This window comes from Gammaproteobacteria bacterium, from assembly GCA_028819075.1.
GTDB lineage: Bacteria > Gemmatimonadota > Gemmatimonadetes > Longimicrobiales > Gaopeijiaceae > BD2-11.
Map to the genome: position 1 here is coordinate 1 of JAPPMM010000061.1, position 57671 is coordinate 57671.

Sequence of the window (57671 nt, forward strand, 5' to 3'; positions counted from 1 at the left end):
TGCGATCTTCGGACACACCAAGTGACACACGGACCTCAAGTGTGTCGCCAAGTCGGTGTCTCAACATGACTTGCGAGGAATGACCCCGGCTTCGAGCGGGTATCGTACATCAGCAGCGCCGGGCTTCGCGTCTGCCTGGTGCTCGCAAAGCGACTCCGCAGTACCGGACAGGCGTTGGCGATGTGTTCGCTGTCCGATGTCAACCGGGAGATCGTGGCTGTGAGCGGCTTCGACAAGCTCATCATGGTGCACGAGGACCCCGAGAGCGCGATTGCGGCCATGGGATCCTGATCGCGCTGGTCGCTCACATGCCCCTCCCCCATACCCACCTTCTCCGCAGGAGCAAACCATGACCGATGGCAGCGAGAGGACGATTACCCTGAAGAAAGCGTTTGACCAGAACATCGTCGGGGAGAACATTCTCGAAATCGCCGAGTTCGCCGTGGAAAAGTACGAGTTTCGCCACGACTCGACACTCTCCGACGAGGTCCGGGAGGCGGCGCTGAAGGAGGCCGCCCAGGCTCTCTGGAAGATGGTCGAGGAGCTCCGGCTGCGGCGCAAGCACATCCTGAAACGGATGTTCGACTTGGCGGATGCAACGGTAAAGGGAGCGGTCGAAGACGGATAGCGCGGTCCGGGTCGCGAGCCGTGCTCAATGATCACGGCTGCACCCGTCCCAGTCACGCGTGGGAACCGCTCGGCTCCCAGCTCCTCCATCCGCGCCCGCGGTGCCCGAAGTCGAAGCGACCCGGGTGAAGGCACTCCGCCAGGATCTCGGCCGACTCCACCACGCGCGGCCCCGGCCGGTTGAAGTACTGGTTGCCGTCCGTGATCACCACCCGGCCCTCGCGCACGGCGGAGAGCCTGTGCCATTCCGGCCGGGCGGCCAGCGCGGGCATCTCCCGCTCGGCGCGCTCGATGTCGAACCCGCAGGGCATGACCGCGATCACGTCGGGGTCGGCGGCGACGAGCTCATCGATGTCCCGATAGCCGGAGTGCGCCCCGGCCTCCCCGAGCGGGTCCACCCCGCCGGCGCACTCCACCAGCTCCGGCACCCAGTTGCCTGCCATCATGAGCGGGTCGATCCACTCGATGCAGGCTATGGAGGGCCGCCGCAGCGCACGCGTGGCGTGGCGGAGTACCTCGAGCCGGCCCGTCAGGCGCGCCACCAGCCCGTCGCCGCGCGCCGGTTCCCCGAGCGCGGCCGCGACCGCCCGGATGTCGCTCCAGACGTCGCCCAGCGCCATCGGCTCGAGCGACACGATCGCCGGTTGCGAGCGCACCAGGTCGCACACCGCGCGCTCCACGTCCCGCAGGCTCACCGCGCACACCTCGCACTGGGTCTGGGTGACGATGACGGTGGGCGCCAGCCGGTCGAGCAGGACCGGGTCGACACTGTACACCGACAGGCCGTCGCGGACGATCGCCTGCACCTGGTCGTCGATGGCCCGGCTGTAGGCCTCCACCTTCACCTTCGAGCTCGAGCAGGTGGGCAGCCGTGCGACGCCGGGCGGATGGTCGCACTCGTGCGACCGGCCCACGAGCTCGCGCTCGAAGCCCAGCGCGCACACGATCTCGGTCGCGCTCGCGATGAGCGAGACGATGCGGTGGGGCATGCCGGTTCCGGCAGTCCGTGCTAAGTGCGGCTTGATACGAGCCGGTACAGCGGGATCGGCGCCGGATTCCTCAGGGCGACGCGGCTGAACAGGAGCGGCAGGAAGACCGCCATGCTGATCAGGGTGTTGCGGAAGAAGGGAATCGCGCGCACGTAGCAGTCCACCAGCCCGGAGAGCGTCTTCGGGTAGAGCAGTCCGTCGCCGAAGGCCCACACGCCGAAGTTGGTGATCAGGAAGAACCCGACCGAAGACGCCAGCCCGGCGCCCGCTACCCTCGTCCACGAGGTCTCGCCGCGCAGGGCGAATCCCGTGGTCGCCACCAGCGCGAGCGACAGGTAGACCAGCGGCTGGTCGGGGTAGAACGCCCAGTCGACCCGGCCGGTCAGCGCCAGGATCCCCAGATCGCCCAGCAGCCACGCGGCGAACGGGAGTAGGTACGCCGTCCCCGCGCGCGCGAAGAACGCTCCCCCGAACAGGCAGAGCGGCAGCATCGGCGAGAAGTTCCACGGATAGGTGGTCCGCTCCGGGTCGATCGACATCCCGAACTGCGCCAGCAGGTACGGCGCCAGCCGCACGCAGACGGCCACGGCGAACACCGCCACGATCACGGAAAACCGCGGTTTCATCTCGATTCCTCCCTGTTTGCTGTTCTCGGTCCTATCCTTCTCGGCCACCCAGCGCCAAGCTGCCGCCAACGTAGACGGCCCGCCCGGGCGCGGCGAATCCCCACACCTCATGGTATGCCTGGTCCAGCAGGTTTTCCATGCGCACGGTCAGCCGCATACTCGGCCGTCCCGCGCCCGAGCCCATCTCGAAGCTCGCCGCCAGGTCCACAAGCGTGTAGGCGGACAGCGTCACCGGATTGGCCGGCCAGGCGCTGAAGTCGCGGTCGCTGCGCTCTCCCGTGCGCCGCACGCTCGCGTCCAGCCCGATCCCGCTCGCGACCTGGGCGAAGGCGCTCGCCCCGATGATGTGCCTTGGCCGGCGCAGCAGCGGCTCGCCCTCCACGAACGTCGCCGACGGGCCCTCGTCGAAGCCCGAGTCCTCCACTTCCGTGTTCAGGCACGTGTAGAAGCTCGACAGCCGAACCCGGCTGGCGGCAACCGACGCCTCCGCCTCCAGCCCGCGGCTGCGCGCCCTCGCCACGTTGTGGTAGCTGGGGCCTCCCGGCGCGGGCGGCGAGAAGGTGTACTGAATGAGGTTGCGGTAGTTCTGGCGGAATCCGGTGAGCGAGAGCCGGGCGATGCCCCCCAGCTCCTGGTCCAGCCCCGCCTCGTAGCTGGTCGATTGCTCCGGTTCGAGATCCGGATTGCCGGTCGCGAAGCCGGTGGCGTACGTCTCGTAGAAGGTGGGTTCCTTGATCCCGGTCCCCGCCGACACCCGCACGCGCGTGCCCGAAGAAGCGGCCCGCCACGCAGCGCCAGCCCGCCAGGTCATCGCCGAGCCGAAGCGCTCGTTGTCCTCGAGGCGCACCCCGGCATTCAGCGCCGCGGGCCCGCGAAACTCCGACAGTTGCGCGTAGAAGGCCCGGTTTCCGCGCTCGTTGCGGGAGTTGGCCGAACTCGGGCCGTACTGGGAGAGCGATTCGCTGAAGTCGCGCACCGACTGCTGCTCCAGTTCGTAGCCCGTGGCGACCGAGGTTCCCTCGCCGGGCCTCCAGATCGCGCGCCCTCCGACCGTCGTCCGGCGCAGGTCGGTGAGGCTCTTGAAGCCGTGGAAGCCGAGCGTGTCGGCCGGACCGTCCGGAGCGTCGTCGGTGCCCGAGTCCGACTCATGGACGTTGACTCGGAACCGGGTTTCGAAGGCGTCGTTCCAGCGTCGGCCTGCATCGACGTTGACCGACAGCGCGTCGCCGAAGCTGTGGGCGTTCTCGTCCACCAGGTTTCCGGAGCCGTCGGTAGGGTAGTGGAAGCGCCGATCCTCGTAGCGTACCGAAACCGAAGCGTCGGTCGCCTCATCGAGCTGCCCCTGGACCCGGCCCGTGGCCGTGGCATGGCGGAACTGGTTGTTGAACGCGAGGATGCCGTCGGTCTCGTTCCTCCCGACGGAGATGGCGTAGGAAAGCGAACTCGTCCCTCCCGAGAGCCCACCCTGCCAGCGCCGGGTGCCGTAGCTGCCTCCCTGGAACGACAGGTCTCCCCGGGGCCGGCCGCTTCCGCGCCGGGTGAAGATCTGGATGACCCCGCTCACCGCGTCGGAGCCGTAGAGCGCGGAGGCGGGCCCGCGCACGACCTCGATGCGTTCCACGTTGTCGGTGGTGAGCGAGGCGAAGTCGAAGGCGCCGCCGGGCTCGTTCATGCGCACCCCGTCGATCAGCACCTGCACGTAGTCCGACTCGCCACCCCGCAGGAAGAGCGACGTGATGGCGCCGAACGAGCCCCCCCGGACCAGCGCCACGCCCGGCAGCTGGCGCAGGGCGTCGGCCACGTATTCGATGCCGGCCCGCTCCAGTTCGGCGCCGTAGAGGATGGTCGTGTGGGCCGCGGCGGCCCATTCGGGTTCGGGTAGCCGGTTGGCGGTGACCACCAGCCCCTGCAGGTTGCCCGGTCCCTGGGCGGCGACGGGCACGGCAAGGCAGGCGGTGGCGATGGCGGCGGCATAGCGGACGAATCGAACACAACTCATGTCGGCTCTCCTCTGCCGCGCGGAAGAAAGAGGAGTTGCCGACCACCGCGAACGCGGATTGGAAGGCGCCCCTCACCTCCCCGCGGAGGTGGTGAAAAGGGCGCCGGACGGGCTCGTCTCCTGGCTTGAGGCCTCCGGGCTCGCCTTCCCGGGCTCGCCTCGGAGCCCAGTGGCACATCGGAGCCGGAGTTGTCGGGAAAACCCGGACCTCATCACAGTGGCGGGGCCGCGCCGGATTCGCACCGGCTTCCGTAGGCCCCTCCGGCCTCTGCTACGCCGGGATTCTAGCCGGGCGCGTGAAGGGGGTCAACGGCGGGGACGCCGGGTTCGCGCGGATCCGTGGCGAAGGCGCGCTGTATGGCGGATTCGATGGCAGCCACTTCGCCATCGCTCAGCTCGCGAAAACGGGGACGCTTCCTCGCCGAGAGCCGTCCTCCGTTCTGCACGCAGAGCCGTATGAGGAGCGAGGTGCGCCGGTCGGGCATGTCCACGATCTCCGAGACCGCTCTGAAGGCTCGATCGAAAGCGGCGATGAAGCCGAGTTCTTCCCGAAGATCGTGACGGACCGTCTCGGCCACCCGGTCGTGAAGGTATTCGGCGAACGCGGTCATATCGATGAACCGATAGAGATCGCGCGTGTCGCCTTCCACGAGCAGGCTTCTGTCCGGACCCCATCGCCAGTCGATGAATTCCAGGATCGGCCGGGAGAAGCTGTCCAGCACCCGATCGTAGCCACGACGATCGCGCAAAATGGCCGCGGACACAGGGAAGATGAAGTCCCTGGGCGTGTATCCCCTCGAAGCCAGCACGTGATGGATGAGGAACCGGTGGATGCGGCCGTTTCCGTCATCGAAGGGATGAACGAAGACAAACGCGAAGGCCAAAACCGCCGCGCCGACGACGGGCGGAACGCTCTCATGCGAGACGCGCTCGGCCAGCTTCATCCAACCCTTCATGAGCGAGGGCACGTCGCCCGGCCGGGGGCACACGAAGTGGACCTCTTCGCGGAAGCCCGCACCCATCCGGCCGACGAAGATCTGAACGTCGCGCCAGTCCGTGGCGGCATAGCGCGGGTCGACGATCGACCCTTGAAGCCGGACCAGCGCATCCTTGTCCAGCGGGTCGAAGGTGGCTGCTTCGCTGAGCGCCCGCACGAAGCGAGCAGCACGACGCGAAGACGGCTTCTCGCCTTCGATTGCAAAGGAGGATCGCGTTTCCCGGGTGTACAGATAGTCGACCGCGCGGGTGAGAAGGCTCCGGTCGAACGCTGCGCAAAGGGAGCGTGCCTCGTCGTCGATGGGCATCGCCATCTGGCGCAGAAGCTTGGGGGTCCGCCTGACGGTAACACAGAGGTCGGAGCCGCCGAGCAGATTGTCTATGACCCGGTGCCGCCGGGAGTTGTGGCGCGCCGCTACGACGAACTTTTTCGGATCGAGGACTTCGACGTAGTTGCCGCTGCGCGCGTCGTCGACATCGAGGGTCCGTCCCGTGAGCGCCTCGTACAGGAACCACGCGCGGCGGCTGTAGGCACCCGTGGGCTCGCTCCGTACCCAGTCTTCCAGCGTCGCCGCATCGATCTGCCTGAAGGCCGCAGCCAGGATGCGCACATCAAACGGCTCATGGCGCAGCGTGAAACGGAGTTGCCCCGCAAGCGAGTGGTCCGGCGCGTAGTGCAGAGGATAGTCCTCCCGCACGCGGGTCCCGTGAACCTCGGTCCGGCGCGCGCCGGAAACCACATGACTCTCGACCGCCGGAACGGGTACGGCCAGGTCCAGCTCCTGGCGGAGCCAGGCCTGCCCCACAGGTCTCCTGCCGGGATGAGCGGTGTATCGTTGTGCCATGAGAAACCGCGGAATACCGCGAGAAATGATTAGAAAAAAGTATCTCGATGATAAATCGATTACAAGAATCGGGCTACAGCGGAGCCTCATAGAGGCGGTAGGTGCGGTAGATCCTGCCCCCCATCCGTTCGATCGCGGCGTTCATTCGGTGGTTCCCCTCCAGGATCCAGGACATATCCGCCTCCCTCATCCCGGCGGCGCTGGCGTTTCGGAACAGCGCGAGGTAGAGGAGCGCATCGATGCCCTTGCCCCGCCACTTCTCCAGGAGCCCCAGAATGAGGACGCGCAGGCGGGTGATCCTGCGCCTGTGGGCCAGCAGCTTCATGATCGCGAGCGGGGTGAGCCGTCCGTTGAGCTTGTGCAGAACCTGGTTGAAGTCCGGAAAGGCGACCGCGAGCCCGATCGCTTCCCCTTCGCGCGTTTCTGCGAAGAGAACGAGGTTCGGGTCGATGATCGGCCTCAGTTCGGCGGCCATGTGATCGATCTCGGCGTCCGTCAAGGGGACGAACCCCCAGTTCTTCCTCCAGGCGGAATTGTAGAGTCGCCGAACGAGGGCGAGTTCCTCGTCGAACCTCGACATTTCCAATGTGCGGATGCGGATGCCGTAGCGGTGCGTCACGATCCTCTCGGCGCGAAACAGGTATTCGGGCCAGTTCCCTGCCACGATGTGCCAGGCGTAGAGGTCCTTGACCTTGCGGAGCCCGCAGCCTTCGAGCAGGGCCGGATACCACGGCGGGTTGTGGGCCAGAAGCAGCGCCGGCGGTCCGCTGTCTCCCTCGACCAGGAGGCCGGTGGTCTCGTTGGTGGAAAAGCTGGTCGGGCCGCGCATGGCCGTGAGACCGCGTTCGCGGAGCCACGCCCGAACGGCGTCGAACAGCGCTTCCGCCACCTCCGGATCGTCGATGCACTCGAACCAGCCGAAGAAACCGACCGCCTCCCCGTGCACCCGTTCGTGATTCCGGTTGCGGATCGCGCAGATGCGCCCCACCACTCTGCCGCCGCGGAGCGCGAGCCAGGGCTGAACCTCGGAGTGAAGGTGGAAGGGATGTCTTGCCGTGTCGAAGGCGGCGCGGACGTCCCGCTTCAGGGGCGGCACCCAGTCGGGGTCGGCGCGATAGATCGACCAGGGCAGGTTGACGAAGCGTCGCAGGTCGGCTCGGCTCTCGACCGGCGCCACTGCGAGCGGCGAAGTGGGATTCCTCATGGCGTCCAGAGTTCCAAACCGCTTACACAGCCGCCAAAACGCTTAGAAACAAGCTTCTGGATTCAGAATCGCTTACGCGTGCTATCGCCAGCCTGTCAGCCCATGGATGCATCGCCGCTCGAATGTCGGGAAGAGTTCGTCCCGGGGGCTACCGCTCCACCTGGTTGCCCGCGATCCACACCGATTCGATGGAACGCATGTTCATGATGTCGGCGAGGGGATCCTCCGCGACGACAATGAAGTCGGCCCACTTCCCGGGCTCGAGGGTGCCCACGTCGTCGAGCTCCAGGCATGCGGCGGCGTCGCGGGTGGCCGTGGCCAGGATCTGGGCGGGAGTGAGACCGGCGTTGGCCATGATCTCCATCTCCATGTGCTCGAAGAAGCCCTGGAAGCGCCCGACGGGACCGGTGTCGGTTCCGAAGGACAGCGTGACCCCCGCGTCCGAGGCCGCCTTCAGGTTGTCGAGCGCGACGTCCAGCGCCTCCTCGTAGAGCGCCGCCGAGCGGCTCTCGAGGAACGAGCGGCGGCGGTCCTCCTGATCCAGTCCGGCCACTTCCTCGGCGTTGGCGTGGCGCGTGAAGAAGTCGTCGAAGAAGAAGTCGGGCTGCTCGCGGTAGATGAAGGTGGACACCTCGCGGGTCAGGGTGGGGCAGTAGCAGACCCCGGTTTCGGCGATGAGGTCGATGAATTCCTGGTCGATGGGCACGTCGCGCACGCTGTGGGCGAGGAAGTCGGCGCCCGAGCGCAGCAGGTCCTTGCCGTCGTCCAGATAGAAGAGGTGGGCCGCCAGGCCGACGCCCATCTCGTGCGCCGCGTCGATGGCCGCGCGGTAGGCCTCGGGAGGCATCTTGGTGCTGGCGCCCAGATTGTCGTCCACCCGCAGCTTGAGCCAGTCCGGGTTGAGGCGCGCGTTGTCGGCGACCTCGGCGCGCACCTCCTCGGCGGTCGAGCCGGTGAGGACCGGCCCCGCCATGAGCAGGCGCGCGTGCGTGAGACCGGAGTCGTCGTTGTTGGCATCCCGTACGCGCATGCTGGGCTCCGTGCCCCCGCCCAGGCTGTTCACCGTGGTGACGCCGTAGGCCGCGTACAGCCGCAGCTCGTTGCGGACGGCCTCGTCGGCGGCTTCTCCCTCGAGCCCGCCGGCGGTGCGGCCCACGTGGCCGTGGGTGTTGATGAGTCCGGGCACCACGTGCCGGCCGCTCAGGTCGACCTGTTCGGCGCCGTCCGGGATCTGCACCCCGGCGGCCGCGCCCACCGCCTCGATGCGCCCGTCCCGCACCACCATCGCCGCGTTCTCGACCGGGTCGCCCCCGACGCCGTCGATGAGGCGCATGCCGGTGAAGGCGACCACGCCGTCCGCAGATGGCGCGTCGGCGGGAGCGCAGCCGGCGAGCGTCAGGACAAGCAGGAGGGCAGCGACAACGTGGGTTGAGCCATGCCGTGGATGATCGAACATGCGAGACCGTCCTTGTTCGGGGGCGAGACTTCGGCTGAGCCCCGCGGAGGCGAGCCTGAACGCGGCGACTCCCACCTCATTCAAGAGATTGGCCCACCACACCCCGGTCAAGGATGCCCGCGCCGCGTCAGGGACTCCCGCCGCCCGCGCCCATCAGCGGATCGGCCAGTCCGATGACGTGCACGGCGATCAGCCCCAGCACGCCGATGACCGTGAGGTAGTAGATGGTGGGCAGGATGGTCTTGCGCAGCGTCACCCCCTCCTGGCCCAGCAGGCCCACCGTAGCGGACGCCGCCACTACGTTGTGGATCGCGACCATGTTGCCCGCCGCCGCCCCGACCGCCTGCAGCGCCACGATCATCGCGCTCGACACCGCCAGCCTCTCGGCTACGCCGTGCTGGAAGAGCGAGAACATGAGATTGCTGACCGTGTTCGATCCGGCGATGAAGGCGCCCAGCGCGCCGGTGACGCCCGCGAACATCGGCCACACCTGTCCCACGTTGTCCGCGACCCAGGCGGCCATGGCGATGGGCATGCTGACCAGGTCGGCCGCGTTCACGCCCGACTGGATGTAGATGCGCACCATGGGCACGGTGAAGATGAGCACGAAGCCGGCCCCGAGGAGCACGCGCGACGACTTGGTGAACGCCCGCTGCAGCTCGGGGAACTTCATCCGGTGCAGGAAAAAGGTCACGGCGACCACCGCGATCAGGATGGTTCCAGGCAGGTAGAGGGGGGTGGTGGTGGCGGTGATGTCGGTGCCGAACACGTTCGCCCAGGTGATGGCGGGGGCGCGCAGCCAGTTCTGCACGGGCAGCTCCGACAGCCGGCTCAGGACCAGCAGCACGGCCAGCAGCGCATAGGGTGCCCAGGCCATCCCCACGGAGACGCGCTCGTCGTCGTCCTCCAGATCCTGCCGCGCTTCCAGCCCGCTGGCCCAGCCCCGGCCCCAGCGGCTGCGCTCCGGGAAGTCCCACGTGTCGTCCGGAATCAGGAAGCCGCGGCGCGCCGCGAAGATCACGATCGCAAGCCCGACCGGAGCGCCCAGCAGCGCGGGAAACTCCGGCCCCAGCAGCCATCCCGTGAACATGTAGGGGACGGTGAAGGCCACCCCGGCGAAGAGGGCGAAGGGGAAGATCGACAGCCCTTCCGTCCACGACCGGTTGGCGCCGAAGAAACGGGTGGTCATGACGATCATGAAGGTGGGCATCAGGGTGCCGGCGATCGCGTGCAGGACCACGACCCGGTCGGTCACCAGCCGCAGGAAGTCGTCCATGGTGATGCCGGCGGCGAGGAGTTGGGCGTCGAAGGCCTCTCCCCCCAGGCCGCCCTGCACCCCCACCAGCACGGGCGTGCCCACGGCCCCGAAGGTCACCGCGGTGCTCTGGATCATCATGCCGATCATGACCGCCCCGGCGGCCGGGAAGCCCATCGCCACCATGAGCGGTGCCGCCACCGCGGCCGGTGTCCCGAATCCCGCCGCGCCCTCGATGAAGGACCCGAACAGCCAGGCGATGATGATGATCTGGACCCGGCGATCCTCGCTGATGCTGCGGAAGCTGCGCCGGATCGCGGAGACGCCGCCCGACTGTTCCAGTGTGTTCAGCAACAAAATCGCGCCGAAGATGATGACCAGCAGATCGAAGGTCAGGAACAGCCCCTGGACCGAGGACGCCGCGACGCGGACCGGAGCCACCTGCCACGCCGTCAGCGCCACGACGACGGCCGAGACGTAGGCGATGGGCATCGCGAACTTCGCCGGCACCCGGAATCCGACGAGCAGGGTGCCCCCGATGAGAATGGGGAGGAGCGCGAGCGCGGCCTGAACGCCTGGGGACATGGAAGCCTCCGGGTTGAATCACCTGACGGACCGCGCGAATGTGCGTCTCCGCATCCCGTGCGGGCAAGCGGAGGGCCATGCGACGCAGGACACGGTTTGCGTTATCGTTTCCGCGGCAAGGGGATGCCGGGGGACGATCCTGAGAGGGCATTTGAGGAGGCTTGATTTGTCGGGATGTTGGCGCCGGCTGTTGCCGCTGCTGGTGGTCCCAACCCTCGCGGCGTGCGAGCGGGCCAGCGATCCGGTCGAGCCCGGCGCCTCGTCCTCGGCGGCCGCCATCGCCGTCGTGTCCGGAGGGGGTCAGCCCGCCTTTGTCGGCACCCGCCTCGACGAACCGATCGTATTCCGCGCCGTGGATGCGGGAGGGCTGCCGGTTGCCGGCATCGCCGTCGACTTCGTGACGACTCCGGGGAGCGGCCGGGTGGAGCCGGGTCGAGCCACTACCGACCAGAACGGCGACGTGGCGATCACCTGGACCCTCGGTCCCGATCCGGGGACGCAGACGGTGCTGGTCGCGGGGGGCCTGGCCGCCACGGCGATCCATGCCTGGGCGGTCGATCTGGAGGCGGAACTCGAGGTCCTGTTCGCGCCGCCCACCGCCGAAGAGATCGCGGCTGTGCGCGCTGACTGGGCGGATCGCGACATCTCGCCCGCCGCCCTGACCATCGAGTTGACCGAGGCCTATTCCCTTTTCGGCTCCCCGGCGACCCTGCGCGTGGTGTCCCACCAGGTCGGCGAAGCGCGTCACTACGGAGCGATCGTCGTCCCGAAGTCGAGGAAGGCGGCCAGCCTGCCCGTCCTGATGTACCTGCACGGGGGCGACAACGGCGTCGACGTGGACGATGTCCAGTTCCTCGCCTTCGCGCTCGGGGAGCTGCGCGACAGCTTCGTGTACGTGATTCCGTCGTTCCGCAGCGAGCCCCTGGAGCATGACGACCGGGAGTGGGTCTCAACCGGTCCCGGCGGGCACTGGGATTACGACGTGGACGATGCCCTGGCGCTCCTGAACGTCGCGCTGGCGATCACGCCGCAGGCCAAACCCGAAGCCCTCAGCCTGGTGGGAGCCAGCCGGGGCGGAGGCGTCGCCCTTCTGGCCGGCATTCGGGACGAGCGGGTCGAGAACATCGTCACCCTGTTCGGTCCCACCGATTTCTTCGACGAATGGGTGAGGGAGATCGTGCGCGAGGCGGCGCTGGGAATGCCGCGCGACCTCACCGGGGTGGCGCACATGGACTCGACGCTCATCCAGCCGTACATGGGAGGGCGAATCGAACTTGCCAGGGTGCGCATGGAGCTGGTTCGCCGCTCCGCCGTGCTGTTCGCCGAGGATCTGCCCGCCGTCCAGCTGCACCACGGGACCGGCGACGAGACCGTCTCCGTCAGCCAGGCCCAGTCCATGATCCGGGTCATGGAGGAGTTGGGGAAAGAACCGCCGGAATTCGAGGCCTTCATCTACGAGGGCGCCGGACACGACGTCTTCGACCTGAGCGGGGTCATTCCGCGCGCGGCGACGTTCCTGCGAAGAGCGCTGGGAAGGGGCTGAGGCGCCATGCGAGTGCGGCCCGACTTCACGACCGCCGAGGCGGAGGCTCTGGCCAGGGACCGTTACGGCATTCTGGCTCGCGCCAGAGAACTCCCGAGCGAGCGGGACCGGAACTTTCTGCTCCGCGCCACGGGGGACGGGCGGGGTTCGAGTCGGGAGCCGAGCGAGGGGGCGAAAGACTCCGGAGCCGAGGGCGCCGCTGAAGCGTTCGTGCTCAAGATCGGGAACCCGGAGGAATCCCGGGCGTCGCTGGAGATGCAGGGCGCGATCCTGGCGAGGTTGGCGAAGCGGTGGCTGGAGGACGGCGGTGCTCTTCGGTCGACGTTCCCCGCGGTGGTTCCCGATCTCGCTGGAGCCCCTCTCGCGACGGTTGAAAAGGGGGGAATCCATTACCCTTTGCGCCTGGTCACCTGGCTGCACGGGGTGACGGTTGCCGAGGTAAACCCGCACAGCCCGGAGCTGCTGCGTTCCTGGGGAGGCGTGCTGGCCCGCCTGAACACCGCCCTCGCCGACTTCGAGCATCCCGCGGCCGAGACCGGCTTCCACTGGGACCTGCGCACTGCGTCCGCCCTTTTCGAGGAGCGGGTGGGGAGCGTGAAGGGAAAAGGCCGCCGGGCGTTGCTGCGCCGCCGGATGGTGGACTGCGAGGAGAGGCTGGGGCCTCTGATCCCGGGCTTGCGCACCCAGGTGGTACACGGCGACGCCAACGACTACAACGTGCTCGCCAATCGGGTCGAGGACACGCCCCCGGGCGGGCGCTACGGGGACCGGCGGGTCACCGGCATCATCGACTTCGGCGACGCCATGCGCACCTGGCTGGCTTCCGAGCCGGCGGTCGCGGGGGCCTACGCGATGCTCTCGAAGCGCGATCCCGTGGGGGCTCTGGCGCAGCTCGCGAGCGGATTCCACGAGGAGTATCCACTCGGAGAGGAGGAAATCGCCGCCGTCTTCCCGCTTACCGGGATGCGGCTCTGCCTGAGCGCCACCATGGCTGCCTGGCAACGGGCCCGGGAGCCGGACAACGAGTATCTGAGCATCAGTGAAACGCACGTGTGGGAACTGCTGGAGCGCATGGACCGCGGAGAGGAATTCCATCCGGACTTCGTGCACTATCGGTTGCGCGAGGCCTGCGGACTGGAGCCGAACCCGCGTGCTCCGGGCCTGCGCGCATGGCTGAGGCGGCAGCGCGACGAAGGGCGTTTCGCCTCGGTGCTGCCGTCGGAACTGGCGGAGAGCCCGCACACCGTCTTCGACCTGAGCGTGGGCAGCCGGTGGCTCGGCACCACGGGCGACCTGGACGCGCGAGGGTGGACCGATCTTCTGTTCCGCCACACGCGGGCCGTTGGGGCGGCCATCGGGATCGGCCGATACGACGAGGCCCGCCGCTGGTACGACTCCGACGCGTTTGCGATCCAGGGCGAGGACGGGCTGGAGCGGCGAACGGTTCATGTGGGCATCGATCTCTTCGCGGAACCCGGAACGCCGATCCACGCTCCCTGCGATGCAACCGTCCACAGCTTCCGCGACAACGACGCCCGCCTCGACTACGGGCCGGCCATCATTCTGCGCCACGAGGGGGGTGGGCTGGGCGCGTGGTACACCCTCTACGGCCACCTCTCGCGGGACTCGCTGGCCGGGCTCCGCCCAGGACAGCAGATCGCCGCCGGAGACGAGATCGGCAGGATCGGGCCGTATCCGGAGAACGGCGACTGGGCCCCTCATCTTCATTTCCAGCTGATGACGGACCTGCTGGGCCGCGAAGGCGACTTCCCCGGCGTGGCGCCGCCCAGCCAGCGGGACGTGTGGCTCAGCCTTTCGCCGGACCCGAACCTGGTGCTCGGGATCCCGGATCTGGCTCCCGCCGGCAGGAATGCGGCCTCGGAGCTGCTGGGCGCGCGCCGGAAGCTGCTCGGGCCCTCGCTTTCCATCTCCTACCGGCGTCCGCTGGAGATGGTGCGTGGCAAGGGCGCCTACCTGTACGACGATGCAGGCCAGCCCTACCTGGACTGCGTCAACAACGTCGCGCAGGTGGGCCACGCGCACCCGCGCGTGGTCGAGGCCGGTCAGGACCAGATGGCTGTCCTCAACACCAACACCCGCTACCTGCACGACAGCCTCACGGAGTACGCCCGGCGTCTCGCCGCCACGCTGCCCGACCCGCTGGGCGTCTGCTTCTTCGTGTGCACCGGGAGCGAAGCCAACGAGCTGGCGCTGCGCATGGCGCGGACCCACACGGGGCGCGAGGGCATGGTCGTGCTGGAGGGCGGGTATCACGGCAACACGAGTTCACTGGTGCAGCTCAGTTCGTACAAGTTCGACGGGCCGGGGGGCGCGGGGCCGCCGCGGTGGGTCGCGTGCGTCCCCATGCCCGACGGCTATCGCGGCCGTTACCGGTTCTCCGATCCCGACTGCGGCGCGCTCTACGCGGAGGAGGTCGGTCGCGCCGTCGACGCGCTCGGCGGACGGCCCGCCGGCTTCCTCTTCGAGTCGATCCTGAGTTGCGGCGGCCAGATCGTGCTTCCCGACGGCTTCCTGCGCGGCGCGTTCGAGCGCGTGCGGGCGGCAGGCGGGGTTTGCATCGCCGACGAGGTGCAGGTCGGGTTCGGGCGCGCCGGCTCGTCCTTCTGGGCATTCGAGGATCACGGGGTGGTGCCGGACATCGTCACCATGGGCAAGCCCATCGGCAACGGCCATCCGCTCGCCGCCGTGGTGACCACCCCGGAGATCGCCGAGTCCTTCAACAACGGGATGGAGTACTTCAACACCTTCGGCGGCAACCCGGTGTCGTGCCGCATCGGCCTGGCGGTGCTGGACGTGATCGAAGAAGAGAGGCTGCAGGACCACGCCCGGCGGGTCGGTGAGCGGCTGCTCGCGGGGCTGAAGGGCCTGGTGGAGCGCCATCCGATCGTCGGGGACGCGCGTGGGACCGGGCTCTTTCAGGGCATCGAGCTTGTGACGGACCGGGAATCGCTCGATCCGGCCCCTCGCCACGCGACCTGCCTGGTGGAGCGCATGCGCGACCGGGGCATCCTGCTCAGCACCGACGGCCCGCTCCACAACGTGGTGAAGATCAAGCCGCCGCTGGTCTTCGACGAAGACGACGCCGACCGGCTGGTGAGCAACCTCGACGAGGTGTTGGGGGAGGACGCGCTGCGCACGGTGTAGCGGACTAAGCTAATCGAACTTAGTCATTTCCGGCCCACACCTTCACCAGTGTGTGAAACTCTCCGTTCTCGCCGAAGCGGTCCACGCCGTCCGGCAGCCCCATCATCGCCTCGCGGTCGAAGCGTTGGCCGGGGACGAGCGCGCCCAGCGCCGCATCGGTCACGGCGGACACCTCGCAGACGATTCCGCTGGCCTCCAGATCCGCCATGAGCGCCTCGTAGGGAACTTGCCAGATGGGGAAGTGGAGCGATGCGCCGCGGGTCGCTGCCAGCTCCCGGAATGCTCCCGTGCGCCACTCGCGAATGTGCTCGAGGTGCAGATCGCCGAACACGAAGCGGGCGATCGCGGGAATCGACGTGACGGCTTCGGCGACGCGCGCCTCGTAGGCGAGGCCGGGATGGAGGGGAACGCCCAGCAGGGGCACGCGCAGGTGCTCGGCCTGTCGGACCACAAGCTCCACCCGCAGCTCCTGGTGCGCGATCGTCCGGCTCGCCGCGTCGAAGGTCGTCAGCAGGACCGCGGGGCGGGCCCCCTCGCGCAGCAGCGCCCGGTAGGCGAGAAAGCTGTCCTTGCCGCCGCTCCAGAAGAGCACGTCGACGGGCTCGGGCCCGGGGCGCAGCGGTGTGAGCCAGAGCGGAGGCTCCACGGTCGCGGCACCCTCCCCGTCATCCGCCCTCCCGGCCTCGTAGGGGCAGTGCCGGCAGCCGCTCCAGCAGCAGCTGCCCCGCTGGCGCAGGCCGAACTCGGTGAAGACGGCGAGGCCGGTCTCCGGGTCGAGGTAGAAGGTCTCCCCGTTACTCGAGGCTTCTTCGTGAAGCCGGCTGGTGATGGAACGATTGGATGTCATCGGAGGATGGCCTGCCCGCGAGCCGGTGAACTGCCTTTCCGGGATCAGGGCACCAATACTATTGAGGGAGCCCACTGGCCAACAGCGCCATCAGGCGCGATGATGGCACGCGACCCCCATCCCGGACACGGCGAATCCGAGAGCAGAAGATGAACGTGTTTCCCCTGGCGACCCTTGACCGCGAATCTTCGGACCCGGCCAACTTCACCGGCCCCGGGAGCCTGCGCCGCATCGAGGGCGCGCTTTCCGCGGATCCGCGCGTCAACGTCTACCGCGTGCACTTCGAGGCCCGCTCGCGCACCAACTGGCACACGCACAGCGGCCATCAGATGCTCTTCATCGTGGCGGGCCGCTGCCGATACCAGAAGGAAGGCGAGCCCGTCGGCGAAGCGGGACCGGGAGATCTCATCGTCGTGGAGCCCGGCGAGAACCACTGGCACGGCGCCGCTCCCGGCGGAGCCATGACCCACATCGCGCTCAACGTGAACGCGGTTACGAGCTGGGGCGACCCGGTGAGCGAGGACGAGTACGATGCAGGGTAGCGAAAGCAGGATGGCGTCCGAAACCTGGATCCGGAAGGCCTTCCGGCGCGTGAGGAAGGGTCTCCGCGCCGCGGGCGAGATCTACGAAGGCATCTACTTCGCCCCCTATCGATCCCAGATCTATCGATCGTACCGCCAGGAGCGCGACACCTTCCTGCTGCTGGGATTCGCGGATCTGCTGGGCGCCCCCAACCCCGTGGCGTTCTACGCCCTCGAGATCTATCCCGACGTGATCGAGGAATTCCACCAGTGGCACGTGCGCATCGGCATGCCCAGTGCTCCCGACGGCGGCTTCAGGTGCTGTTGAGCCGGCCGCCGGTGACGCCGAGACGCCGCGCGAGCTGCTGGGCGGACAGCCGGTGAGGCGCGCTCCGGTGCCCTCCTGATGGCAAGGCCGCGCCGCATCCTCGACCGCGAGGTTCTCTTTTTCGGCGGCAAGGGCGGCGTGGGCAAGACCACGCTGGCCGCCACGATGGCGCTCGAGGCCGCGCGCGAGGGGCACCCCACGCTTCTGGTCTCCACCGATCCCGCGCACTCGACCTCCGACGTGCTCGAGACGCGGCTCGGAGGGGAGGCGCGGGAGGTTCGCCCGCGGCTGTGGGCGCTCGAGATCGATCCCGCGGAGGAAGCAGACCGTTACATCGACGACGTGAAGGCGCGCATCGCCGACAGCACGCCGCCCCGGCTGATGGCGGAGGTCGAGCGCCAGATCGACATCGCGCGCGTGACCCCCGGCGCCGAGGAGTCGGCGCTGTTCGATCGGTTCACGCGCATCGCCGAGGAGGCCGGCCACGCCTACGACCGCCTCATCTTCGATACCGCCCCGCTGGGTCACACGCTGCGGCTGCTCTCGCTGCCGGAGCTGATGGATGCGTGGATCAGCGGGCTCATCTCGCGGCGCAGGAAGGTCAACGTGCTCGGGCGCATGTGGCGCAACGTGGCGGGGGCGGCGGCGGGAACCGAGGACTCCGGGGAGGATCCGGTGCTAGGCGCGCTCACCGAACGCCAGACCCGCTTCCGCCATGCGCGCGCCCTGATCACGGACCCGCATCGCACCGGCTTCGTCTTCGTCGTCACGCCGGAACATCTGCCCGTGTCGGAGACCGAGCGGTCGGTGAAGATGCTCGACAAGTACGGGATCCCGGTTGCGGCCATCTTCCTGAACCAGGTGGTGCCCGAGGACGCGGACGGCGCGCTGCTGGGGGCCCGGAGGGATCGCCAGCGCGAGTACGCCGATCGGGTGCGCAGGAGTTTCTCCAGGTATCCGGTGCACGCCATCCCTCTGTTCGATGGCCGGCTGCACGGGCTGGAGGCGCTGGAACGCCTGGCGGGGACGTTGCCGATGTCGGAGCGCGCGACGTAAACTGACCGTTCCGCGCCCGGCAGGCGGGCGAAGGCGTCTTGCTTCCGCAACACGTCGTCTCCGTGTCCCGAACAAAGGACGGCTTCCGTGAGTTCAATCGTACTGCTACTGGTCGGATTGTCCGCGTTTGCCACCGGGTACCTGGTCTACTCCCGGTACGTCGCCCGCAAGATCTACCAGCTCGACCCCGACTTCCGCACGCCGGCGCACGAGTTCGAGGACGGGGTGGACTTCCTGCCCACCAACCGCAACGTGCTCTTCGGCCACCACTTCACCTCGGTGGCGGGGGCGGCGCCCATCGTGGGGCCGGCGATCGCGGTCATCTGGGGGTGGCTGCCCGCGTTCCTGTGGGTGGTGCTGGGGACGATCTTCGCGGGGGCGGTGCACGACTTCGGCACGCTGTGGATTTCGACCCGGCACAAGGCGAACTCCATCGGGACGCTGGCCGGGAAGATCGTGGGGGATCGCGGCCGGGTGCTCTTCATGCTGGTGATCTTCTTCCTGCTGCTGCTGGTGAACGCGGTCTTCGCGGTGGTCATCTCCAACCTGTTCATCGGCAACCCGGGGGCGGTGCTGCCGGTCTGGGGGAGCCTGGTGGTCGCGATCACGGTGGGCTTCCTGATCTACCGCTCGGGTGCCGGGCTGCTGCTGCCGTCGCTGGGGGCGCTGGCGGTGCTCTACTTCCTGATCTGGGTGGGCCAGTCGGTGCCGCTCGAACTGCCCGACTTCTTCGGCTTCGACCCGACGCCCGCCCAGATCGAGGCTGCCGGGGGCGATCAGGCGGCGGCCGCGGCGGCTGCCACCACCGACGGCGTGCGCGCGGGCTGGGTCATCGTGCTTTTCGTCTACGCCTTCTTCGCCAGCGTGCTGCCGGTCTGGCTCCTGCTCCAGCCCCGCGACTACGTCAACAGCCATCAGCTCTTCGTGGCGCTCGGCATCATCGGGCTGGGGATCATCTTCACCAATGCGCCGGTCGTGGCTCCCGCAATCAACACCAATCTGCCACCCGACACTCCCAACTGGTTCCCGCTCCTGTTCGTGACGATCGCCTGCGGCGCCATCAGCGGCTTCCACGGGCTGGTTTCGTCGGGGACCTCATCGAAGCAACTCGACAAGGAGACGGATGCCCGCTACGTGGGCTACGGGGGCGCGGTCGGTGAGGGGTCGCTGGCGCTCACCGCGATCCTGGCGACCACGGCGGGGTTTGCAGTGGTGGTCGGGGTGGACGGCTGGCATGACCACTACGGGTCGTTCGCGTCGGCATCGGCGGGCGCCACCCAGGCGTTCGTGCAGGGCGTGGGATTCCTGGCGCAGGGGATCGGCATTCCCCAGGGGCTCGCGGTCACCTTTGCGGCGGTGGTGGTGATCAGCTTCGCGGCCACCACCATGGACACCGGGGTGCGCCTGCAGCGCTACATCATCTCCGAGCTGGGGGCCGAGTACGGGGTCAAGCTCGCGCAGAATCGCTGGATCGCGACCACCCTGGCCGTGTCCAGTTGCGCCCTGCTGGCGCTCGGCGTCGACCGGGGCGCCGGGGGCATGCGCCTGTGGCCGCTCTTCGGCACCACCAACCAGCTTACCGGGGCGATGAGCCTGCTGGTGATCAGCCTCTTCCTCTTCAGCCTGAAGCGGAGGATCTGGGTGACGGTGATGCCGCTGGCCTTCCTGCTGGTGATGACGACGTGGGCCATGGTGATCAACATGATCGGCTACTGGACCAGCGAGACCTGGCTCCTGTTCGGCGTCGGCGGTGCGATCTTCGTGCTGGTGCTTTGGCTGGTGTTCGAGGCGCTGGCGGCGATTCGGTTGGCAATTGCCGCCAGCGGACCGGGGGCGCCCGCCCGTCGCGGGTCGTGAGCGCGCTCCGGCCGGGGAGCCTCCGCACGCGGTGCGGGGCGCGGCCGGCTGCGTGGGCGGCAACCGTTTCTGCGTGGATTGCGATCGTGTTGTGCATCGGTGTACCCGAACCCGGCCGGGCGCAGACGCCGGCCGCCTCGGTTCCCGGTGACCTGACCACGCTCTTCGAGATCGGGGGCCTGGTCCTCGATACCAACGGTGACGAGGTGCCTGACTTCGTCAACGCCTCGCTGGTGACCGGTGAGACGCCTACGCTGGCCGAGACGCGCGCGGCCGCCGAGATCGCCGCCCGGCTGGGCTTCGAGACCATGGCGCTGGACCTGCCGGTGGCGCGGGGGACCGCGGCGGAGGGCGTGCTCGTCGTGGTCGGCCGGGGAGGGCTGGCTGCCTCGGGGCTGGTGTCGCCGGGGGTCGACCCGGCGTCGCTGGACACCGGCGAGGGGGCGGTGGTGGTGCGCGAGGCGGATGGCCGCCGCTGGGTGGTGGTGGTGGGCGGGGATGACGAGGGGCTGGTCGCGGCCGCCCGCATGTTCGCGGGGGTATTGCCGCACACGCGCACTCTGTCGGCGCCGCTGCTGGGCGACGCGGGGGACGACGTGCGCGCGGCACTGGAAGGATCGGGGGTCGAGGTGGAGGAGGTCCGGCTCTGGCAGGCTCGGGCGCGCGCCAGATCTGACGGGGTGAACCGCCTGATCGCGAACGTGGAAGTGGCGGCGGCCGACGTGGAGGAGGCCGCCGGGGTGCTGCGCGCGCTCGCGGCCGGAGAGGAAGTCCCGACAGCGACCGGGCAGGAAGACGCCGCCGGCCCGGACGACCCGCAGGCGGCGGAAACACCGGACGAATCGGACGAACCGTTCGCCTACCCCGGCCTGGGCTCGGTGGAGGTGCGCCTGGCGTCCGGCCCGGTGGTGCGCATCCCCGGCAGGGCCGCCCCGGACGCGCCCGGACCGGTCGCGGGTCGACCGGGCAGCGGAGGGAAGGGGTCGCTCGACCTGTCCAACCTGTACACCCCCGACGGCCTGCTGGGCGACTCCGACAACAACGAGATCCCCGACCGGGTCGATGCCCTGCTCGCCCCGGGCGCGGCCGCGGTGGAAGCGCTGCCCGACCTGGCCGCCCGCCTCGGGCTGGAGTCGACCGGGCTGGTCGTGCCGCTGGTGGAACCCGCCGCCGGCCTGGACCGCCCGGCCTCCCGTCCCACCCTGGTGCTGGCGGGCAACGACAACCCGCTCACGCAGCAACTGGCCGACAGCGGCAGAGTCGACCTCGCGGGCCTCCAGGCCGGAGAGGGACTCATCCAGCTGGTTCCCGACGCCTTCGGCAGCAAGCCCTCGCTGGTCGTGACCGGCGGGGACGCCGCGGGCGCCCGGCGAGCCCTCGACCACCTCGCCCTCACCCTCCCCCACCTGGAAGCCCGGGGCGACGACCGCCCCACCCTCGACCATGTGGAACAGGCCCTCTGGAGTGCGCTTTCCGGCCGCTCCCCCGCGGGTCAGGCGGCCATCGGCCTCTACAAGCTCGACCGCATCCTCACCGATCTCGCCGACCGCGACCTGGCCGGCGCCGAAGTCTTGATCTCGGTGGAGAAACCCGACCCCGGCCTGGCCGACCTCGTCCGCGAGCGGGCGGCCGCCCTGGGCGCCGGCGAACTCGACGTGATCATCGACGACCGCGACGTGCAGAACGCCGCGCCCGTCTTCTCGGAATCCATCACGTTTCCCTCCGAGGTGGACCGCTTCCGCGCCATCGTGAACGAGAGCGTGCTCCCGGCCACCGCGTCCGGCGAACCGGTCACCATCCACGCCCGCCTTAGCGAACCGCCCGAAGTGCGCCGCCGGCTGGAAGAAGAAGTCCGCACCGCGCTCCTCGAACGCGGCGCCGACCCCGAAGCCACCCTGGTCGAAGTACGCTCAGCCTTCAAGCAGGGCTACTACTGGCTCTACGAGGGCGTGCGGCCGCGGCTGGAAGGCGCCGACATCGGCGAAATCCTCATCCGCTTCCGCCGCAACGACCCGCCCGTGGAGTGGCCCCAGCAGGCCATCCACACGCCCGTGCGCTGGCTGCACGAGATCTTCCCCATCGACGAGGTGCTGGCACGCGACCTCGGCATCGATCTCGAACGCATCCGCTTCGAGCAGGTGCTGGAAGGACCGACCTACGAAGTGGTGGTCACGGGTTCCGGCGGCGACATCATCCTCACCGAGACCTTCGACCCCAAATGGGTGCTCCGCCCCTACGTCGACCGCTTCCGCGACTACGAGCAGGTGCGCGTCACCACCGGCTGGATCGAGGCGCGCGCAGGCGACCGCACCCTCGCCGACGAGCGCATCGTCACCGACCCGGAGGCGTTCTGGGACTACTACCAGGGGACCATCCTCCCGGCCGTCTACGACTACGTGATGGACCGCCACGAGGGCATCCCGCGCGGTGGCAACGCCGATGCCCCCTTCTTCGGCGAGCTCGTCGTCGAAGCGCAGTTCAGCGAGCCCGACTACCGCCTGGACATCGACAACGAGATCCACTCCACCATGGACGCCCTCCACGAGGAGGTCTATTTCGGCACCATCGAGTTCTTCGACCTGATCGGCCGCAACTCGCGCGGGCAGGGGCTCACCTTCCCCGGCCGCATCATCCCCGTGATGCTCCCGAAGTCCGACGGGGCCGCGGGCACCGCGAACATCTCCTTCTCGGGGTTCGCCACCTCACGGCCGGCGGCGATGGTCCGTTATCGCGAGAACTCCGGCGAGACCGGGGAGATGCGCCTGGACATCCCGCGCATCACCATGGAACGCCCATCGGCCCGGCGCGCGCACGTGCGCGAAGGCACCCCCGGCCTCTCCCACCTCGCGCTGCGTGTGCGCGTCGACACCGACGCCGACATGCGCGACAGCCTGCTCGCCTACGCTCAGCCCCTGCAAGTCGACGAGCGCATGCTCTCGGCCGAGCAGGTGGAAGCGGCCATCGGCCACATCGAGGCCATGCGCGCCCGCGGCATGTATGCGTCCGCGCTGGCGTTCCCCGGCCTGGGATCGCTGGAGGTGCAGGCCGAATGGACGCATGAAGAGGACCCCGAATCCCGCCGCACCGCCCATCTTGCGGCCAACGGCACGCCCGACCCGCTACCGGACTGGCGCGCGCTTCTCCCGGAGGGCTGGAGCTACTCGGGCGAGCGCCTGGTGCAGTGGGAAACGCCCATGCCGCCCCCGGAAGGGCATCGCATCCTGGCGCAGATGGGCGCCACCTTCGAGGAAGCGCGCGTCTACAAGGCCGGCGAGTCCTACCTGGGCAGGACCACCTGGGCGATGGACCTGATGCCGCCGATCACCGCCTCGCACTGGTCGCGCGCCAAGGCCACCACCCACAAGCCGACCGTCATCTACTCGGCGCGCCAGCACGCCAACGAGGTGTCCTCCACCAGCCACGTGCTGCGCCATGCCGAGCTGCTCCTCACCGACCCTGAGCAGCGCCGCAGGCTGGACCGCGTGAACGTCATCATCCACCCCTTCACCAACCCCGACGGCGCCCAGCTTGCGTACGACCTGTACCGCTCCACCCCCGACTACATTCTGCACGCCGGTTACCTGGGCTCGCTCGGCATAGACGTCAGCTCGGGCTCGGGCGACGACCACCCCATCTATCCGGAGTCGCAGGTGCGCGGCCGGCTCTGGGAGTCCTGGCTGCCGGACATCTTCCTCAACCCGCACGGCTATCCGTCGCACCAGGTGGTGCAGCTCTTCTCGGAGTACACGGGGCTCGTGCGCCGCGGGCGCGTGACCGAGCGCAACTGGGGCTTCAACAAGGGCTGGTTCATGCCGGGATTCGGCTACGTCGACAGCCCCGACTTTCCGCGGCACCGCGACGCCGCCTTCCAGCTGCGCGACTATATCACGCGGGGCATCAATTCAAATCGCGATGTCTTCGAGATGAACCAGCGCACCTACGCCCGCTACCAGCGCTACGGGGCAGACTTCGACACCGATGTCTTCCGTCTGCCCATGACCGACAGTGTCCTGATCCACATGCCCCTCAGGGGGTCATCGGGAGGCGGCGGAGGCTACAACCCGCGGGTCACGATCTGGAGCGGCACCACCGAAGCGCCCGACGAGACCGCGCACGGCCCGTGGATGGAGCTCGTGGCGAAGGCGGGGCTTTCGTGGGACCAGGCCATCCTCGACTACCTGTACGAGGGCGACCACAAGGTCGAGCGCTCCGGCTCCACCTTCTTCGGCGGGGTCACGCTGCGGATGAACCGCCCGCGGCCGCCCGAAGAGGAGGAAGAGGATCCGCCGCCGGTGAGTGACTGAGGCGCGGAGTCGGGCGGGCCGCCCGACTCCCCCCGCGATCCCGGACAGGCGGTAGCCGGGGAAGGCGCCGAGCGACCAAGTAGACTCTTGGCTTGAGGCAGCGTGATACTACTGGAGCATATCGCGTGATACTACCGATCGGCGCCGCCCGCTTCGCTCGCCGTGCCGGTCAACGAGACATCAAGCCGCACATGGTCGTACGGCACGCGCGGCACCAGCGTGCCCCGCTCGCCCCGCCGCAGTTCCACCAGTCCATATTGCGACATCGTCTTCAGCGTCCGTGACAGGTTCGATTTGCTCCGCCCGGCCATCTCCGCAAGCTCCGTGAGCGAACGCGGACTCTCCCGGGCGATCAGCTCCAAGAGGCGCCGGTTATGCTCCGACAGCAACTTCGCGAAGCTGTCGAGCGAAGTGAACCACACCTTCGGCTCATCCCTGGCGGGCGTGTGCTCGCCCCGCGCGATCGCCAGGGTGCGCGCCTTCATCCGGTCGTAGTCGGCGATGCCGATTGTCAGTGTCCTCATCGAATCGATCCTCTCTTCCGGAGTACCCGGTCCACTTCCGTCCAGAAATCCTCGAGGAGCGTTGCCGCGTCCTCGTACTCGTAGAGACGGACCGTGCCGAGCCGGTGCCGGTGGTCCTGTTCCGTTCGCGGCCGCCCGCCGGGACCGCGCCGCTCCCGCACCGGGTGCGCGTTGTCGAATCCGACCAGCCTCCCGCCGTCCGGCGCGTGCAGCGTCAGCGAATAACTGAGGCCGTGCGGACGCTCCGGCGTTGGCTCCGCCCGCACCGCGACGAACTTCACCCAGTGCCCCGCGTCGTCCACGAACAGCGTCTCGCCGTGCAGCTCGAGCAGCGTGTCCAGCCCCGGATCCAGATACGGTGTCGTCACCCCCTCATGTTATCTTAATCTGATAACCATAGGCAAGTGCTAAAGCTGAATGGGATCGGTGCGGATGCGAGCCATGCTCGCCGTCCACACCAGACGCCCGCTCCTCCATCATGAGATCCCCGGCGACGGGGAGGTGCGATAGGGGCAACCCAAGCTGCGGAAGACCGCCGCTCTTCGCGAGTGTACCGGAGGCCGAGCCGAGTCCATCCCGTCACCTCGTCAATCGGCGCGAGTCAACAGGTGGAAACCGGTCGGCGGCTCAGCGACACAGCACCACAACTCAGCGCCCCCGTCTCTTCAACGAGCGGAGGCGCTGAAACGCGACCCGCGGGCCGCGGGGGTGATCCGGCGGCTCGGAGCCCGTCCCTATCCCTCCGGCTTCTCGAAGGTGTTGGTCTTGTAGTGCCCGGTCTCCTCGCCGATCCGCACGTGCCCGACCAGGCGGTAGGTGCCTGGCGGGAACTCCTCATCGTCGATGTTGATGGGGCAGACCGAGCCACCTGGGTTACTTGGGTTGTAGGTTGTCCCGGCTCGATGGGCCTCGTTGTTGTCTTGGGCGACGACCCAGCCGCTCCCCACCGCGCGCTGCCACTCAGACCAGATCACGCCGAAGGTCTGGCCGGCGACCTGGATGACCTCGATCTGGAGGCAGATGGAGAGCGCAAGGGGCGGGGCACCGGCTGCCAACTCCGCAAGTAGAACGCCGTCCTCCCTCACCGTGATTCCCGGCAAGCTGTCGTACTCCTCCCGGTGCACCCTCACCATGATCGAGTCCTGGGTGACGGATAACCCGTCCTCGTTCGTAGCCGTCACCGAAAGCAGCGCCACGCTGATGCTATCCTCGACCGCGCCCACGCCCGTCGTGGTCACAGTACTCCCGTCCACGGACGCCACCGCCACCGTGTCGGGCGACGTCGCGGCCGTGTAGGTCAGGTCGCTGTCCTCCTGCTCGAAGTACGAAGACACGTCCAACACAACCATGCTATCCACAATCATGTCGTGGGTGGGGATCGTCTCGACGATCTCGGGTGGCACCGGCGGCGGCGTCACGGTCACGCCGAACTCCAGGCTGGCCGAGAGCATGCCCGCATCCGAGGCGGTCACGGTCACGGTGGCGCTCCCCTCCGCGACGCCCGTGACGGTCACCACGGCACCCTCGGTCGAGACCGTCGCAACCGCCTCATCGTCGCTGGTCGCCGCGTACATCAGTTCGTCGTCGTCCGGGTCGCTGAAGTTGCCGCTTACGTCCACCTCCACCGAGCTGCCCGCGTCCACGCTCTGGTCGTCGATGGTCCCCTCCGCAACGGGCGGCTCGTTCGCTTCCTCCACCGTCACGCCGAACTCCTGGCTGGCGGAGAGCTCGCCCGGATCGGTGGCGGTCACGGTCACGGTGGCGCTCCCCGCTGCGACCGCCGTGACGGTCACCATCGCGCCGTCGGTCGCGACGGTCGCCACGGTGGTGTCGGAGCTGGCGGCGGCGTACGTCAGCTCGTCCCCGTCCGGGTCGCTGAAGCTGGCCGCCACGTCCACCGTCGTCTCGCCGCCTACAACCAGGCCGAGGTCGTCGATGGTGCCCTCCGCCACGGGCGCCTGGTTGGCGGCTTCCACCGTCACGCTGATGCTCTGCGTCGCGCTCAGTCCGCCGGGGTCGCTGGCCGTCACGGTCACGGTCGCCGTTCCCGCGGAAACGCCCTCGATAGTCACGTTGCTCCCCGATACCGAAGCCGTTGCGACCGCGTCATCGGAGCTCGCCGCCGCAAACGACAGCGTGTTTCCGTCCGGATCGGTGAAGTTGCCGGCCACGTTGACCGTGACGCTGTCCCCGGCCGCGATCGTCTGCGCCTCGATGCTGCCCGAGGCTGTGGGCGCGCGATTCGCCGGCGGCGTGGGAGGTGGGGGCGTGGGAGGGGTGGTCGGCGTCGGTTCGGTTCCGCCGTCACCGCCGCAGGTGGCCACCCACAAGGGGGCTCCCGCCGTGATCAATACCAGGGCCAGGACTCGGATCGCTCGCATGTGCGCTCTTGCTCCGCGTAGCTGGTGTGCGCTGCGTCTCAAACGGGCGCGGGCCGTCGCGCACGAGGAGATCCTCAGGCATGACGAGCCCGAACACAACGCAAGGCTATTGCATGCGCGCAGAGCACGCAACGCGACAGGAACGCAGTCTGGCAGCCCGCGGACGCGCCCCCGGCATTCGAAGCCGCGATGCGTCCGGCCCCTACCGCCCTCTCCGCGACCCCCTGCGGTTCATCGGCGTTCCCAGCCGGTACATCACCCGGAGCATGAAGTACTGTCCGAGCGAGTCCGTGCGCGATTCCTGGATGTAGTTCGCCGAATTGGTGATCGCGACGCCCTGGTTCTGGTTCAGGAGGTCGTAGGCCCGCAGCTCGATCTCGGCGCGTTCGTCGAGCACGCGCCGGGAAATGGCGGCATCCCAGCGCGCGACGTTGCGCGCGTCCCCGAAGAGTCCCTGGTCGAAGACCCGGTGGCGGAAATCGGATTCCAGGGTCCAGGCGTCGCCGATGTGCCAGGTGGCTTCCGCGCGGTACTGGCTGTTGACGTAGCCGCGGTCGAGCTCCTGGTTCAGCGAGTACGCGACGTCGTTGAAGTTGAAGCTGACCGAAGCGCGCACGTCGATCCGGTCCTTCTCGCGGTTGTCCACCCCGATCTCGAGCGAGTTGCGCAGGATGCGGCTTTCGTTGGCCGCGTGGTTCACGAGCTCCGTCCCCTCTGAATAGCTGACGTCGTATTCGAGCTCGACGTCGATGCCCAGCTTCCTGATCGGGGTGTCGAAATTGGCTCCCAGGCTGCCGGACCATTCGCCGCTGGTGTTGACCGGCATCCGCGTCTGGAAGCCGCGCTCGTCGAAAACCCGCGACATCGAGATGTTGTTGTCGGTGTAGGTGAAGCGGGTGAAGGTGCGGAGGTTGATGAAGGTCACCTCGTTGAACAGACGGAAGTCCGCGTTTACCCGGTGCCGGTATTCCGGGCTCAGATCCGGGTTCCCGGAATAGACGTTGAGGGGATCGGTGTTGTCGGCGTAGGGCTGCAGCTGCGTGAGCGACGGTTCGCGGCTCGAGCCGTCGTACCGGATCTGGAGGGTCTGTCCTTCCTTGATCTCCTTCTTCAGCCGCGCGTTGGCGAGCAGGTGCGTGTAGCCGTTGGCGATGGACGCGCCCCGGCCCAGGATGACGCCCTCGAGGTTGGATCTCTGCAGGCGGATCCCGAGTGTGAGCCAGGAGGTCTCGGTGTCGCGGCTGTAGCGCGTGCCGCCCTGGAGATAGGTGTAGGCTCGTTCGAATCCCGAACTCATCCCCGGGTTGTGAACCAGGGTGCCGTCGACGTGATCGTAGACCGCGTTGTTGCGGTCCTGGTGGGTCGCGTTGCGCTGGCCGAAGAGCTCGACCGTGTGCCCTTCCGCGAGCGGCTGGGTCAGCGAGAGGCGCGCCGAATTGGTCCGGGTCCAGCCCACGCGCGAGTGGTCCTGCAGGATCTCGCGCACATCGTCGACATCGTTGTCTCCGTCCCGGGTGCGCCTCTCCCCCGTAACCAGCGAGGACAAGTCGGCGGAGACGTCGGAGTCCTCGAGGTCGCTGGTCAACTCCGCGACGATGCTGCGGCCCTCTTCGTTCAGGCGCCTGCGCCAGGTGAGCCGTCCGTCCCCGCCCAGCTCGTTGCCATCCACGAAGTAGTCGGTGGTGGCCGAATTGAGCATGTCCCCGCCGAGGGTATGCGTCTGCCGGTTGGCGAACGAAGTGAGCGACGACGCGCGCGCGTTCCCTCTCATGCGCAGGCGCAGCTCATGCCCTTCGGAGATTTCGAGCTGCCCGTTCAGGTCCAGGCGATGACTCACGTTGCCGGCTTCCTGCTTGCTGGTCTGGTCGACCAGCGACGCGACATCCGATCCAAAGAGCGCCCGCTGCTGCAGGCTCCGGTCCTGGAGATTGTCCAGCTCCCTGATGGTGTAGCTGCCTCGGAGCCAAGTCTCCTCGCTGAATTCCCGGCTTCCGTTTACCCCGAGGCTCATGGTTTCGGTGAGACCGTCGCTCGACCTCCCGCCGCCGCCGCCCGGCATGCCGGCGGCGAGATTCGGAAACCCGCCGCGGGAGCGTCCCTGGTTCACGTTGTTCGCGTTTGCGGTCAGCGCCAACTGGATGGTGGGAGAAAAGCGATTCAGGGAAAGCGAACCGTTGTACCTCGCTTCGCTGCCCACGGGCGCGGTGAGCCGGGCCCGGCTGCCCCCGTCACCGCCGATGTCGCCCCTGGCGCGCCCGAAGTACCCGCTTCTCGCCTCTTCCCTGAGCTTCAGGTTGATCGTGCGCTCTTCCTCGCCGTCGGGAATGCCCGTGAACTCGGCCATGTCCGACTCCTTGTCGTACACGGCGATCTGCTCGATCGCGTCCGCGGGCAGATTCTCCAATGCGACCGAGGGATCGTCGCCGAAGAACTCCTTGCCGTCCACGAGGATCTTCGTGACCTCCTCGCCCTGTGCCGTGATCGACCCGTCGGCATCGACGTCGACCCCGGGAAGCCGCCGCAGCAGCTCCTCGACGGTCGCGTTGGGCGGCGTCGGGAACGCCTGCACGTTGTAGCTGAAGGTGTCGCGCTGATTCACGAAGGGGACGTGTTCCACGCTGACCACCACCGAGTCCACTTCCAGCGCCGTGACCGCAAGCATCACGCTGCCGGCGTCCACGCCGGCGTTCGCGACGTCGAAGTCGCGGCGCAGGGTCCGGTACCCGATCAGCGTGACCTGGAGGATGTAGCTTCCCGCAGACAGACCGTCGATGGTGAAGCGGCCGTCCTGCGACGAGAGGGTGTACTCGGTCAGCACCGAGTCCGGCCTGGAGAGCGCGACCACCATGGCGTTGTGAAGCGCCGCGCCCGTGGAGTCCGTGACGACGCCGCGGACCCAATGCCGGTCAGGTGTCTGCGCCGCCGACGCAGTCGCCTGCGCGAGCAAGGCCATGACGAGAATGGCGAGAGCCCAGCCTCCGACGGCGCGTCGGTGGCGGGCTCTCGCCTTGTTCCACTTCATCTTCCTGTCCACCCTGTCCACCCCAACCTCTTTCGGGTCCCTCCCACGGGCGTCGGCCCGTGTTCGGAATCCCGCCGGCGCCCGGAGTTCCGCTTCGGAAGCGCCGGTCAGCCTTAAAGACTCTTTCCTACAGCGGTCTGTTGGGGTTCGCCATTGTGCGCCACATGTGCGCGACCGGGCTGTTGTCGTACCCCAGCCCTTCCCTCGGCTGCCTGAACTGGCGCCCGATGATGTCGGTGAACACCTCGATGTCCACGTCCATTTCGTCCTGGAACGCGTAGGTGTCGTTCACCGTGATCAGCCGCGCCTCCCCGTACCAGGCGTGGCCGCGGGCGTGCTCGTAGGCCTGCTTGATGTAGGGTTCCGGCACGTAGTCGTGGCCGAAGATGCGGTTGTACATCTCCGGATACTCGTAGCCGAAGTCGTCATCCGCATAGAAGCGCAGCGGCCCGTGGTAACGGATGCCCCAGGCGACGCGCGGGTCCACGTAGGGCTCGATCAGCTGGGCGCCCCAGAAACCGTGGTCGCCCCTGATGAGGTTGAGCACCACGTCGTGCATCAGGCAGGCGAAGATGGTGCGCTCGGGCTGCCCCGTGGTGAGCGCGTGCGTGGCGCTCTGCAGGACGTGGTTCGCGGGCGCGAAGCGCAGCCGGAAGAAGTCGAGCAGCGTCGGAGCCTCCGGCATCGGTGCGAACTCGTCTTCCCGCGGCGTGAAGAGCCGCCCGGTGCCGCGCGGCGCCCGGGGGCCCTCCTGCTCCAGCTCTTCAAGCGTGATGATGGAGCCGGCTTCACCGTCCGCCTCCCCTCGCCGTGCGGCGATCTTCTTGTCCAGCTCGTCTTCCATGTAGTGCTCGAGGGCCTCCGCCTTGTCTTCGTGGGACATGACGGCGAGAGCACCTGCGGGAAGGCTTGCGAGGAAGGTTTTGCGATCGACTTCCACCATCTCGACCTCCGGCCAGGGTGAGCGGCTGGCCTCCCGCCACCGGTCCCCGGCGACGCGAAGAGCCATGCATCCAATTGACTAGTAGGGCGCGCGCGGGCGTGCGGCAAGGGACCAACGCAAACGGCCCGCCCCCCGAGCAGGGGACGGGCCGTAGCTTCGGTGGGACTTCCTCGCTAACCTGCGTCTGCCAGTTCCCCCACGGCGTCCGCGAGCATCTCCACCTTGGCGGCATCGAGCGCACCACGCGCGTCACCGCGGAGCGCATCCGCCAGCGAGCGCAGCGCCGAGGCGCGTCCCGATCCCATCATGCCCTCGGCGGCGGCCAGTTCGTCCCGCGCCGACGCGATTCGGGCCGCGTCCAGCCCGCGGTGCCGCTCGAGCTGGTCCAGGTAGGCCCGGGCCAGCGCGAAGGTCGCGGGCCACTCGAAGATGGGCTGGCCCTGGGAATTGAGATGGGTCAGCTGTACGGCGTTGGCCGCGTCGATCTCGTTCTGCGTCATCGCCTCGCTGGGGACTAGCTCGAGGATGTCCAGCCCGCGCGCGATCTCGGAGTTGACGATCACGCCGTTGTACCAGTACACCGACCAGCTGCCGCCCATGCGCATCACCTCGCCGTCGACGGGCCCGCGGTCGAAGTACGCGATCTCCACCGGATTCACCGGATCCGTCCAGTCGATCAGGGAAATGCCGCCCTGGTACCACCCCTGGATCATGATGTCGCGGCCGGGGATCGGAATGAGCGAGCCGTTGTGCGCGACGCAGTTCTCCTCCGGCGTCTGCGGCGCCGGCAGCTTGAAGTAGCTGCGGAACACCATCTCCCCGTCCTCGACGGTGAAGATCGCGTTGGCGCCCCACTCCGGCGGGTCGGAGGCACGGCACTTGGGCGCGCCGCCGCCGCCCCACTCGTCGGTGAACATGACGGCAGTGCCGTCGTTGTTGAACGTGGCCGAGTGCCAGTAGGAGAAGTTGGAGTCGGCCACTGCGGAGAGCCGAATCGGGTTCTCGGGGTCGCTGATGTCGATCAGCATGCCGTATCCCTCGCAGGCCCCGCCCGCGAGCCCGATGGCCGGGTATACGGTGATGTCGTGGCACTGGGTCGGGCCGGAAGCTTCTCCATGCGCCTGTCCCGTCATCTCCGCCATGATCGCCGGCAGCGCCTCGCGCAGCGCCGTGCTGTCGGCTGCCGTGGGCGGGCCTTCGCCCCCGCGCTGGGCCACGATCTGCGCCAGCAGCGGCTCGATGTAGCGCTCCGGCAGCACGACCGCCATGCCCATCATCTCCACGACGAAGGCGCCGCTCTCGCGGGCAGCCTCGATCTCGGCGAGGTCATCGGGCGCGAGGCCGTGCGTGGGGGGCGCCACCAGGTCCTCGAAGATGCGGGGCGAGCTCACGATGGCGGCGCTCGCCGGGTCCGCCAGGGGCACCTTGATGACCTCGATGCGGAAGAGCGCCGTGTTGGGATCCTCCTCCGGGGGTGCGTCGGAACAGCCGGGCAGCTCTTCGGCGGGCCGTACCGGAGCCGAGCCGGAGACGTAGACGTACACGTTCTCGTCGTCGCCGGGGTGCTCGAGCACGGTGTGCGTGTGCGAGCCGCGGCAGGTCTGCACGTTGGCGACGTACTCGGGCGCGGTGATGTCGGAAATATCGAAGATGCGGATGCCGCGCAGGCGGTCGTGGCTCACGGCCTCCTCGATGCCCTCCCCGCCGCAGTCGAGCCGTCCGCCGAACCCCTCGCCCGACACGAACAGCAGATGGTCGTAGACGGAGACGTCGCTCTGTGAGGCGGGGCACACGTAGGTGATCACCGACTCGGGGCTGCCCGGATCGGAGATGTCCCAGATCTGGATGCCGTCGTAGTTGCCCTGGATCGCGTACGGGCCGGTGAAAGCCAGGTCAGAGTTGGTCTGGCCCACGAAGGGCTCGGTCGGAGGCGTGGCCGAAACCAGCCGCAGGTTCCAGATCGCCTCCCCGGCGTCGAAGAGTCCAGGGGCCAGCCCCACGCGCGGGTCGGGCGCAGGCGGATTCACGCTCAGGGGCGTGAGACCCGCGGGGGTCATGCCGGTATCGGGCGACGAAAAGCCGCCGCACGCGGACAGGAGCACGAGCAGCGCCGCGCAGGAGAACAGGGCGCCAGCGGGCGCCGGCCCCCGGACGCGGTCACGTGTCGATGGGAGAGAGGTCATCGGGTTCCTCGATTCGAGTTGACGGATTCGATGTTGACGGTCATGAGGCGGCCAGGTCGCGCACCGCGTCGGCCAGCTTCGTCACCTTGGCGCCATCCAGCGCCCCGAGGGCATCCGAGCTGAGCGCGTCGGCCAGCGAGCGCAGCGCCGCGCCCCGCGCCGGCCACGCCATTCCCTCGGCCCGGGCCAGCTCGTCCCGCACCTCCGCGATCCGCGCTGCACCCAATCCGCGGTGCCGCTCCAACTGGTCCAGATACGCCCGGGCCAGCGCGTAGGTTGCAGGCCACTCGAAGATGGGCTGACCCTGGGAGTTGAGTTCGGTCAGGCGCACGGAGTTGGCGGCGTCGATCTCGTTCTGCGTCATGACTTCGCTGGGGACCAGTTCGAAGACGTCGAGCCCACGCGCGATCTCGGAGTTCACGATCAGCCCGTTGTACCAGTAGACCGACCAGCTGCCGCCGCTGCGCATGACCTGCGCGTCCACTGGCCCGCGGTCGAAGAACGCGATCTCGACCGGATTGGCCGGATCGGTCCAGTCGATCAGCGAGATGCCGCCCTGGTACCATCCCTGGATCATGATGTCGCGGCCCGGAATCGGGATGAGCGAGCCGTTGTGCGCGACGCAGTTCTCAAGGGTCGTCTGCGGCGCCGGCATCTTGTAGTAGCTCTGGAACACCATGTCGCCGTCCTCGATGGTGAACACGGCGTTGGCGCCCCACTCCATGGGGTCGGACTCCCGGCACTTGGGCGATCCGCCGCCGCCCCACTCGTCGGTGAACATGATGGCGGTGCCGTCGTTGTTGAACGTGGCCGAGTGCCAGTACGAGAAGTTGGAATCGGCCACCGCGGACAGCCGGAACGGGTTCCCGGGGTCGCGGATGTCGATCAGCATGCCGTAACCCCCGCAGGCGCCGCCCGCCAGCCCGATGGCGGGATACACGGTGATGTCGTGGCACTGGGTCGGGCCGGTGTCGCCCCTGGGGGGGACCTGCGCTTCCAGTTGGGGAATCATCTGTCTCAGGGTGGCGCTGTCGGCCGCGGTGGGCGGGCCTTCGCCGCCGCGCTGCCGGACGATCTGCTCGAGCAGATCGGTCACCTGCCGGTCGCGCATCACCCTGGGCTGCCCGCGGACCTCCATGACGAAGGCGCCGCGCGCGCGCGCCTGCTCGATCTCCTCGATGTCGGCGGGCGCGAGGCCATGGGTCGGAGGCGCAACCAGGTCTTCGAAAATGCGGGGCGAACTCACGATTTCGGCGGCGGTCGGATCGGCCAGGGGCACCCGGATGACCTCGATGCGGAAGAGGGCCGTGTTGGGATCCTCCTCGGGCGACAGTCCGGAACAGCCCGCAAGTTCCTCGGCGGGCCGGACGGCGGACGAACCCGACACGTAGATGTAGACGTTCTCGTCGTCGCCGGGATGCTCGAGCGCGGTATGCGTGTGCGAGCCGCGGCAGGTCTGCACGTTGGCGACGTACTCGGGTGCCGTGATGTCGGAGATGTCGAAGATGCGGATGCCGCGCAGGCGGTCGTGGCTCACTGCCTCCTCCACGCCCTGGTCCCCGCAGTCGAGCCGCCCTCCGAGCCCCTCGCCCGAGACGAAGAGCAGGTCGCCGTGGACGGAGACGTCGCTCTGCGAGGCGGGACACACGTAGGTGACCACCGACTGCGGGCTGGTGGGCGTCGAGATGTCCCAGATCTGGATGCCGTCGTAGTTGCCCTGGATGACGTAGTCGCCGGTGAAGGCGAGGTCCGAATTGGTGCTCCCGACGAATACCTCGGATGGCGGTGTGGTCGACACCAGGCGCAGGTTCCAGATGGCCTCGCCGGCGTCGAACAGCCCGGGAGCCAGGCCGACGCGCGGATCCGGGGTGGGCGCGTTCACGCGCAGCGGCGCGAGACCGGCGGGCGCCATCCCGGTGTCGGGGGACTGATAGGCGGAGCAGGCCGGCAGGAGCGCCAGCAGCAGCGCGCACGACAGGAGCGCACCGGGGCGCACGGGGACGCGGTCACGCGTCGATCGCTGGGAGGTCATGTCACTTCCTCATCTCGAGTGGATGTATCCGTCAGAACAGGCGGGTGTCGGGTCAGGCGGGTGGGTCGGAGCGGGGCCGGCGCGTCCAGGTCACGGGCCGGGCGTCGTCATCTCCTCGAGCATCAGCTCCATGCGGGCGATCTCGGTGGCCTGATCGACCTGGATGTCGGAGGCGATCTTGAAGATGAAGTCGCCCTGGGCCGCGCCGTCGCTGGCGAAGAGGTCGTGCACCATGGTGACGGCGCCCTCGTGGTGTTCGATCATGTAGGTGAGGAAGAGCCGGTCGAAGTCCGCTCTGCGGGCTTCCTCCAGTTCGCGCAGCTGCTCGGGGGAGATCATCCCCGGCATGTTCATGGCGTGCTCCGGTCCGTGGACCATGAGGGTGCTGCCCTCGATATGGATCTCGGGCACCGGAAGGCCTCGGTCGCGCAGCCAGCGCTGCATGATGTCGATCTCGTCGCTCTGGGCGTTGATGATGCGCGCGCACAGGACCTGGACCGCCGGGCTGGCGCCGTTGTCGGGCGCGAAACCCGCCATCACCAGCGCCTGGGCGTGGTGCCCGATCATCCCGGTGATGAAGTGCACGTCGGCCTCGTGCGGGTTGAGCAGAAGGCTGTCGGCACGCGCCTGGTAGATGGCCTCGAGCCGGGCGACGCGGTCGGCGTCGGGGCGCGCGGCAGGCGCGGGCGCGCCCGGACCGGAGCCCGCGCAGGCCTGGGTGGCGGCGAGGAGAACGAAGAGCACGGTGCGGCAGGTATTCATGGCCTCCAACATACTAGGTTTGAGGGTGGTTCGCTTCAGCGGTCGGCGGCGTCGGGCCTGTGTGGTATCAACCAGTCGTCCGGTCCGCCCGGATCGTTTCAAGATCGAGTTTTGAACTGGCTCGCACCCCGCTTTGAAGCCTCCCTGTTTCGATTGTTTGGAGGTAAAAATCAGTCTATTTTACCCACATGTACCCTAGATTGCTGGCTGCCATACTTCGTTCCACCCGGAAGAGTGCCCTGATCCTCGGACCTCGGCAGGTAGGGAAGTCGACGCTCCTGTCTTCGCTTGGGCCCGACATCTCGGTGAATCTGGCCAGCCCGCGGGCGTTCCGCGACTACGTGAGCCATCCGGAGCGGCTGGAGCGGGAACTCCACGCTTGTTCGCCCGGAAACAGGACTGTGTTTATCGACGAAGTCCAGCGGGTGCCGGCGTTGCTCGATGTCGTCCAGGTGTTCGTCGACGAGCAGCCCGATCGCTTCCGGTTCCTGCTCTCGGGATCCAGCGCGCGCAAGCTTCGTCGTGGCCAGGCCAATCTTCTCCCCGGGCGGATTCACGTTCACCACATGCACCCCTTGCTCGCTTGCGAACTGGGGGCCGGCTTCGATGTGAATCGCGCCCTGGCCCACGGCACGCTCCCCGGAATCTACGCGGAACCGGACGAGCGCATCCGGAGCGCGGACCTCAGGAGCTATGCGGACGTCTATCTGCGGGAGGAGATCCAGGCCGAAGCCCTGGTTCGAAATCTCGGCGGCTTCTCGCGGCTCCTGGACCTGGTTGCGGCCTCGTCGGGCCGGATTCTCAACGTGCACGCGCTTTGCAAGGATGCTGGCCTGGGCTACGAGACCGCCCGTCGCTACGTCGAGGTTCTCGAAGATACGCTGGTCGCCTTCCGGGTTCCGGCATGGAGCGGATCGGACCGGTCCAGCCTGGTCCGCCACGGAAAGTTGTTCCTGTTCGACATCGGTGTCCGCAATGCACTGCTCAGGCGCCCTCTGGACGAGCCCCTGCCCGACGAGCGCGGATTCCTTCTGGAACATCTCGTCGCTTCCGAACTGCATCGGCGACTCGGCACGCTCTGGCCCGAGGCGGCGCTCTTCCACTACCGGACGCGGGGCGGCGCCGAGGTGGATTTCGTCCTGGAGGTGGGACGCGAGCTGTGGGGCATCGAGGTGAAGGCGGGCCGGGACGTGACCCGCCGAATGCTCCGCGGGCTTGCTTCGCTGGCAGCGCGGAGTTCGCGCGTCAAACGCCGGATCGTCGTCTTTCTGGGAGATCGTCCCCAGACGATCGCCGGAGTCGAGGTCCTGCCGCTGGCAGGTTTCCTGGGGCTGCTACCCGGCGAACTCGGCTAACGTCCGAACCTCCTCACCGCCCCACCCCCTTTCGCGGAATGCGGGCGTCCGCGATCGCGGCGTGATAGACGAAGGAAGCCATGATGACGGCGTTCTTCATCAGGTCGTCGATGGGGAGGGTGTCGTAGAAGTCGAGGTTGGTGTGGCCTCCCGTGCCGCCCACGCGCGCCTGCAGGAACTGGAATGCGGGCAGGCCGGCGCGGTCGAAGGGGACGTGGTCGGTGCTGCCTACGCCCTGGGTCGAGAGAGTCGTCATGCCCATGTCGCGCAGCGGCTCCATCCAGGCTTCGAAGATGGGGCGCACGTGCTCGTTCTCCTGCAGCCAGACCCCCCGGTACTGGCCCGGGCCGTAGTCCTGGTTGAAGTAGACCGAGAAGTTCTCGTACTCGCGGGTGGTGCCGGACGCCGGACTCCCGAAATGCTGGCGCACGTACTCGCTGGAGCCGAACAGCCCCTGCTCCTCGCCGGACCAGAGCGCCACCCGGATGGTGCGTCGCGGCCGCGCGCCGATGGCGTTCAGGATGCGCGCGGCCTCGAGCATCACCGCCACCCCGGAGGTGTTGTCGCTCGCGTTGGGACTCGCGTGCCAGGTGTCGAAGTGGGCTCCCAGCATGACCACCTCGTGCGCGAGGTCGGTGCCGGGGATCTCGCCCACCACGTTGCTTGCCTCCGTGACCTCGTCCCCGTGGCGGTTGCGCACCTCCGCCTCCATGGTCACCGGGATGCCGCGCCGCAGGATGCGGTACATGCGGTTGTAGTGCTCCGGGGTGACCGCCACGACCGGCACGGAGGACAGGGTTTCTTCGAGCGACCAGCGGTCCACGCGGGCGCCGGGGCGGGCGAAGCCGCGCACCGCCCCGGGCCAGCCGCTGTTGGACTCGAGCACCAGCGCGACCCCCTCCTCCACGTAGAAGGCGAGCCGCTCGGCCGCGGTCAGGATGTCGAGGTTGGCCGGGGCATCGGGGTAGAGGCCGGAGAAGTAGTCGTCCGGGGCCGGTGCAGGCGGGATCACGGCCTCGGCGAGCGCGCGCATCTCCTCGTCGGTGCGGCGCGGGGTGCCGGTCGCGAAGCGGGTCAGGTCGATGGCGGGGGGCGGGGTGGAGAGCACGGCGCGTCCGCGCAGCGTCCCCCGAAGCGGGGCCAGGCCGGTCCAGGTGCGCACGTCGGCGATGACGACGTCCAGCTCGAGCCTGCCGTCCGTGCCCGGCGTGTGGGCGATGGGGTAGGCCACCAGGGGCTGGTAGGCGGGCGCGGTCATGTGGACCGACACGTACTCGTTGTCCCAGCTGACCCCGTAGGGCATGAAGGGCTCGCGGGCGACGTTGACGAGGCCGATGCGCTCCATCTCGCCGACTACCCAGCGCTGCGCCCGGTCCATGGCGTCCGAGTTGGTCAGGCGGCCGCCGAGCACGTCGGTCATGTAGGAGAGGGTGCCCGGCAGTTGCGAGCGCTTGAGGCCTTCCTCGCGGATGCGCGCGATCGTCGCCCGGTCGACCGGGAAGGCGGCGGCGGGGTCGGCGGGTGGGGCATTCTGGGTTGCCGCGGGCGCCGGGATGGCCAGCAGCGCCAGCAGCAACGCAGACTTCGGGATCCGAGTCAGCGCCGGGCCGATTTTCGCCGAAGTCGGCTTGCGACCGGCCTGACCCATCGTACGCAGGCTCACGCTCACATCCCCGCGGGGCGCACGCTGTAGTTGTCGTTGCGCCACATGCGCATGCTTCCGTCGGGCATCTCCTCGAAGATGAACTCCTCGCCCAGGTCACCGTTGTCGCGCACGCGCCGGAAGGTGCCGTCCTCGACGTGACGAAGCCGGGTGAGGGAGCTGAGCGGGTTGTTGGTGGGGAGCGACAGCACCTGCACGGAGCCGTCCCACATCAGGACCGCGCTCTCGCCGCCGAGGGGCCGCTGATAGGTGCCGGTGAAGCGCTGCAGATCTTCCTGCACCGCGTCGACAGCCGGGCCATCCTCGGCCGACCGCTTTTCCGCGCGTTGGAGGGCGGGCGCGACGATGTCGAACGCGGTCTGCGCGAACTGGCGGGAGTTCACGCCCTGACCGTTGGTCATGAAGGCCGTGGCCACCTTGTCCTGCGGCCGCAGCAGCAGGTGGCTGCGGTATCCGGGGCACGATCCGCCATGGCCCACGAAGGTGTCGTCGTCGGACTTCCACACCGAGAAGCCCAGCCCGTAGGTGGTGTTGCCGTCGGGCTCGGACCAGTGCACGCGGTGCATCTCGCGCAGCGTGTTGCGGTCGAGCAGGGCATCACCCCCCTCGAGCACCCGGAACTGCCACGAAGCGAAGCGGCCGAGATCCTCCACCGTCGAAATGAAGCCCGCCGCGGCGCTGATGCCGCGCACCCAGTAGTCGGGAATCACATGGCGCTTGCCGTCGCGGCCGCGCGCCGTGTAGCCGGTCGCCAGGCGGTTGCCGCGGAAGCGGTCTTCCAGGTCGGTGAAGGTGCTCGTCATCCCCAGCGGATCCAGGATGTGCGCGCGCACGTAGTCGTCGTAGCTCTGTCCCGACGCCTCCGCCACGATCTCGCCCGCCAGGGTCAGGGCCAGATTCGAGTACTGGAAGTACGTCCGAGGAGGGTAGAGCATCGTCTGCGTGGGCAGCGTCTCGACGATCTTCTCGTGGGTCGGGAAGGGGTAGTCGGGGCCGGTCCAGTAGGGCACCCCGGCCTCGCGCGGCAGGCCTGAGCTGTGCGTGAGCAGGCCCTCGATGTCGACCGGGCCCGCCTTCGGGTACTTGTCCTGGATGTTGAACCAGTCAAGGTGGTTCGCCACGGGATCGTTCAGCGCCAGCTTGCCCTGGTCGCGCAGCTGCATCACGCCGACGGCCGTGAAGAGCTTGGAGATGGAGCAGATCGAATACATGGTCGATGGAGTCGCCGGTTCCCCGCTTTCGATGTGCGCGAATCCGTATCCCTTCGCCCACACCAGCTCCTGGTCGTGGACCACGGAGAGCGAAGCTCCGGGGATGCCCCCGTAGGCCTGCGCGGCGTCCATCCAGATGTCCAGGAGATGGAGGGCCGACGCGACCTCGGCGTCGTCGGCGAGCGACTGCTGGGCTTCGGCTGGAGGCGCCGAAAGCAGAAGCGCCAGGGTGGCCACGCCGGCGTGTTGGCGGATTCGGTGGTGTCTCATCGGGGCATCCTCCTCGAGATACTGCGGAGCGGGCTTCAAGGCCTGGGAGCGTTCGGAGAGGCGCGATGGCATGTCCGCGTCCCTGGCAGGATACAGTGTAGTGCGTGCCGTCCTACGCGGACAACGGTGGATTCCCGTGCGGACACGGGCTCCGGAGGCCCGACCTCGACGTCCGCGGCGTCCGGGCCGATTCACGCGCGCCGGACAGGCTCCCGTTGCGGCCGGACGGGGCGTAGAATGTCAGTTCGAGCGAGATCTGTTCCGGAGGAGAAGACGACAATGAACTCGATTGACTGGCGGCGTGCGGTGTTCACCTGGGCGGCTGTGGCTGCCTTGCTGGTCCCGGTCTGGCCCGCGGATGCCGCGGCGCAGACGGATGCGGCGAGGATCGAGGCCGCGGTCGCCAGCCTTGAGTGGCGAAACATCGGTCCGACCATCATGGGCGGGCGGGTCTCGGACCTGGCCGTGGTGGAGTCCGACCCCGCCACCTTCTACGTGGGCACCGCGACCGGCGGGGTGTGGAAGACGGTCAACCACGGCACCACCTTCGAGTCGGTGTTCGAAGACCAGCCGACCCAGTCGGTCGGCGACGTGACGGTCGCGCCCTCCAACCCCAACGTGGTGTGGGTGGGGAGCGGCGAGCCACAGAACCGCCAGAGCTCGCCGTGGGGGAACGGCGTCTACAGGTCCACCGATGCCGGGCGTTCCTGGCGGCACATGGGGCTCGAGGAGACCCACCACATCTCCCGCATCCGCGTCCACCCGCGCGACCCGAACATCGTGTACGTGGCGGCGGTCGGGCGGCTGTGGGGCGCCAACCCGGAGCGGGGCATCTACAAGACCACCGATGGCGGGGAGAGTTGGGAGCTGGTGCTCTTCGTGGACGAGGACACGGGCGCCATCGACCTGGCGATGGACCCGACCGACCCCGAGACCCTGTTCGCCGCGATGTATCAGCGCCGGCGCACCGGGTGGGGCTTCAACGGGGGCGGACCCGGGAGCGGCATCCATCGCACCACCGACGGCGGGGCTACCTGGGTGGAGCTCACAGAGGGGCTGCCTGATGGCGACATGGGACGCATCGGGCTGGACATCTTCCGGGGTGACGGCAACCTGGTGTTCGCCATCGTGGAAGCCGACAAGCGCACGCCCGGGCAGGGATTCGGCGGGGGTGGAGGCGGCTCGTCGCAGAACGGCGTGTACCGCTCCACCGACCGGGGCGAGACGTGGGAACAGATCAGCACGACCAACAACCGTCCCATGTATTACAGCCAGATCTGGGTGGATCCCACCGACCCGGAGCGCATCTACACCGCCGGGTCGAGCCTCTTCAAGTCGCTCGACGGGGGCAACAACTTCACCCCCGACGCCGCGTCCGAAGTCCACCCCGACCACCACGCCATGTGGATCAATCCTGCGAACTCCGACCACATCATTCTGGGCGGCGACGGCGGCGTGTCGATCAGCTGGGACCGTTCCGACACCTGGCGCCAGCTGACCAATCTGTCCCTGGCCCAGTTCTACGAGATCGGCGTGGACATGCGCGATCCCTACCATGTGTGCGGCGGACTCCAGGACAACGGCTCCTGGTGCGGTCCGAGCGACACCTGGTCCAACCAGGGCATTCGCACCCGCGACTGGTACAACGTCGGGGGCGGCGACGGCTTCTATACGGTCATGCACCCGACCAACCCGCGCGTGATGTTCTCCGAGTCGCAGGGCGGCAACCTCATGCGCGTCGACCTGGTGACCATGGAGCGCACCCGCATGCGGCCGGTGGGTCGGCCATCGGGAGATGACGAGGACCGGGAGCTGCGCTGGAACTGGGACACCCCGGTGCTCCTCTCCCAGCACGACGAGAACACCGTCTACGTGGGGAGCAACGTGCTCTTCCGCTCGCGCGATCTGGGGATGACCTGGGAGGAGATCAGCCCCGACCTCACCCACGCCATGGACCGCACGGAACTGGAGATCATGGGCGTCCTCGGCTCGGAGCCGCAGATGTCGGCCAACGATGGACAGGCCTCCTACGGCAATCTGGAGACGATCTCGGAGTCGCCGTTCGACGCCGAGTTGCTCTACGTGGGCAGCGACGACGGCAGGGTGCACGCAACGCGCGACGGAGGCGGCTCCTGGGCGGACGTGACCGGCAACATCCCCGGGCTGCCCGAGCGCACCTACGTGAGCCGGGTGGTGGCGTCGGCGCACGATCAGGGCACCGTCTACGCCACCTTCGACGGCCACCGCAACAACGACTTCGCGGCCCACGTCTACGTGAGCACCGATTACGGGGAGAGCTGGCGGCGCATCGTCGACGGGCTGCCGGCGACCTCCGTCAATGTCATTGCCGAACACCATCGCACGGCCGGCCTGCTCTTCGTGGGCCACGAGCTCGGAGTGTCCTTCTCGGTCGACGGCGGGGAACAGTGGGTGGCCCTCGACAACGGGCTGCCCGCGGTTCCGGTCGACGACATCAAGATCCACTCGCGCGAGAACGATCTCGTGCTGGGTACGCACGGGCGCGGCATCTACATCATGGAGGACATCGCGCCGCTGGAGGGTCTTACTGCCGAGGTGTTGGCGGCGAACGTCCACCTCTTCCCGGTGCGGCGCGCCACCTCGTACAACCCCTACACGCCACAGGGCTGGACGCCGGGGGTGTACGTGTCGCCCAACCCGGCGGCCGGGGCGTTGATTCGGTACTACCTCGGTGAGGACATTGCGGCGGCAGCGCAGGTTGCCGCGTCCTCGGGGGAAAACGGCGATGGCGCGGACGATGGCTCCTCTGGCGCCCCCGGCGAGCCGAAGATCACCATCCTCGACGAAGGCGGCGAGGTGGTGCGCGAGCTCACCGGGCCGGGTGCCGCGGGCATCCGGCAGGTGCGGTGGGATCTGCGAATCGAGCCTCCCTACACGCCATCGGGTCCGCCCCAGCAGTTCGGCGGAGGCTTCGGGGGTGGACAGGCGCGCGGTCCGCGGGTGCTCCCCGGCACCTACACGGTGCGGCTGGAGGCCGCCGGCGTGACACAGGAAAAGCAGGTGGCGGTGCGCCTGGATCCGCGGGTCGAGATGAGCCGAGCCGACCTTGAGGCGCGACAGGCCGCGCTGCTGAGCGCCTATGACCTCGCGGGTCCCGTTTACGAGGCCGGGCAGGCCGTCCAGCGCGTCACCACTCAGCTCATGGAGGTCAGCGCGCTCCTGCGGGAGCAGCAAGAGGCGCCGGAAGACCTGAGCGATGAAGTGAGCGCCCTGCTCGAAGAGGCGCGTGAACTCGGCCGCGACATCAACCAGGCGGCCGCGGGAGCGCGGGGCGCGGGCGCCATCGAGTCGTCCAGCACGCGACCCACCGCCGACCAGCTCTGGCAACTCGACCAGGCCTGGGAGAAGGTGCCGCCGCTCATCGAACGCCTGAACGAGATCGTGACGGACGAGATGCCGGCGCTCTACCGCCGGCTTGACGAGCAGGGGATCCGCCCCGACCCGGGCGAGGCGGTGACGATGCCGGTGCGGCGGCGCGGGGGGTAAGGCCAGACGCGCTCCGCCCGCAAACCCTGACGTTACGTCAGCCTTCGCGCGATCCACACCGTGCGGAAGACGGCGGTGGCAACTGTTCCCACCGCGGTCACTACCAATGCGCCCAGCAGGACCGTGCCCGGGTCGCGCCCCAGGAGCGCGGAGCCGGTGCCGTCGAGGATCGCGCCGAAGCCGATCAGCAGGAGCCGCTCGGCGCGCTGCATGACGCCCGCCGTGCACAGCACGCCCTGGCTCTCGCCGCGGGCGCGCGTATAGCTGACCAGTAGCGAGCCGCCCAGCGCCGCGGCCACCACCGCGAGCGCCCCACCCGAGGCGCGAAAAGCCACCGCCAGCCCCACGAACGCGGCCACCTCGGCGAACCGGTCGATGGTCGAGTCCAGGAACGCCCCCCGCGGCCCCGCAAGGCCTCGCGCCCGCGCAACCCGGCCGTCCAGGGCATCCGCGACGCCGCTGAGCAGGACCGCCCAGCCTCCCATCGCGAACCGCCCCGAAGCGAAGAACCACCCCGCCACCGCGCCGAAGGCGAACCCCAGCAGGTTGTAGAAGAGGGGCGAAAGCCCGAGAAGCAGCGACGCCCGCTCCACCGGCCGCACGAACCAGAAGAACCAGCGGCGCACGAAGGATCCCAGCACGAACTTGCCCCGGGCCGAGGACTCGAGCGCGTCGGCCGCGCGGTTGGCGCCGCTCAACGCGAAGACCGGCATGGTGGCGAGCGCAATCCCCACGACCACGACCAGAGCTGTCAGCTCGGACCTCACGATGCCCCGGCTCCGTTGGATGCCCGCGAGCTCCCCCTCCCGCCGGTTCGGGTCTCGGGCGCCGGGCGCCCCCGCCCGCCCCCGGACTTCCGGTCCACTCTCGATTGCACCCGCCCGGCCCGCAGCACCCGCAACGCCTTGGGAAGCAGCAGTGGAAACGGAAAGCGCCGCTCCAGGGGCGTGATCTCGAGCGTCATCCCGGTGCGCCGCTCCACCTTGCGCACGATGTAGGGGAACCAGCTGTCGAAGGTCAGCATGTGCTTGACCCAGCGGGTGGTGGCTCGCGCCTTGCTGATGCCGAAATACGCGTTCAACCTGAGTTGGGCCACGGACGACGCGGGACGAGCGGCGCGGTACCTGCCGTTCGATCGCTCGAGTATCCCGGACGCCACCTCGGCCTCCAGGATGGGCGCGTAGATGCCACGCAGCGTTTCCCGCTGAGCCTCGTACACGGCGCTCACCCGGCCTCCGCGTTCCGGACGGATCTCTCCGGCGTACGAAATCTCGAGCATGCGCCGGCAGAAGTCGTCCACGGAAAACGAGCCCTCCAGGAACGGCAGGGTCCAGTCGAGCACCATCCGCCTCGCCCCGGCGATCAGCTCCTCGACCCACGCGGCCGCCTCCGGGTCGCGGGCATGCACCACCGAGATGTGATGCGCCATGCGGCCCAGGCAGAAATGGTCGAGGCGGCGCGGCCCGAGTTCCCGCTGGAAGTCGGCTCGCGAAAGCACGAGGCACTTGGCCAGCGGACCGTCCGGCGGAGCAGGCCAGAAGGCAATGACGGTCGGAGGCAGCACCCGGCTCACCGTGGCCAGCAGGCCCGCGCTGCGCGCCGTGTAGCCGCCGTCGGAGAGCGCGCGATAGAACGCCCCGTAGTCGTCAACGACGACGATCAGGTCGTAGGCGCTGTGCCGGTCCGGGCTTGCCGACACGAGCCGCGAGCCGTACGCGAGCACGGCCACCAGGCCGTCGCCGCCGGTCTTGCGCAGCCTTGAAACCAGATGCGCGATGGGCCCGTCCATCCCCTTCATGCGGGCTCCGCCGCCGGAGTGACGCCACGCATTTCACCGAGCATGCCGGTCATGACGCTTCGCATCTCTCTGATGAACCCATCCAGATCCTCATCCGCCGCCGGCGACTCGAAGGGTCCCCGGCACTCGACTCGGGTCCGCATCAGCGGTAGGTTTCCGAAGAAGTCCTTGAGCCGTGTCCACTTCCACAATCCGTCCGCCACCACCACGTACACGCTCCAGCGGCGTGCCGCCAGAATGGTCGCCAGCCCCAGCGTCTTGAAAGGGCCGATGCGACCCGTCCTGCTCCGGGTTCCCTCCGGGTAGATGACGAGGGGGTGCGTGGAAGCGGCCGCTTCCCTGCGGAGCTGCTTCAACTCGCCGCGCAGGGTTGCTCTCGCATCGACGAGGGGGTATCGGTACAGCCTTGTCATGTGGGATATTAGGGGAACGCCGCGTGCGTATCGCCGGCGCGTCACGATGCGGGGGTAGACGCCGTGCATCGACGCGACGACGAGCGGGATGTCCAGCAGCGACTGGTGGTTCATGAGCACCAGCACGCCGGCAGTTGCCGGGACGTCAGGCAACTGGCCGAAACGGACCCCGCCCATATGACGAAGAAAAAAAATGACCACATGAGCCGTGAAGCGCTGCCACTCGGTGAGCAGAGCGTCACGATTCCCCGGCAGCAATCGCGCCATGGGTGCGATCAGGAGGCGCTGAATCAGATCGCAAGCCAATAGAGCCGCGCCCAGCGCGGTCAGCGTAGAGGCGCCACGGAGGTCCAATGACGTGTCCTGTATGGCGGGTGTGGTCCGATCGGAAGAACATCGGGCAAACATATGAGTGACAACGGAAACGCTAGCAGGAAATCCGCTTCGGCGTCAACGCGACGGGCGGTCCGCGACGGGACCGGGGATTCCTTCGCCGCCGCGACGGACGGAAGGACGGCCGTGGCCCAGCGCCGAGCCGAGCCTGGGGATGAGCGCCCGCCGCTTCGCGGGCTGAGCGACTACGACTACACCAACTTCTACTTCGCGGCGGGCACGGATCCGTTCAGCATCCTGCAGCCGTTCGGCGAATGGTGGAAGGACGCCGAGTTCGACGGAGGCTACTACCTCTACGGGCTGCCGATGGGCTCGGCGCCCGCGACGCGGGTCGAGATCGGCGATCCCAAGACGAGCGAGACGCGCGAGGGACTGATCAACTTCGCGTCCTACAACTACCTGGGCCTTTCCTATCGTCCCGAAGTGATCGAGGCGGTCTGCGACGCGGTTCGCAAGTACGGCGCCGGAGCCTCGGGGTCGCCGGTGCTTTCGGGCACCATGGACCTGTACAAGCGGCTGGCGACGGAGATGGCGGACTTCAAGGGCAAGGAAGGCGCCCTCATCTTCCCGACGGGATACAGCGCCAACGTGGGGCTCATCTCGGGGCTGATGCGTCCCGGCGACCTGATCGTGGCCGACAAGCTGGCCCACGCCAGCATCGTCGACGGCATGATCCTCTCCAAGGCGACCTCACGTTTCTTCAAGCACAACAACCCGGAGGATCTCGACCGCAAGCTCCGCGGATTCAGCGGCAAGAAGCTGGTGGTCGTCGAGGGCGTCTACTCGATGGACGGTGACGTGGCCAGGCTGCCCGAGATCGTCGACGTCTGCAGGAAGCACGGTGCGCGTCTGCTCATCGACGAGGCGCATTCCACCTTCGTCTACGGTCCGAACGGCCGCGGCGTCGCGGAGCATTTCGGCCTCGACGACGAGGTCGACATCCACCTGGGCACGTTTTCAAAGAGCCTCGGGGGCCTGGGCGGGTTCGTCGCCGGCCCGGCCGAGCTCATCTACTACCTGCGCGGCTTCGCGCGCTCCCGGGTGTTCTCGTGCGCGCTTCCGCCCCCGGTCACGGCCGGCCTGCTGAAGGCGCTGGAGATCGCGAGGGCCGAGCCGGAGCTGCGCGACAGGCTCTGGGACAATGCCCGCTACATGCATGGGCTGCTGGGCGAGGCCGGCGTGGACGTGGGCGATTCCACCTCGCAGGTGATCTCGATCATGATCCGCGACGACGCCGGCATCTTCCAGATCGCCGAGGACCTTCTGCACCGGGGGGTCTACATCAACCCGGTCCGCTTCCCCGCCGTGGGCAAGCACAAGTCACGCTTCCGCATGTCCATCTCGGCGGCGCACACCCGATCCGAACTCGAGGAGGGCGCCGAAATCATCATCTCCATCCTCCAGAAATACGGAAAATGCCCCTGACCCGATATCACTATTCCCAGGCCGTCAGCGCCTTTTTCGAGATCGCAACGTCGGACGCCCGGCGCATCCTTCCCCCGCACCTTCAGCCGCTCGAAGTCCAGCACGAAGCCAGCATCCTCGCCGTCACGGCCTTCGATTTCACCGGCAGCATGGTCGGCACCTATCAGGAGATCGTGCTTTCCGTGATCGTGCCGCCGCTGATCGCCCCGGGCCAGGGCATGGCGAAATCGGCCTTCTATCCCTTCCTGGTGGGCACGAGCACCGAGGCGTCGCGCGAGCACGCCATCGAGCGCTGGCACCTTCCGCACTACATGCAGGACCTCGACATCCGCTTTCTGCCTTCGGACGGGCGCATGCGCGTGGAGGTGAGCGAGGGCGATCGGCCGATCCTGGACTTCGAGGTCGCGGACCACGATTCGGAGCCCGTCGATCACCTGTACCAGTCGTTCATGATCAACGGCGAAGACCGCTTCAAGGTGGACATCCACATGCGGGGGCCGCACAGCGAGCACGAGGAGGAGGCCGGGTCGCTGAAGCTCCACGAGCATCCCATGACCTCCCAGCTCACGCTGGACCAGGTGGCCACCTATCCGTTCCGCGAGCAGTGGATGACGGACGGCGTCCAGGTATTCGAGGAGCTCGAGCGCATCTGAGCGGCAGGGCGCGCACCTTCGTCATCTTCAACCCGGCCTCGGGGCACGGCCGGGGCGCGCGCCGCATCCCGCTCTACCGGGAACTTCTCAAGAGGCACCTCGCTTCCTGGGAGTGGGCGGCGACCACGGCGCCCGGCGAGGAAGCCGAACTCGCGGACAGGGCCATCGCCGGGGGTGCGAAGCTGGTCGTGGCGGTCGGCGGCGACGGCACCTGGAGCCAGGTGGCGGATCGCGTGGTGGCGGCCGGGCGCCCGGATGTCACGCTGGGACTGCTGGCTTCGGGAACCGGCAACGACTTCGGCAAGAGCCTCGGGCTCAGCTACGGCGACCCGGAGCAGGCCGTGGCGGCGCTGGCGGCGGGCCGGACCCGGCGCATCGATGTCGGGCGGGTGGTGTCGGAGTGGCGGCCGGCCCCGCATCCGGAGGTGGATGACGCCGAGCCCTGGCGGGATGCACCGCGCCACTTCTTGAACTTGGTCGGCTTCGGCTTCGACATCGCGGTCATCGATGCCACGCTGCGGGCACGCTTCCTGCGGGGAGCGGTCCTGTACAAGGTCACCGCGCTGCAGCAACTGTTCCTGTACAGGAGTCCCCGGCTCCGGCTGACGGACGGCGGCGGATGGAGCACCGAAGGACGGCATCTCATACTCACGATATCGAACGGACGCATCTTCGGGGGCGGATTCCCGATCGCTCCGGACGCGGACCTCGAGGACGGCCGTCTGGACGCGTGCGCGATCGCCGATTCCTCGCCCCTGGGCCGAGCGCGCCTGTTCAGCCTGGCCGAGAAGGGCAGGCATGTGGGGGCGAAGGAGGTCTCTTTGCGTCAGGACCGCGCTTTTGCCGTACAGTTCGACGAGCGCGTACGTTACGAGGTCGACGGCGACGTGCATCAGTCGCGCACGGGCGAGGTGCGGGTCGATGTCGTCCCGTCGGCGCTCCCGGTGATCGTTCCGTGAAGGAGGCTGGATGGATCGCCTTGCTGCCGCCCCGCCGAGCACCGCTCAGCCCATCCGCGTAGTCACGGCGGCGTCGCTCTTCGACGGGCACGACGCCGCCATCAACGTGATGCGCCGGATCCTCCAGGATTCGGGTGCGGAGGTCATCCACCTGGGGCACAACCGGTCCGCCCTCGAGATCGTGGAGTGCGCGGTCCAGGAAGACGCGCACGCCATCGCGATCAGCTCGTACCAGGGCGGTCACATGGAGTTCTTCACCTACGTGCGCGACCTGCTGCGCGAGCGGGGCGCGGACATCCGCATCTTCGGCGGCGGCGGCGGGACCATTCTGCCCGCGGAGGCCGAGGAGCTGCACCGGCGCGGCATCGACCGGGTCTTCTCTCCCGATGACGGGCGGGCGATGGGGCTTCAGGGGATGATCGACGAGGTGCTGAAGGGCGCGCGCGATTCGGTGCGAACGTCGCTCGAGGATCCGGTGGGCGAGGTGCGCGCGCTCGGGCAGGGGGACGCGGGCGCGGTGGCGCGCCTGATCTCGGCGGCCGAGAACGGCTACGCCGGTGCCGACGAAGCGATGGAGATGGTGGCCGAGATGGCGACAGCCCGGCGGGTGCCGGTGCTGGGCGTCACGGGCACGGGCGGCTCGGGCAAATCGTCGCTGGTGGACGAGCTGGTGCGGCGCTACCTGTCCGGCACCTCGGACGGCCGGGTCGCGATCATCTCGGTGGACCCGTCCAAGCGGCGGACCGGGGGCGCGCTCCTGGGCGACCGCATCCGGGTGAACGCCGCCGCGAGCCCGCGGGTGTACATGCGCTCGCTGGCCACCCGCGCCTCGACGCTCGGCCTGTCGCCGCACGTGCGCCAGGCGGTGGACGTCTGCAAGGCCGCGGGCTACGACCTGGTCATCATCGAGACGCCCGGGATCGGTCAGTTCGGCGCCGAGGTGGTGGGGCATTCGGATGTGTCGCTGTACGTGATGACGGCCGAATACGGCGCCGCCAGCCAGCTCGAGAAGATCGACATGCTGGACTATGCGGATGTGGTTGCCATCAACAAGTTCGACCGCCCAGGGGCGCTGGACGCGCTGCGGGACGTGCGCAAGCAGTACCGGCGCAACCACCGCCTGTGGAGCGTGCCCGACGAGGCGCTCCCGGTGTACGGAACGGTGGCCTCGCGCTTCAACGACGCCAGCGTGAACCGCCTGTACCTGGCGCTGCTCGACCAGTTGCGGCGCAAGACGGGCGCGGCGCTCGCGACCGAACGCGACCCCGTCGACGACGACCGGGCGGAGCACACGCCGATACCCCCCGAGCGCACCCGCTACCTGGCCGAGATCGTGGAGGCGGGCCGCGACTACGGCCGCCGCGTGGACGAACAGGCCGCGCTGGCCCGCCAGCTGTATCAACTGCACGGGGCGATCCGGCTGCTGCGGACCGACCCGGACGCTGGCGGCGGAGACGAAACGGAAGAAGTCGCGCCCGAACTGCACATCGCGGATGGGGAGGACGAAGCGCTCGCCCGCCTGATCGACCTCTACCGCAATACGCGCGCGCGGCTCGACGAACGCAGCCTGGCCCTGCTCGAGGAATGGCCGGCGGTGAAGCGCCGCTACCAGGCCGACACCTACGCCTATGAGGTTCGCGGGCGGACCGTGGAGCGGAGCCTCTACAGCGAATCGCTCGCCGGCTCGCGCATCCCGCGAGTGGTGCTCCCCCGCTTTCACGACTGGGGCGAGGTGCTGCGCTGGCGGCTCACCGAGAACGTCCCGGGGGCGTTTCCCTACACCGCCGCGGTCTTCCCCCTGCGGCGCCTGGAGGAGCATCCACAGCGCATGTTCGCGGGCGAGGGCGGTCCCGAGCGCACCAACCGGCGCTTCCACTTCCTCAGCCGCGCCAGCCTGGCCAACCGGCTTTCCACCGCCTTCGACTCGGTGACGCTCTACGGCGAGGATCCGGACGAGCGCATGGACATCTACGGCAAGGTGGGCAACTCGGGCGTGAGCGTGGCTTCGGTGGACGACGCCAAGAAGCTGTACTCCGGGTTCAACCTCGCGAACCCGTCCACCAGCGTGTCCATGACCATCAACGGCCCGGCGCCCATGCTGCTCGGCTTCTTCCTCAACGCGGCCATCGACCAGCAGTGCGAACTCCACATACGAGAGAACGGTCTCGAGGCCGAGGTCGAGGAGCGCATCCAGGCCCTGTACCACGAGCGCGGCGTGGAGCGTCCCCGCTACCAGGGCGCGCTTCCCGAAGGCAACGACGGCCTCGGCCTGATGCTGCTCGGCGTGAGCGGCGACGAGGTCCTTGCCGCCGACGTCTACGAGCGCATCCGGCGCGAGACCCTCGCCGTGGTCCGAGGCACCGTCCAGGCCGACATCCTCAAGGAGGATCAGGCGCAGAACACCTGCATCTTCTCCATCGAGCTGGCGCTCCGGCTGATGGGCGACATCCAGCAGTACTTCATCGACGAAGGGGTGCGGAACTTTTACTCGGTTTCGATCTCGGGATACCACATCGCGGAAGCCGGCGCCAACCCCGTCACCCAGCTCGCGCTCACCCTCGCCAACGGCTTCACCTACGTCGAGTACTACCGCTCGCGCGGGATGCGCGTCGACGACTTCGCGCCCAACCTGTCGTTCTTCTTCTCCAACGGCATGGACCCGGAATACGTGGTCCTGGGGAGGGTTGCGCGCCGCATCTGGGCGAAGGCGATGAAGCACGTGTACGGCGCCAACGCCCGCTCGCAGAGGCTCAAGTATCACATCCAGACCTCGGGACGCAGCCTGCACGCGCAGGAGATCGCCTTCAACGACATCCGCACCACGCTGCAGGCCCTCTACGCCCTCTGCGACAACTGCAACTCGCTGCACACCAACGCCTACGACGAGGCCATCACCACGCCCACCGAGGAGAGCGTGCGCCGTGCACTGGCGATTCAGCTGGTCATCAGCAGGGAGCTGGGGCTTTCGAAGAACGAGAACCCGCTGCAGGGCTCGTTCATCATCGAGGAGCTGACCGACCTGGTGGAGGAGGCGGTGATGCGCGAGTTCCTGCGGCTGTCGGAGCGCGGAGGCGTGCTCGGGGCGATGGAACGCATGTACCAGCGCGGCCGCATCCAGGACGAATCGCTCGAGTACGAGTCGCGCAAGCACAGCGGGGAGCTGCCCATCGTGGGGGTGAACACTTTCCTGGGGCCCGAGGGATCGCCCACGCGGGTTCCCGACGAGGTCATCCGCGCCAACCCCGAAGAGAAGGACTACGCCATCGCGTCAAACCGGGCTTTCAGGGCGCGCAACCGGGGCCGTGCCGACGCCGCGCTCGACGAGCTGAGGCGGGTGGCGCTGGCGGGCGGAAACACCTTCGCCGCGCTCATGGAGGCCTGCAAGGTGTGTACGCTGGGGCAGATCACGGGCGTGCTGTACGAAGTGGGCGGGCAGTACCGGCGGAACATGTAGGGGCCGGGCTTTGGGAGATCTCCGCGAGGTTGGCGAGAGTCGTGGGGTCGTAGATTACCGAGGGGCCATACGTGGAAGATACCGGACGAGGTGACATGTCATCAGATTGGCGAAGGGCTGGATGCAGGGCGATTTGGCCGGAGCGCAGCGTCGAACGACGCGTATGGGTGAGACACGCGGGCGCTCGCATGCCGTCGGTGGTTCAACAGGGGCTGCTGGGCACGAGCATCCTGTGCGCCGTCATGATCACCGCCTCGTGCGCGCCCCCCGGGCCGCGTGCCCGCATCTCCGAGGAGGTGCGCGTCCTCGAAACCTATCCGTTCTCCGACCCGAATCCCGTGCCGGTGCTCGCCACCGACCGCAGGCTGTATCCCTACCACACCTTCGAGGGATACGCGGCGACGCCCGAGCCGAGGGAATGGAACGTGGTGCGGATGGAGAACGATCTCATCGAGGTCTTCGTCCTTCCCGAAGTAGGCGGCAAGGTGTGGGGCGCGGTGGTGAAGGCGACCGGCCACGAGTTCATCTACCGGAACGAGGTGATGAAATTCCGGGACATCGCCCTGCGCGGCCCGTGGACCTCGGGCGGCATCGAATTCAACTTCGGGGTGATCGGGCACACGCCGGCCACCGCCACCCCCGTCGACTATGACCTGCGGGAGAACGCGGACGGCAGCGTGAGCGCCATCGTGGGCGCCATGGACCTCCCGTCGCGCACCCCGTGGCGCGTCGAGATACGCCTGCCTCCGGACCGGGCCGCCTTCGAGACGCACGTTCTCTGGTACAATCCGACCCCGCTGGAGCAGCCCTACTACAACTGGATGACGGCCGCGGCCTTCGCGCAGGACGACCTGGAGCTGTTCGTGCCCGGAAACGCCTACCTGGAGCACTCCGGGCGGGTGCGCTCCTGGCCCGCGGACGAGGACGGGCGCTTCCTGCCCTTCTACAGCAACAACGCGTTCGGGAGGAGCAAGTCGTACCACGTCGTGGGCGCGCTGAACGACTTCTTCGGCGGCTACTATCACGACGATGGTTACGGCTGGGGACACTGGGCGCCGCATGAAGAGATGCCCGGGCGCAAGATGTGGCTCTGGGCGCTGTCGCGCGAAGGCGGGATCTGGGAGGACCTCCTCACCGACACGGACGGGCAATATGTCGAGTTCCAGGCGGGGCGGCTGCACGTGCAGTACCAGCCGGGGGCGGATCGCAACCCCATCTCGCAGGCCGGGTTCGAGCCTCTCTCGGCCAGCCGCTGGACGGAGGTCTGGTTTCCGCTGGAGGGGACCGGCGGCCTGACCGACGCTTCTCCCCACGGCGCCATGCACGTCGAGCAGGAGGATGGCCGCCTTCGGGTGGTGGTTCAGGCCTTCGGGACAAGTGCCGACACGGTGACTGCGTGGTCCGGCGGCGAACAGGTGGGGGCGCGCACGGTGGCGCTCGAACCGCTGGAGCCGGTGGTGGTCGAGTTCGACGTGGACCCCGACGGCCCCTGGCGCGTTTCGGCGCCCGGACTCGGTCTGGAGGGCTGCTCGAATCCGGGAGAGGCCGGGTTTGGCGGGATTTGCGGACTCGATGGTGATCGCGCGCTGTCCCGGCCGTTCGCGACGAACGCCGAGGCCTGGGATGCCCTCCCGGAGACGGATCGGCTCGTGTTCGAGGCACGAGAGCTGGCGCGTGGCCGGCTCTACCCTGAGGCGCGGGCGCTCTACGACCGGGCGCTCGCCGCCGAACCGTGGAATCGGCAGGCGCTGCTGGGTCTCGGCGCGCTGGCGCTGAGGTCGGCCCGCTACGAGGAGGGCCTCGTCCATGCGCGCCGTGCGCTCCAGCTCGACACGTACGATCCGGAGGCCAACTTCCTTGCCGGGAACCTGTACCTCGCCCTGGGGCGCCGCGCCGACGCGCTCGACTCGTTCGGCTGGGCGGCTCGGTCGGTGGCCTTCCGGGCCGCGGCGCGCGTTCGGCTGGCGGAACTGGCGCTCGACGGTGGAGATCTGGCGGCGGCACGCCGCAACGCCGCGCTGGCGCTCGAACATGATCAGGGGAGCATTCCGGCCCGGGAAGTGCTGGCGATCGCATCGCGTTTGGCGGGGGACGGGATCGGCGCGGCGCGTGTGCTCGCGGAGCTGCTCGAGCTTGATCCACTCAACCATTTCTTCCTGGCCGAACGGTACCTCGCGGCGCGCGACGATCGATACGGAGAGCCCGCGGACGGGGCCGCCGCCCGCCTCGCCGCATCGATGCGGAGCGAGTATCCGGAGCAGACGCTGCTGGAACTCGCCGTGGGCTACGCCAACCGCGGGCTGCCGGACGATGCCGCCTACCTGCTGGAGCTGGCTGACGAGGTGGCCGGCGGCCCGGTGGCCGCGGCGTGGCGCGCCTTCCTGGCTGACGATGCCGACATGCTGCGCGGCGGGGTCGATCCCGCTTTCGCCTTCCCCTACCGGCCCGAGACCTTGCCGGTGCTGCGCTGGGCGGCTGCCGAAGACCCGCACTGGGCCTGGCGCTACCTGCTGGGCCTCAACCTGTGGGCGCTCGACCGCGACGCCGAAGCGGCCGACGTGCTGGCAGCCCTCGGCGACGAACCCGACTACGGACCCGCGTACGCGGCGCGCGCGCACTTGGCGGAGGCGATGGGCGGTGACCCGGGGCCGGACTTCCGTCGCGCGGCCGCCCTGGATCCCGACAGCCGTCTCCTCCGCATCGCCCTCGTCCGGCACCTGCAGGAGGCTGGACGATGGGCGGAGGCGCTGGAGGCGTCCGATCGGGGCCGGGAACTCTTCCCGGGCGACTTCAACCTCGACCTCCTCCACGTGCGCGGCCTCCTCCAGGCGGGCGACAACGGCGAGGCGATCCGGATTCTGGCGGAGACGCGCGTCCTTCCCTCGGAGAACGCCCGCGAGAGCCACCGCCTGTACGAGTTCGCGCATGTCGGGGCCGCGCTGGACGAACTCGATGCCGGGAATCGCGCGGCCGCTCGTGGCCATCTGGAGACGGCGCTCGAGTGGCCGGAATCGCTCGGTCAGGGCCGTCCCTTCGATCCGGACGAGCGGATGGTGCGGTTTCTGCTCGGGGTTGTCGGGGATGTGGGCGGTGGGCCCGGCGGCGGGTCTGCGGATGCCGAGGCCGCGGACGCACTGCGCGCCCGCGCCGATTCGCCCGCCGGCGCGGCGTCGCCGACTGAAATGATCGAGCAAGCCCTTGTCCGCCGCGCGCTCGCGACGGCGGGACGTGTCGCCGGCAGGTAGCGCCTTCAGCCCATGCAGGATGCTGGTGGGTCTCGGGGGATGCCTGGCTTTCGACACCCCGCGGCTCATGGTCGAACTCGGCACGCCGCCGGAGGATGCGATCAGCCGCGTGCGCGAATCGCGGTCTTGGCGCGCCATCGAGACCGCCGAGCAGGAAGCGCACGTAAGGAGTTGCCGGGCACTGGCAGAGTGATCTGGCGGACGCCGCTTCGGACCACGGTTCAGGGCTAGCTGCAAGCCTGTAGCCGATTGGGAACGTGTCCCTGGGCGGAGCCGGGCGAATTGCAAATCCACGGCTGATGGAATTGCGAAGACACGATTGATGGCATTGCAAATAGTCGGTCACATCGATTGCAAAAGCACGACCGATATCGTTGCAAAACCACGATTGGGTGCACCGGTCAGCCGGCAGCGCTCGCTGTCATCACCGGCAGCGGTCACGGATACCAGCGGCCCGATGGCGTGGGCGTTATTCCGGTGGGGGTGTTGGGGCCGTGAGGGAGAGAACTTGGAACTCTCATGTGTCAGTTTGCACATTGGTGCAGCCTCCGCCCGGCGGGGTACGAGCCGCGGGGACGGAGACGGACGGAACGTGCGGGGGAGGATGATGGATTCGAAGGCGTTGGCGGTGGCGATCGCGGCATGGCGGGAACGCCGGGCAACCATGCGTGAGGAAGATGACGAGCGGCTGTGGAGGAAACTGCGTCTCGAGTGGAACTACAACAGCAACCACATCGAGGGAAACACGCTTACCTACCACGAGACCGAGTTGCTGCTCATCTTCGGCCGCACATCCGGTGGGCACCCGATGCGGCACTACGAGGAGATGAAGGCGCACGATGTGGCTATCGACCATACGCGACACTTGGCCACCGCAGAGCGGATCCTGGGAGAGGGCGACATCCGGGATCTGAACAAGATGCTTCTCAAGGAGCCGTTCTGGCACATTGCACAGACCCCGGACGGGCAGCAGACCCGGAAACGGATCGTTCCGGGTGAGTACAAGACCCAGCCGAACCACGTACGAACTGCTACCGGGGAAATCCATCGGTTCGCGGAGCCCGAGGAGACGCCGGCGCTCATGCAGGCGTGGGTCCATGACTTTCGGCGCGACTTGCGCGACTCGGACATGAGCGAGTCGCAATTGCCGCTGTTTCTGGCCCGGTCACACTGGAATTTCCTGCGCATTCATCCGTTCGATGACGGAAATGGGCGAACCGCGCGGCTTCTGACCAACTACGTTCTGCTGAGGTCCGG

At 68.4% G+C, this 57671-nt stretch carries 38 protein-coding genes and 1 riboswitch (1 of these 39 running past the window's edge); of the genes, 17 read left to right on the plus strand and 21 right to left on the minus strand.

What is annotated here, in order from left to right; translation table 11 throughout:
• Nucleotides 1–349: 349 nt before the first annotated feature.
• Nucleotides 350–628 (plus strand): hypothetical protein, encoded by a 279-nt coding sequence (locus OXU32_16400; GenBank protein MDE0075536.1) that lies wholly within the window; start codon nt 350–352, stop codon nt 626–628.
• 52 nt (nt 629–680) lie between these two features.
• Here the strand turns inward: OXU32_16400 and OXU32_16405 are convergent, their stop codons facing one another.
• From OXU32_16405 to OXU32_16435, 7 genes are all read right to left on the minus strand, one after another.
• Nucleotides 681–1616 (minus strand): cobalamin-binding protein, encoded by a 936-nt coding sequence (locus OXU32_16405; GenBank protein MDE0075537.1) that lies wholly within the window; start codon nt 1614–1616, stop codon nt 681–683.
• 20 nt (nt 1617–1636) lie between these two features.
• Nucleotides 1637–2242, minus strand: a complete 606-nt coding sequence (locus OXU32_16410; protein ID MDE0075538.1) for a hypothetical protein — start codon at nt 2240–2242, stop codon at nt 1637–1639.
• Between the two features lie 31 nt (nt 2243–2273).
• The gene (locus tag OXU32_16415) at nt 2274–4241 is read right to left on the minus strand and encodes a TonB-dependent receptor (GenBank protein MDE0075539.1); all 1968 of its coding nucleotides are present in this window, start codon (nt 4239–4241) and stop codon (nt 2274–2276) included.
• 115 nt (nt 4242–4356) lie between these two features.
• Nucleotides 4357–4492: riboswitch (cobalamin riboswitch) on the minus strand.
• 33 nt (nt 4493–4525) lie between these two features.
• Nucleotides 4526–6082 (minus strand): Fic family protein, encoded by a 1557-nt coding sequence (locus OXU32_16420; GenBank protein MDE0075540.1) that lies wholly within the window; start codon nt 6080–6082, stop codon nt 4526–4528.
• Between the two features lie 73 nt (nt 6083–6155).
• The gene (locus OXU32_16425) at nt 6156–7286 is read right to left on the minus strand and encodes an N-acetyltransferase (protein ID MDE0075541.1); all 1131 of its coding nucleotides are present in this window, start codon (nt 7284–7286) and stop codon (nt 6156–6158) included.
• A gap of 148 nt (nt 7287–7434) precedes the next feature.
• Nucleotides 7435–8742 (minus strand): amidohydrolase family protein, encoded by a 1308-nt coding sequence (locus tag OXU32_16430; GenBank protein ID MDE0075542.1) that lies wholly within the window; start codon nt 8740–8742, stop codon nt 7435–7437.
• Between the two features lie 127 nt (nt 8743–8869).
• Entirely contained in the window at nt 8870–10582 is a 1713-nt protein-coding gene (locus tag OXU32_16435) for an L-lactate permease (GenBank protein MDE0075543.1), read from the minus strand.
• A 166-nt stretch (nt 10583–10748) separates the two neighbouring features.
• Between OXU32_16435 and OXU32_16440 the strand changes: the two genes are divergently transcribed.
• Together OXU32_16440 and OXU32_16445 are read left to right on the plus strand one after the other, a co-directional pair.
• Nucleotides 10749–12125, plus strand: a complete 1377-nt coding sequence (locus tag OXU32_16440; GenBank protein MDE0075544.1) for a hypothetical protein — start codon at nt 10749–10751, stop codon at nt 12123–12125.
• A 6-nt stretch (nt 12126–12131) separates the two neighbouring features.
• Nucleotides 12132–15290 carry an aminotransferase class III-fold pyridoxal phosphate-dependent enzyme gene (locus tag OXU32_16445; GenBank protein ID MDE0075545.1) on the plus strand — a complete coding sequence of 1053 codons (3159 nt, stop codon included), beginning with the start codon at nt 12132–12134 and terminating at the stop codon, nt 15288–15290.
• Nucleotides 15291–15309: 19 nt separating this feature from the next.
• Here the strand turns inward: OXU32_16445 and OXU32_16450 are convergent, their stop codons facing one another.
• Nucleotides 15310–16137, minus strand: coding sequence for a DUF5522 domain-containing protein (locus tag OXU32_16450; GenBank protein ID MDE0075546.1), 828 nt, complete (start codon nt 16135–16137; stop codon nt 15310–15312).
• Between the two features lie 149 nt (nt 16138–16286).
• Between OXU32_16450 and OXU32_16455 the strand changes: the two genes are divergently transcribed.
• The 5 genes from OXU32_16455 to OXU32_16475 all read left to right on the plus strand — a co-directional run bounded on the left by OXU32_16455 (nt 16287) and on the right by OXU32_16475 (nt 24203).
• Entirely contained in the window at nt 16287–16679 is a 393-nt protein-coding gene (locus OXU32_16455) for a cupin domain-containing protein (protein ID MDE0075547.1), read from the plus strand.
• Between the two features lie 10 nt (nt 16680–16689).
• Nucleotides 16690–16986 (plus strand): DNA helicase, encoded by a 297-nt coding sequence (locus OXU32_16460; GenBank protein ID MDE0075548.1) that lies wholly within the window; start codon nt 16690–16692, stop codon nt 16984–16986.
• A 78-nt stretch (nt 16987–17064) separates the two neighbouring features.
• The gene (locus OXU32_16465; GenBank protein ID MDE0075549.1) at nt 17065–18042 is read left to right on the plus strand and encodes a TRC40/GET3/ArsA family transport-energizing ATPase; all 978 of its coding nucleotides are present in this window, start codon (nt 17065–17067) and stop codon (nt 18040–18042) included.
• An 87-nt stretch (nt 18043–18129) separates the two neighbouring features.
• Nucleotides 18130–19899: a carbon starvation protein A gene (locus OXU32_16470; protein MDE0075550.1), complete on the plus strand. Its 1770-nt coding sequence runs from the start codon at nt 18130–18132 to the stop codon at nt 19897–19899.
• 86 nt (nt 19900–19985) lie between these two features.
• Nucleotides 19986–24203, plus strand: a complete 4218-nt coding sequence (locus OXU32_16475; protein MDE0075551.1) for a M14 family zinc carboxypeptidase — start codon at nt 19986–19988, stop codon at nt 24201–24203.
• Between the two features lie 131 nt (nt 24204–24334).
• On the opposite strand, the gene OXU32_16480 is transcribed toward OXU32_16475, so the two are convergent.
• The 8 genes from OXU32_16480 to OXU32_16515 all read right to left on the minus strand — a co-directional run bounded on the left by OXU32_16480 (nt 24335) and on the right by OXU32_16515 (nt 36050).
• Entirely contained in the window at nt 24335–24727 is a 393-nt protein-coding gene (locus OXU32_16480) for a helix-turn-helix domain-containing protein (protein ID MDE0075552.1), read from the minus strand.
• Nucleotides 24724–25095, minus strand: coding sequence for a DUF6516 family protein (locus OXU32_16485; GenBank protein MDE0075553.1), 372 nt, complete (start codon nt 25093–25095; stop codon nt 24724–24726). Before OXU32_16485 ends, OXU32_16480 begins: the two co-directional genes overlap by 4 nt.
• A 366-nt stretch (nt 25096–25461) precedes the next feature.
• The gene (locus OXU32_16490; protein ID MDE0075554.1) at nt 25462–27108 is read right to left on the minus strand and encodes an Ig-like domain-containing protein; all 1647 of its coding nucleotides are present in this window, start codon (nt 27106–27108) and stop codon (nt 25462–25464) included.
• Nucleotides 27109–27310: 202 nt separating this feature from the next.
• Nucleotides 27311–30130, minus strand: a complete 2820-nt coding sequence (locus OXU32_16495; GenBank protein ID MDE0075555.1) for a TonB-dependent receptor — start codon at nt 30128–30130, stop codon at nt 27311–27313.
• Nucleotides 30131–30257: 127 nt separating this feature from the next.
• The gene (locus tag OXU32_16500; GenBank protein ID MDE0075556.1) at nt 30258–31139 is read right to left on the minus strand and encodes a hypothetical protein; all 882 of its coding nucleotides are present in this window, start codon (nt 31137–31139) and stop codon (nt 30258–30260) included.
• Between the two features lie 107 nt (nt 31140–31246).
• The gene (locus OXU32_16505; protein ID MDE0075557.1) at nt 31247–33256 is read right to left on the minus strand and encodes a hypothetical protein; all 2010 of its coding nucleotides are present in this window, start codon (nt 33254–33256) and stop codon (nt 31247–31249) included.
• 40 nt (nt 33257–33296) lie between these two features.
• On the minus strand, nt 33297–35288 hold the full coding sequence (locus tag OXU32_16510; protein ID MDE0075558.1) for a hypothetical protein: 1992 nt from the start codon (nt 35286–35288) through the stop codon (nt 33297–33299).
• Nucleotides 35289–35378: 90 nt separating this feature from the next.
• Nucleotides 35379–36050, minus strand: coding sequence for a DUF305 domain-containing protein (locus tag OXU32_16515; protein ID MDE0075559.1), 672 nt, complete (start codon nt 36048–36050; stop codon nt 35379–35381).
• A 188-nt stretch (nt 36051–36238) separates the two neighbouring features.
• Here OXU32_16515 and OXU32_16520 point away from each other — a divergent pair, with 188 nt between their 5' ends.
• The gene (locus OXU32_16520) at nt 36239–37405 is read left to right on the plus strand and encodes an ATP-binding protein (protein ID MDE0075560.1); all 1167 of its coding nucleotides are present in this window, start codon (nt 36239–36241) and stop codon (nt 37403–37405) included.
• A gap of 13 nt (nt 37406–37418) precedes the next feature.
• Here the strand turns inward: OXU32_16520 and OXU32_16525 are convergent, their stop codons facing one another.
• Nucleotides 37419–39068, minus strand: coding sequence for a M20/M25/M40 family metallo-hydrolase (locus OXU32_16525; GenBank protein MDE0075561.1), 1650 nt, complete (start codon nt 39066–39068; stop codon nt 37419–37421).
• Between the two features lie 2 nt (nt 39069–39070).
• Nucleotides 39071–40549, minus strand: a complete 1479-nt coding sequence (locus tag OXU32_16530; protein MDE0075562.1) for a serine hydrolase — start codon at nt 40547–40549, stop codon at nt 39071–39073.
• Nucleotides 40550–40828: 279 nt separating this feature from the next.
• Between OXU32_16530 and OXU32_16535 the strand changes: the two genes are divergently transcribed.
• Complete coding sequence (locus OXU32_16535; GenBank protein MDE0075563.1) at nt 40829–44074, plus strand: glycosyl hydrolase; 3246 nt, start codon at nt 40829–40831, stop codon at nt 44072–44074.
• A gap of 32 nt (nt 44075–44106) precedes the next feature.
• Here the strand turns inward: OXU32_16535 and OXU32_16540 are convergent, their stop codons facing one another.
• From OXU32_16540 to OXU32_16550, 3 genes are read right to left on the minus strand one after another with little or no spacing between them, the layout of a single operon-like run.
• Nucleotides 44107–44841 (minus strand): CDP-alcohol phosphatidyltransferase family protein, encoded by a 735-nt coding sequence (locus OXU32_16540; GenBank protein MDE0075564.1) that lies wholly within the window; start codon nt 44839–44841, stop codon nt 44107–44109.
• Nucleotides 44838–45872 carry a hypothetical protein gene (locus tag OXU32_16545; protein ID MDE0075565.1) on the minus strand — a complete coding sequence of 345 codons (1035 nt, stop codon included), beginning with the start codon at nt 45870–45872 and terminating at the stop codon, nt 44838–44840. The genes OXU32_16540 and OXU32_16545 overlap by 4 nt, the downstream gene beginning before the upstream one ends.
• Nucleotides 45869–46552, minus strand: a complete 684-nt coding sequence (locus OXU32_16550; protein ID MDE0075566.1) for a lysophospholipid acyltransferase family protein — start codon at nt 46550–46552, stop codon at nt 45869–45871. Before OXU32_16550 ends, OXU32_16545 begins: the two co-directional genes overlap by 4 nt.
• A gap of 252 nt (nt 46553–46804) precedes the next feature.
• Between OXU32_16550 and OXU32_16555 the strand changes: the two genes are divergently transcribed.
• The 7 genes from OXU32_16555 to OXU32_16585 form a co-directional block, all read left to right on the plus strand.
• Nucleotides 46805–48103, plus strand: coding sequence for an aminotransferase class I/II-fold pyridoxal phosphate-dependent enzyme (locus tag OXU32_16555; GenBank protein MDE0075567.1), 1299 nt, complete (start codon nt 46805–46807; stop codon nt 48101–48103).
• Complete coding sequence (locus tag OXU32_16560) at nt 48094–48756, plus strand: hypothetical protein (GenBank protein ID MDE0075568.1); 663 nt, start codon at nt 48094–48096, stop codon at nt 48754–48756. The genes OXU32_16555 and OXU32_16560 overlap by 10 nt, the downstream gene beginning before the upstream one ends.
• Nucleotides 48708–49715, plus strand: coding sequence for a diacylglycerol kinase family lipid kinase (locus OXU32_16565; GenBank protein MDE0075569.1), 1008 nt, complete (start codon nt 48708–48710; stop codon nt 49713–49715). Before OXU32_16560 ends, OXU32_16565 begins: the two co-directional genes overlap by 49 nt.
• A 10-nt stretch (nt 49716–49725) precedes the next feature.
• Complete coding sequence (locus OXU32_16570) at nt 49726–53169, plus strand: methylmalonyl-CoA mutase family protein (protein MDE0075570.1); 3444 nt, start codon at nt 49726–49728, stop codon at nt 53167–53169.
• Nucleotides 53170–53336: 167 nt separating this feature from the next.
• Nucleotides 53337–56414 carry a DUF5107 domain-containing protein gene (locus tag OXU32_16575; protein MDE0075571.1) on the plus strand — a complete coding sequence of 1026 codons (3078 nt, stop codon included), beginning with the start codon at nt 53337–53339 and terminating at the stop codon, nt 56412–56414.
• Nucleotides 56415–56439: 25 nt separating this feature from the next.
• The gene (locus OXU32_16580) at nt 56440–56607 is read left to right on the plus strand and encodes a hypothetical protein (GenBank protein ID MDE0075572.1); all 168 of its coding nucleotides are present in this window, start codon (nt 56440–56442) and stop codon (nt 56605–56607) included.
• Nucleotides 56608–57018: 411 nt separating this feature from the next.
• Nucleotides 57019–57671, plus strand: the beginning of a protein-coding gene (locus OXU32_16585) for a Fic family protein (GenBank protein MDE0075573.1). 730 nt of this gene lie beyond the right edge of the window; the window shows 653 of its 1383 coding nt (coding positions 1–653); the start codon lies at nt 57019–57021; its stop codon lies off the right edge, out of view.

Excerpts from the sequence above, each read along its gene's own strand:
- OXU32_16400 (MDE0075536.1), top strand. The coding sequence starts at position 350 with ATGACCGATGGCAGCGAGAGGACGATTACCCTGAAGAAAGCGTTTGAC.
- OXU32_16405 (MDE0075537.1), bottom strand. The coding sequence starts at position 1,616 with ATGCCCCACCGCATCGTCTCGCTCATCGCGAGCGCGACCGAGATCGTG.
- OXU32_16410 (MDE0075538.1), bottom strand. The coding sequence starts at position 2,242 with ATGAAACCGCGGTTTTCCGTGATCGTGGCGGTGTTCGCCGTGGCCGTC.
- OXU32_16415 (MDE0075539.1), bottom strand. The coding sequence starts at position 4,241 with ATGAGTTGTGTTCGATTCGTCCGCTATGCCGCCGCCATCGCCACCGCC.
- OXU32_16420 (MDE0075540.1), bottom strand. The coding sequence starts at position 6,082 with ATGGCACAACGATACACCGCTCATCCCGGCAGGAGACCTGTGGGGCAG.
- OXU32_16425 (MDE0075541.1), bottom strand. The coding sequence starts at position 7,286 with ATGAGGAATCCCACTTCGCCGCTCGCAGTGGCGCCGGTCGAGAGCCGA.
- OXU32_16430 (MDE0075542.1), bottom strand. The coding sequence starts at position 8,742 with ATGTTCGATCATCCACGGCATGGCTCAACCCACGTTGTCGCTGCCCTC.
- OXU32_16435 (MDE0075543.1), bottom strand. The coding sequence starts at position 10,582 with ATGTCCCCAGGCGTTCAGGCCGCGCTCGCGCTCCTCCCCATTCTCATC.
- OXU32_16445 (MDE0075545.1), top strand. The coding sequence starts at position 12,132 with ATGCGAGTGCGGCCCGACTTCACGACCGCCGAGGCGGAGGCTCTGGCC.
- OXU32_16450 (MDE0075546.1), bottom strand. The coding sequence starts at position 16,137 with ATGACATCCAATCGTTCCATCACCAGCCGGCTTCACGAAGAAGCCTCG.
- OXU32_16455 (MDE0075547.1), top strand. The coding sequence starts at position 16,287 with ATGAACGTGTTTCCCCTGGCGACCCTTGACCGCGAATCTTCGGACCCG.
- OXU32_16460 (MDE0075548.1), top strand. The coding sequence starts at position 16,690 with ATGGCGTCCGAAACCTGGATCCGGAAGGCCTTCCGGCGCGTGAGGAAG.
- OXU32_16465 (MDE0075549.1), top strand. The coding sequence starts at position 17,065 with ATGGCAAGGCCGCGCCGCATCCTCGACCGCGAGGTTCTCTTTTTCGGC.
- OXU32_16480 (MDE0075552.1), bottom strand. The coding sequence starts at position 24,727 with ATGAGGACACTGACAATCGGCATCGCCGACTACGACCGGATGAAGGCG.
- OXU32_16490 (MDE0075554.1), bottom strand. The coding sequence starts at position 27,108 with ATGCGAGCGATCCGAGTCCTGGCCCTGGTATTGATCACGGCGGGAGCC.
- OXU32_16495 (MDE0075555.1), bottom strand. The coding sequence starts at position 30,130 with ATGAAGTGGAACAAGGCGAGAGCCCGCCACCGACGCGCCGTCGGAGGC.
- OXU32_16500 (MDE0075556.1), bottom strand. The coding sequence starts at position 31,139 with ATGGCTCTTCGCGTCGCCGGGGACCGGTGGCGGGAGGCCAGCCGCTCA.
- OXU32_16505 (MDE0075557.1), bottom strand. The coding sequence starts at position 33,256 with ATGACCTCTCTCCCATCGACACGTGACCGCGTCCGGGGGCCGGCGCCC.
- OXU32_16510 (MDE0075558.1), bottom strand. The coding sequence starts at position 35,288 with ATGACCTCCCAGCGATCGACGCGTGACCGCGTCCCCGTGCGCCCCGGT.
- OXU32_16515 (MDE0075559.1), bottom strand. The coding sequence starts at position 36,050 with ATGAATACCTGCCGCACCGTGCTCTTCGTTCTCCTCGCCGCCACCCAG.
- OXU32_16520 (MDE0075560.1), top strand. The coding sequence starts at position 36,239 with ATGTACCCTAGATTGCTGGCTGCCATACTTCGTTCCACCCGGAAGAGT.
- OXU32_16530 (MDE0075562.1), bottom strand. The coding sequence starts at position 40,549 with ATGAGACACCACCGAATCCGCCAACACGCCGGCGTGGCCACCCTGGCG.
- OXU32_16535 (MDE0075563.1), top strand. The coding sequence starts at position 40,829 with ATGAACTCGATTGACTGGCGGCGTGCGGTGTTCACCTGGGCGGCTGTG.
- OXU32_16545 (MDE0075565.1), bottom strand. The coding sequence starts at position 45,872 with ATGAAGGGGATGGACGGGCCCATCGCGCATCTGGTTTCAAGGCTGCGC.
- OXU32_16550 (MDE0075566.1), bottom strand. The coding sequence starts at position 46,552 with ATGGCGCGATTGCTGCCGGGGAATCGTGACGCTCTGCTCACCGAGTGG.
- OXU32_16560 (MDE0075568.1), top strand. The coding sequence starts at position 48,094 with ATGCCCCTGACCCGATATCACTATTCCCAGGCCGTCAGCGCCTTTTTC.
- OXU32_16570 (MDE0075570.1), top strand. The coding sequence starts at position 49,726 with ATGGATCGCCTTGCTGCCGCCCCGCCGAGCACCGCTCAGCCCATCCGC.